This is a genomic window from Streptomyces sp. NPDC001220, assembly GCF_053597895.1.
The window spans coordinates 1-56,897 of the sequence record NZ_JBSFJE010000014.1 but is presented as its reverse complement, the minus strand read 5'-3'; the positions used below and the strand labels follow the sequence as shown (position 1 = coordinate 56,897).

Here is a 56,897-nt window from a genome sequence, read left to right as displayed (position 1 = left end):
GTGTACGGGCGGGTGTCGGAGTTGAAGCCGCCCCATTCCAGCGGCCGGGCCGGCGTCTCCTGCTGTACGCAGTTGCCGGATCGTCCCACGCACGGCTGGATGTCGAACGCGCCCTCCATCGTGGCGAGGTAGCGGGGCTGGCTGCTCTGCGCCGAAGAGGAGAAGTCGTCGCTGTAGGGCAGCGGCAGGTCCCCGGCGGACGGACTCGTCGCGGTGCCCTTGCCCTGGCCCGTCGTGGTGGTGAAGGAGTAGGCCATGTCCGGCTGCAGGGTCACCGTGACGTGCCCCGAGCTGTCGGGGGTGACGTCCTGGTTCTTCACGAACCAGGTGGACGGGTCGCTGGACGAGAGGTTGGTCGACCAGACGTGCAGGGTGCCGGTCGACAGTCCGCCGCTGACGCCGAACGTCACCGTCTGGGTGCCGGAGGCCCTGGTGGTCTCGATGATCGTGGACCAGTCACGGTTGTTCGGAGACTTCAGAGTGACGTAGCTGCCCTGGGTGTAGGACGAGCCGCCGAGGTAGCCGGAGCCGTTGTCCAGGTACTTCCAGCCCGGCTGGGCGAACTGGGTCGTGTGTGCCATCGCCCAGGTGGAACGACCCACGGTGTAGGACCCCGACGACGGCTGGTCGGCGGTGATCAGGCCCTGGCCGCGGAAGGACACGTCGGGGTAGAGGCTCGCCACGATCGGCCAGTTGATGTTGGCGACCATCCGGCCCTGCAGGTAGACCAGGTTGTCGGTCCGAGCCATCGGCGCTCCGCCGTCCTGGAAGTCCAGCGAACCGTTCTCGCTGGCCCACAGCGGCAGTCCGAGCCCCCGGGCCGTCGCGGTGCTGGTGCACTGGGTGTAGGAGCCGGAGCCGGTGTAGGGGCTGCACGGGTAGTGGTTGCCGAGCGCCACGGCGGACTGTTTGAAGGGCGGGTTGCTCGCCATGGCGTCGGCGGTCGACCAGCCGGAGTCGTTGGCGTCGGCGGCCACCACCTGCACGCTGCCGTAGCCGTTGTTGTTCAGGGCGGTGCGCAGCTGCGGGAACCAGTTGGCGTCGTAGCCGTGCTCGTTCCAGCCGCCGACGTAACTGATCGTCAGGCCGTGCTGCTTGGCGCAGCCCAGCCAGTCGAGGACGTACCGGATGCCGTCGGCGTTGTAGAAGGACGATCCCACCCACGCCGGAGCCGACCAGGTCAGCCCGTACAGCTTGATGTTGGGATTGCGCTGCACGGCCTGCTCGCCGAGCCAGAACTCGTACCCGACGTTGCAGTCGATCTTGCCCTTGGTCTCCTCGAAGGACGGTTCCGCGCCGGAGGTCGAGTTGCCCGAACCGCCGGTCTCCAGCTTGAGGATCTGGACCTGTGCGCCGAATCCGGGCTTGAACAGGTAGTCCAGGACCTGGCTGCGCTGGGGCTCGGGATAGTCAGCCAGCAGGCGGCTGTTCCCCCCGCCTCCGCTGATCGCGCCGTCGCCGTCGAATGTCAGCCCCGGCGACGAGCCGTCGACCGAGACGGTGGTCGCCGATGCGGCCACCGCCGGCGCCGCCGACACTCCGACCGAGAGCCCGGCCGCCAGAACCATCCCGCTCAGCCCGGCCAGCCAGCGGCGCCGCGCCGCTATCCGCCAACGGATTCTTGCCATGAACGTCCTCCTGAGGACACTTTCACCAATTGAGATCGCCCTTTGCGGGCAGCTACGCGCCTGTGGGCGGGCAGCTGTACGACGCGCCGGCGGGCAGTCCGGGGCCGCGCCCGGAGACCGGGCACGGCGTCGACTGCGGCTCAGCCGGGACTCCGCCTCTGGCTGGAGCCGCCGTTACAGGTCCACGGCTGGACGAGGGCGCCGTTGGCGGCCGACGCACCGCTGACATTGCGCCTGACGAGCTTTGGCCTGCGCCGGCTGGAGGGTACGCAGCGGCTGACCAGGACTGGTCCCCGCGTTCGCGTTGTTCTCGCCGGGGACACGTGGCAGATCGTGTTCGTGCCGGCAGTTACCGTGGGCGCCCACGCGAGGCCGGCGATGAGGATCACCCGGCAGCGCAGATGGAGCAATGATCTGAACATGTCAGCATCTTTCGATCGTAGGTGCGGCCGTTGGCGACCGTGCGACACGTTCCGTCCGCGAGAAGGAGGGGCGCCCCCGCCGCACGCTCCTCCCGCTGCGGCTGCTCACACCGACGGCTTGATCCCATGACCATCACATCCAACGAGATGGCGCACAATCAAACGCGAGACACAGGAAACTGCCTCACAACCGCACAGTCAATAGTCCCGACATCACCTGCTAAGGCAAGGCGATACGACGCCGTCGCTCAATCGAGAGATCCCATGTAAGTCACATCAGTTAACTGCCGCGACTCTTGACCGGCCCTTCCGGCAGGACCATGATTCCGACTGTTCCAGCGAGTGGAGCGTAAGACGACACACTGACGACCAGGCCACCCGTCACGACATCCATCCCATGTATGAATCCACTGCCGTTTCCTACGTCATCAGTAGGCCTTCCACGGGGAAGTGGTGCAGTGCAACAAAATCAAACATCAGATCCGCGCACCAGAGTCGGCGACTCCGCCACTCCCGGGCCAGACATGGGTGCGCGCCCGTCCCGACAGCCTTGTAGTCACGAACCGCCAGGGTTCCGGGTGCGACGGGCACCCGGCAGGACGACGAGGCGGCGGGGCAACGGCCATCGACGTCCCCACACAACGGGTGCTTCCCACTCCGCCGGAGCGGCTGGCGGCGTGCGCCTGGACTGGCGTCACGACGCGGAACGGACAAAGGGAACGCGGAGCTGACAAGGGAGGCGGACGGCGGTGCCTCTACGACGGAGTCGCCGGTGCCGGTCGTGCGGTCACGTCGGCGGACGGATAGGCAGGTGCCTGTCTGTGCGCGGGGCCCGTGAGGCGTAACTGCGTGGGGAATGGGGTCATCGCCGGTGCTGCGAGGGTGCCTGCCCCGCCGGAGGACCTGAAGGGGAGCCCAAACGGGAAAACCCGGCGGTCCGTGTGGAATCGGCGGCTTGCTGCCGCTCCTGCGACAGTCCGAGCCAGGCGAAAAGGCGGAACTGTACCTACAGCTGGGGCTGCGCCTCACATACGACCACGACAAAGAGATGGTGTCGGTCGAGGCTCGACCAACACCATCCAGAGTTTGTGTCCGAGGGGGGACTTGAACCCCCACGCCCGATAAAGGGCACTAGCACCTCAAGCTAGCGCGTCTGCCATTCCGCCACCCGGACCAGGTGTCTGCCACCTGACCGGGGGTGTTCCCCGCGGCGACAGGGACAACAATACCAAGCTTTCGGAGTGCCTTTCACCTGCGTTTCCGTCGGCATATCCGCAGGTCGGCGCCCCCTCACGGTACGTACCCGACCCGCTACCGGCTCAGTTCGGCGGCGGCCCCGACCGTACGCCGAGTACGCCGGGTACGCCGGGTACGCCGACGTGCGGACCGCGCCCGGGGCGCCGCAGGACACCGTGGGGGGCGCCGCACGACACCGTGGGGGTCGCCGCTGGGCGCGCCCAGTGCCGGACGCGCCCTGCGCCGGACCGGCCAGGATCCGGCGGAGATCATCCGCTCGGTCCAGGTCCGGGTCCAGGTCCGGGTCCCGGCGTCGTACGACGACCCGGCGGCGACCCGGGCCACGGTCGCCGCCCCGCCCCCGCCCCGTCCTCGCCCCCGCCCTCGCCCTCGCCCTCGCCCTCGCCCTCAGGGCATGAGCTGGTACTCCGGGAAGTTGCCCGGCAGCCGCTCCCCCGCCGGCCCCTGCGTCACCGCGCGCACCAGCAGTTCGCCGCCGACGAAGGCGCCCCGCCAGGACGCGCCGAAGCCGCCGAACAGTTCGTCCCGGTCGCCTCGAGAGCGTGGCTTGCCGTGGCCGACCTTGAAGGCTCGGATCTGCGGGGCCAGCCTCGCGAAGGTGGCCTCGTCGTCGGTGGAGAGCGTGGCGACCAGCGCGCCGTTGGACGCGTTCATGGCGGCCAGCAGTTCGGCCTCGGTGTCGACCAGGACGATCGTGTCGACCGGGCCGAACGGTTCCGCGTGGTGGAGCGGGGAGGACCGGGGCGGGTTGAGGAGAGTGACCGGGTGGACGTACGACGACGTGTCCTGGCCGGGCAGGAAGCGCGCGTCGGCCGGCCGGCCGCGGTGCAGTGGGACGGCGCCGCGGTCGACGGCCTCGGCCACCTGGTCGGTCAGGTCCTTGGCCTTGGCCGCGTTGATCACCGGCCCGAGGTCCAGCTCGGGCAGCGGGTCGGCGGGGTCGCGGACCGCAAGGGGGTGGCCCACGCGCAGCCCCCGGACCGCCGGGAGGTAGGCGGTCAGGAACTCGTCGAACAGCTCGCGCTGGACGACGAAGCGCGGGTAGGCGGTGCAGCGCTGTTTGCCGTAGTCGAAGAGCTTGGGGACGACGGCGGTGAACGCCTCCCAGCCGGTGAAGTTCCAGATGCCCCAGGTGTTGAGCCCCTCCTGTTCGAGTACGTGCCGTTTGCCGAGGTCGGCGACGGCGGTGGCCACCGCGGCCCCGGTGTCCCGGCCTCCGACGAAGGAGACACAGCCGATCTCCGGCGCCCGCACCAGCACCTCGGAAAGCTCGCCCCCGCTGCCGCTCAGCAGCGTCACCGGCAGGCCCTCCCGGGCGGCCAGCGCGCAGGCCAGGGTGAGACAGGCGACGCCGCCGTCGGTCGGGGTCTTCGCCACCACCGCGTTGCCCGCCAGGGCCTGGACCAGTACCGCGTGGACGAGCACGCTCATCGGGTAGTTCCAGCTGGCGATGTTGGACACCGGGCCGTCCAGCGGGGCGCGCCCCGCGAGCATCGGCCCGATGCCGTCGACGTACCAGCGCACCCCGTCGATCGCCCGGTCCACGTCCGCCTGGGCCGGCCGCCAGGGCTTGCCGATCTCCCAGACCAGGAGCAGGGCGAGCAGTTCGCGGTGTTCGGTCAGGGCGTCCAGGGTGGCGGCCACCCTGGCCCGGCGCTCGTCCAGCGGGACGTGCCGCCAGGCCCGGTGCTGGTCGAGGCAGGCGCGGACGGCCCGGTGGGCGGTGCCGCGGTCGAGCCGTGGGGCGCCGGCGATGGGGCTGCCGTCGACGGGGCTGGTCGCGGGCAGCGGCCGGCCGTCGGGCTGCCAGGTGCCGGTGTGGAGGTTGAGGACCCGGTCGTCCCGGAAGGCCTCGGGGGCGAGAGCGAGACAGCGCGCCCAGGCGTCGCTCCACGCGGTGCCGGGCTTCTGGATCAGAGGGATCGAAGCGCCGAGGGCCATGGCTCAGCTCCCTTCCGGCTGCCGCGCGTCCAGCAGGTCCAGGACCAGCCGCGCGGTGGCGGTCGGTGTGCTCCCCACCCGCACCCCGACCGCCTCCAGCGCCTCCTGCTTGGCCCGCGCGGTGCCGGCCGAACCGGAGACGATGGCGCCCGCGTGACCCATGGTGCGGCCCTCGGGCGCGGTGAACCCGGCGATGTAGCCGACGACCGGCTTGGTGACGTGGTCGCGGATGTAGGCGGCGGCCTGTTCCTCCGCGTCGCCTCCGATCTCCCCTATGAGGACGACGAGTTCGGTGTCGGGATCCTCCTGGAAGGCGGCCAGGCAGTCGATGTGGCTCGTGCCGACGACCGGGTCTCCTCCGATGCCCACGCAGGTGGAGAAGCCGATGTCGCGCAGTTCGTACATGAGTTGGTAGGTCAGGGTGCCCGACTTGGAGACGAGTCCGATCCGGCCCGGCTTGGTGATGTCGGCGGGGATGATGCCCGCGTTGGACTGGCCGGGGGTGATCAGTCCGGGGCAGTTGGGGCCGATGATCCGGGTGCCCTTGCCGCGGGCGTACGCGGTGAAGGCGACGGAGTCGTGGACCGGGATGCCCTCGGTGATCACCACCGCGAGGCCGATACCGGCGTCGGCGGCCTCCAGCACCGCCGCCTTGGCGAAGGCGGGTGGCACGAAGACGACCGTGACGTCGGCGCCGGTCGCGGCCATGCCCTCGGCGACCGTGCCGTAGACCGGGACCGCACGCTCGTCGAAGTCGACGCTCTGGCCCGCCTTGCGCGGGTTGACGCCGCCGACGACGTCCGTCCCGGCGGCGAGCATCCGCCGGGTGTGCTTCATGCCCTCGCCGCCGGTCATGCCCTGGACGAGGACCTTGCTCTCCTTGGTGAGGTAGATCGCCATGTCGTCCCGTCTCCTCAGGTTGTGGTGGCGAGTTGGGCCGCGCGGCGGGCGGCGCCGTCCATGGTGGTGGCCTGTTCGACCAGGGGGTGCGCGCGGCCGTCGAGGATCGCCCGGCCGCGGGCCGCGTTGTTGCCGTCGAGCCGGACCACCAGTGGCTTGGTCAGCCGGACGGTCTCCAGGGCCTGCACGATGCCGTCGGCGACCGCGTCGCACGCCGTGATTCCGCCGAAGACGTTGACGAAGACCGACTTCACGGCCGGGTCGGAGAGGATCACCGACAGTCCGTCGGCCATGATCTGGGCGGAGGCTCCGCCGCCGATGTCCAGGAAGTTGGCGGGCCTCGCGCCACAGCCGGCCACCACGTCCAGGGTGGACATCACCAGGCCGGCGCCGTTGCCGATGATGCCGACAGCGCCGTCCAGCTTGACGTAGTTGAGGCCGCGGGCGGCGGCCACCGCCTCCAGCGGGTCCCGGTGCCCGCCCTCCTCCTCGCCCCAACGGGCCTGCCGGAAGCGGGCGTTGTCGTCCAGGGTGACCTTGCCGTCGAGCGCCAGGATCCGGCCCTCCGTGGTCCGCACGAGCGGGTTCACCTCGACGAGCAGGGCGTCCTCGCGGACGAGCACCTGCCAGAGCCGCACCAGGACGTCGACCGTCTGCGGCGGCAGTCCGGCGGCGCCGGCGATCTCCTGGGCCTTGGCGGAGGTGACGCCGACCGCGGGGTCGACGGGGATGCGGGCCACCGCCTCGGGGCGGGTCGCGGCCACCTCCTCGATCTCCATACCGCCCTCGGCGGAGGCGATCGCCAGGAAGCCGCCGGCCGCCCGGTCGAGGACGTACGAGACGTAGAACTCGCTCTCGATCTCGACCGGTTGGGCCAGCATCACCTTGCCGACCGTGTGCCCCTTGATGTCCATGCCCAGGATCTGGCGGGCCGTCAGTTCCGCGGCGGCCGGGTCGGCGGCGAGCCTGACGCCGCCCGCCTTGCCCCGGCCACCGGTCTTGACCTGCGCCTTCACTACGACCCGGCCGCCGAGCCTGCGGGCGATCTCCCGGGCCTCCTTGGGCGAGTCGGTGACCTCGGCCCTCGGCACCACGATGCCGTGTTCCTCGAAGAGTTCCCTTGCCTGGTGTTCGTACAGGTCCATTCCGGCTCCTGTCTGCGAAGTCATCCAGAAGTCATCGCGAGGCCGAACTCCGATGACTGAAAAGTGCCGCACGCCCCCTGGACACCACCCACCGGATGCGGGATAACAAGCTTCATACAGTATTCGTCGACTGTATGCAATGTACGAAGACGGCATCCAACCCCCTACGAAGGGACAGGACTTCGCCATGCCCGACGACACCCAGGACGTGATTTCCGGTGGTCATCTCGTTGCCAAGGCGCTGAAGGCCGAGGGGGTCGACCGCATCTACACCCTCTGCGGCGGCCACATCATCGACATCTACGACGGCTGCGTAGACGAGGGCATAGAAGTCGTCGACGTCCGCCACGAGCAGGTGGCCGCGCACGCCGCCGACGGCTACGCACGCATCACCGGCAGGCCGGGCTGCGCGGTCGTCACCGCGGGGCCGGGGACGACCGACGCCGTCACCGGGGTCGCCAACGCCTTCCGCGCGGAGTCCCCGATGCTGCTGATCGGCGGCCAGGGGGCGCTCACCCAGCACAAGATGGGGTCCCTGCAGGACCTGCCGCACGTCGACATGATGGCGCCGATCACCAAGTTCGCGGCGACCGTCCCGGACACCGCCCGCGCCGCCGACATGGTCTCGATGGCGTTCCGCGAGTGCTACCACGGCGCCCCCGGCCCCTCCTTCCTGGAGATACCGCGCGACGTCCTGGACGCCAAGGTCCCGGCGGAGAAGGCGCGCGTCCCCCGGTCCGGCGCCTACCGGGCCTCCACCCGCTCGGCCGGCGACCCCGAGGCGATCGAGAAGCTCGCCGACCTCCTCGTGCACGCGGAGAAACCGGCCATCCTGCTGGGCAGCCAGGTCTGGACGACCCGGGGCACCGAGGCCGCCATCGAGCTGGTCAGGACCCTCAACATCCCGGCGTACATGAACGGCGCCGGACGCGGCACCCTGCCGCCCGGCGACCCGCACCACTTCCAGCTCTCCCGCCGGTACGCGTTCTCCAACGCCGACGTCATCGTGATCGTCGGCACGCCCTTCGACTTCCGGATGGGCTACGGCAAGCGCCTCTCCCCCGCCGCCACCGTCGTCCAGATCGACCTCGACTACCGCACGGTCGGCAAGAACCGGGACATCGACCTCGGGATCGTCGGCGACGCGGGGCTGGTCCTGAAGTCCGTGACCGAGGCCGCCTCGGGGCACGCTTTCAATGGATACAGCAACGGTGGTGCCTCCCGGCGCAAGGAGTGGCTCGACGAGCTGCGGGCCGCCGAACAGACCGCGATCGAGAAGCGGTTGCCGCAGCTGCGGTCGGACGCCTCGCCCATCCACCCGTACCGCCTGGTCAGCGAGATCAACGACTTCCTCACCGAGGACTCGATCTACATCGGCGACGGCGGCGACATCGTCACCTTCTCCGGGCAGGTCGTGCAGCCCAAGTCACCTGGGCACTGGATGGACCCGGGCCCGCTCGGCACCCTCGGCGTCGGCGTCCCCTTCGTGCTCGCCGCCAAGCAGGCGCGGCCCGACAAGGAGGTCGTCGCCCTCTTCGGCGACGGCGCGTTCTCCCTCACCGGCTGGGACTTCGAGACCCTGGTCCGCTACGACCTGCCCTTCGTCGGGATCGTCGGCAACAACTCCTCGATGAACCAGATCCGTTACGGCCAGGCCGCCAAGTACGGCAAGGAGCGCGAGCGGATCGGCAACACCCTCGGGGACGTCCACTACGACAGGTTCGCCCAGATGCTGGGCGGTTACGGCGAGGAGGTCCGCGACCCCGCCGACATCGGCCCCGCCCTGCGCCGGGCCCGGGAGTCCGGCAAGCCGTCGCTGATCAACGTCTGGGTCGACCCGGACGCGTACGCCCCCGGAACCATGAACCAGACCATGTACAAGTGAGGTGAACGCCGATGACCACCAAGGCACTCGAAGGCATCCGCGTCCTCGACATGACGCACGTCCAGTCGGGGCCGTCCGCCACCCAGCTGCTCGCCTGGCTCGGCGCGGACGTCGTCAAGCTGGAGGCGCCGACCGGTGACATCACGCGCAAGCAGCTGCGTGACCTCCCGGACGTCGACTCCCTCTACTTCACGATGCTCAACTGCAACAAGCGGAGCATCACCCTCAACACCAAGACCGAGCGCGGCAAGGAACTCCTCACCGAGCTGATCCGCCGCTCGGACGTGATGGTGGAGAACTTCGGGCCGGGCGCGGTCGACCGGATGGGGTTCACCTGGGACCGCATCAAGGAGATCAACCCCCGGATCGTGTACGCGTCCATCAAGGGGTTCGGGGAGGGCCCGTACACCGACTTCAAGGCGTACGAGGTCGTCGCCCAGGCGATGGGCGGCTCGATGGCGACCACCGGCTTCGAGGACGGGCCGCCGCTGGCGACGGGCGCGCAGATCGGTGACTCGGGCACCGGGGTGCATACAGTAGCCGGGATACTGGCGGCGCTCTTCCAGCGGGAGCGGACCGGACGCGGCCAGCGGGTCAACGTCGCCATGCAGCACGCCGTGCTCAACCTCTGCCGGGTCAAGCTGCGCGACCAGCAGCGGCTGATGCACGGACCGCTCGCCGAGTACCCCAACGAGGACTTCGGCGACCAGGTGCCCCGCTCCGGCAACGCCTCCGGCGGCGGTCAGCCCGGTTGGGCGGTGCAGTGCGCGCCGGGCGGTCCGAACGACTACGTGTACGTCATCGTGCAGCCCGTCGGCTGGCAGCCGATCACCCGGCTGATCGGCCGGCCGGAGCTGGCGGAGGACCCGGAGTGGGCGACCCCGGAGGCCCGCCTGCCCAAGCTCAACAAGATGTTCCAGCTGATCGAGGAGTGGTCCTCGACGCTCCCCAAGTGGGAGGTGCTGGAGAGGCTCAACGCCCACAACATCCCGTGCGGGCCGATCCTCTCCACCAAGGAGATCATCGAGGACGAGTCGCTGGTCGCCAACGAGATGGTGGTCACCGTCCCACACCCCGAGCGCGGTGAGTTCGTCACCGTCGGCAGTCCGCTCAAGCTCTCCGACTCCCCTGTGGACGTGACCGGTTCGCCGCTGCTCGGCGAGCACAACGCAGAGGTCTACATCGGCGAACTCGGTCTCAGCGACGAAGAGTTGCGCCTGCTCAAGTCGAACGGAGTGATCTGACGTGATGGCAGAGGACCGGGAGCTGCGGGTCCGTCACCTCCTCGACTCCGTACGCGCGGAGGGCCGTGACGCGCTCACGGCGCCTGAGGGCAAGGTGATCGCCGACGCGTACGGGATCACCGTACCGGGCGAGGAGCTGGCGAGGGACGTCGACGAGGCGGTGGCGCACGCGGCACGCTTCGGCGGACCGGTCGTCATGAAGATCGTCTCGCCGGACATCCTGCACAAGACCGATGCCGGCGGGGTGATCGTCGGGGTCGAGGGCGCGGCGGACGTGCGCGCGGCCTTCCACCGGATCGTCGAGAACGCCAAGGCCTACGCCGCCGAGGCGAGGATCGAGGGCGTCCAGGTCCAGGAACTGCTGCCGAAGGGCACGGAGGTGATCGTCGGCGCGGTCACCGACCCCACCTTCGGGAAGGTCGTCGCCTTCGGGCTCGGCGGGGTGCTGGTCGAGGTCCTGAAGGACGTCACCTTCCGGCTGGCGCCCGTCTCCGCCGACGAGGCGCTCTCCATGCTCGACTCCATCCAGGCCGCCGAGGTGCTGCGCGGGGTGCGCGGGCAGGCCGGTGTGGACCGGTGGGCGGTCGCCGAGCAGATCCGGCGCGTCTCCCAACTGGTCGCGGACTTCCCGGAGATCGCCGAGGTGGACCTCAACCCGGTGATCGCCACTCCGGAGGGCGCGGTCGCCGCCGACATCAGGATCATCCTCGCCGGGAAGCAGCCGCCGCCACGCCGGAAGTACGCGCGCGAGGAGATCCTCACCTCGATGCGCCGGCTGATGCAGCCCCGCTCGGTCGCCGTGATCGGCGCCTCCAACGAGCCGGGCAAGATCGGCAACTCGGTGATGCGCAACCTGGTCGACGGCGGCTTCGCCGGGGAGATCCATCCGGTGAACCCCAAGGCCGATGACATTCTGGGCCGCAAGGCGTACAAGAGTGTCACGGACGTTCCCGGAGAGGTGGACGTGGCAGTCTTCGCCATTCCCGCCAGGTTCGTGGCAGCGGCGCTGGAGGAGGTGGGCCGCAAGAGGATCCCCAACGCCGTCCTGATCCCCTCCGGTTTCGCGGAGACCGGCGAACACGAACTCCAGGAGGAGATCGTCGCGATCGGCGAACGGTACGGCGTCCGTCTCCTCGGCCCGAACATCTACGGCTACTACTCCACCTGGCAGGACCTGTGCGCCACGTTCTGCACCCCGTACGACGTGAAGGGCGGCGTGGCGCTGACCTCGCAGTCGGGCGGGATCGGCATGGCCATCCTCGGCTTCGCCCGCACCACCAAGACGGGTGTGTCGGCGATCGTGGGCCTCGGCAACAAGTCGGACCTGGACGAGGACGACCTGCTGACCTGGTTCGGCGAGGACCCGCACACCGAGTGCATCGCGATGCACCTGGAGGACCTCAAGGACGGCCGCGCCTTCGTCGAGGCGGCGCGAAACACCGTACCGAAGAAGCCCGTCGTGGTCCTCAAGGCGGGCCGTACGGCGGCCGGTGCCAAGGCGGCCGGTTCGCACACGGGCGCGCTCGCGGGCGACGACGCGGTGTACGACGACATCCTCCGGCAGGCCGGGGTGATCCGGGCGCCGGGCCTGAACGACATGCTGGAGTACGCGCGCGGCCTGCCGGTGCTGCCTGCCCCGCAGGGCGACAACGTCGTGATCATCACCGGCGCGGGCGGCAGCGGGGTGCTGCTGTCCGACGCCATCACCGACAACGGCCTGTCCCTCATGGAGATACCGCCGGACCTGGACGAGGCGTTCCGCCGCTTCATCCCGCCGTTCGGAGCCGCGGGCAACCCGGTGGACATCACGGGCGGCGAGCCGCCGTCGACGTACGAGGCGACGATCCGGCTCGGCCTCGAGGACCCGCGCATCCACGCCCTGGTCCTCGGCTACTGGCACACCATCGTCACCCCGCCGATGGTGTTCGCGGAGCTGACCGCGCGGGTGGTCGCGGAGTTCCGGGAGCGGGGCATCGAGAAGCCGGTCGTCGCCTCGCTCGCGGGGGACGTCGAGGTCGAGGAGGCCTGCCAGTACCTGTACGAGCGGGGGGTCGTGGCGTACCCGTACACGACCGAACGGCCGGTGGCCGTGCTCGGCGCCAAGTACCGCTGGGCGCGGGCGGCCGGACTGCTGGGGGGCGGCTCATGACCTAGCCGAGGAGGGGGCCGGCCGGCGGTGCGCTGCGGCCGGCCCCGGGACCCGTGCGCGCACGAAAGGCATTGGACAGGGGGCGCTGGCCAGAGCTTTCGACGCAAGGGGTGCTGAACGAACATGTCATCCATCGATCTAACGGCGTCCGTCCCCTTCAGGGAGGTGACGGACCGCAACGGCCGCACATACCGGATCGGCGAGACCGACGTCGATCTGATGGGCCGCGCACGCAAGTGGATGGTCATCCTGCCCTGGGTGGGCATGATGGGCATCAGTTCCGCCGAGTACGCGTTCACGTCGGCGGAGGACACGCTGCACGAGGCACATCTGTGGAGCAGCGGGCACATCTTCTGGCTGATGGGCGTCTGGGTGTTCTTCCAGGCGGCCGTGGCCTTCCCGGCCGGGCAACTGCGGGAGAGCGGACGGCTCCCCGCGCGTACGGCCATGCTGATCGGTGCGGTCGGCACGCTGCTGGGCTATGTGGCGCTGGCGTTCGCGCCGAACGTGGTCGTCGCCTATCTCGGCTTCGGCATGTGCAGCGGTGTCGGCGCCGGTCTCGTCTACGCGACCTGCGTGAACATGGTCGGCAAGTGGTATCCGGAGCGCAAGGGCGGCAAGACGGGCTTCGTGAACGGCGGTTTCGCCTACGGGTCCGTGCCGTTCGTGTTCCTCTTCACCTCCGTCCTCGACCTGAGCAACTACAAGGTCCTGCTCACCACGGTCGGCGTCGGACTGTGTCTGGTGGTGGCGTCGGCCGGCTGGTTCTTCAAGGACCCGCCGAAGAACTGGTGGCCGCCGCATGTCGAACCCCTGAAGGCCACTCAGGATCTCCGGATCAGGCGGGCGTTGGAGAAGAACCCGCCCGCCGTCAAGCAGTACACCCCGAAGGAGGCGGCCCGTACGCCCGTCCTGTGGATGATGTGGTTCTGCCTGCTGTGCACGGCCGGGATCAACATCTTCGGCATCGCCTTCCAGGTGCCGTTCGGCAAGGACATGGGGTTCGCGGGTGGGATCGTGGCCACGGCCATGTCCCTGAAGGCGATCGTCAACGGCACCGGCCGCGGGGTCATCGGCTGGATCTCCGACCGGTACGGCCGCCGCAACACGCTCATCATCGTGTGCATCGTGCTCGGCAGCGCGCAGTTCGGTGTGCTGGTCTCCGGCCAGATGGGCAGCATGCCGTTCTTCCTGTTCTGCTCCATGGTCTCCGGGTTCGGCGGCGGTGCGATCTTCCCGCTCTTCGCGGCCATGACGGCGGACTACTTCGGTGAGAACAACAACGCCACCAACTACGGGATGGTCTACAGCTCCAAGCTGATCTCCGGCCTGGTGGGCTCCGGTCTGGGCGCGGTCGTCGTGGGCGAGTGGGACTACCACGGCGCGTTCGTGCTCGCGGGCTCCGTCGGCCTGGCCTCCGCAGTGCTGGCCCTCTTCCTCAAGGCACCGGGCAGGCCAAGCGCCCGGCGCATCGTCCCCAACCCGCATCCGCTCGGCGAGGAGATGGCGTGACATGACGGCAGACCCTGTAGCCACGAACAGCACCGGTGCCGAACGGCGTCCGTACCGAGAGGTGACGGACGCCCGCGGCCGGGTGTACCGGATCGGGGAGACCGACCGGGACATCCTCGGCCACTCCCGCAACCTCATGGTGTACCTCCCGTGGGTGGCCATGATGGCCATCAGCGTCTTCGAGTACGCGTACGGCTCCGCGGAGGACACCCTGTCCCACGCGCACGGCTGGACGCAGTCCAACACCTTCTGGATCCTGAGCATCTGGGTGTTCTTCCAGGCCGGCATCGCCTTCCCGGCGGGCTGGCTGCGTGAGAAGGGCGTCCTCACGGCCCGCCGGGCGATGTACACCGGCTCCGTGATGTGCCTGATCGGCTTCCTGGCCCTCTCCCACATCAGCGAGATATGGCTGGCGATCATCGGCTTCGGCGTGATCGGCGGCCTCGGCTCCGGCCTGGTCTACGCGACCTGCATCAACATGGTCGGCAAGTGGTTCCCCGAACGCCGGGGCGCCCGCACGGGGTTCGTGAACGGCGGCTTCGCCTACGGCTCACTCCCCTTCATCTTCATCTTCAACTACGCCTTCGACACGGCCAACTACCACCGCGTCCTGGACCTCATCGGCGCCTACGTGATGGTCGTGGTCCTGGTCACCGCGTTCTTCTTCAAGGACCCGCCGAAGAACTGGTGGCCGGCCGACATCGACCCGCTCTCCCAGACGGGCGACGCCAAGAGCGCCACGGCGCTCGTCAAGAACCCGCCCGCGGTACGGCAGTTCACGCCGAAGGAGGCGATCCGCACCGGCATGCTCCCGCTGATGTGGATCTCCATCGTGATGACGGCCGGCGTCTCGATCTTCGGTATCTCCTTCCAGGTGGACTTCGCCAAGGACGTCGGCTTCGGCCCGCTGGTCGCGGCCTCCTCGATGGGCGTGATGGCGGTCATCAACGGCATCGGCCGCGGCGTGGTCGGCTGGCTCTCCGACCGCCTGGGCCGCAAGCCGACGCTGGTCTTCGTCATCGTCGTGCTGGGCCTGGCCCAGTTCGGCGTGATCTGGGCCGGAGACGTGAAGAGCGAGTGGCTGTTCCTGTTCTTCGCCTTCCTCTCCGGCTTCGGCGGCGGCGCCTTCTACCCCCTGTTCGCCGCCCTCACCCCGGACTACTTCGGCGAGAACTACAACGCCACCAACTACGGCCTGGTCTACAGCGGCAAGCTCGTCAGCGGCCTGTTCGGCGGCGGCCTCGGCTCCATGGTCGTCGGCGCCTGGGGCTACAACGGCGCGTACGCCCTGGCCGGCGGCATCTCGATGCTGGCGGCGGGGGTGGCACTCCTGCTCCGGCAGCCGGGCCGCGGCCCGGGCGCTAGCGCGAAGGTGGGGGCGATACAGCCACAGACGGCGACCTGACGCTCTCTGCCGAGCCTCAGGTCGAGGTAGTCCCGGTACTGAGTCCCGGACCCGTGTTCGGGACTCAGCCGCTCCCAGAACAGGGGCGTTCTCCTCCGCCTTCCCGAACAACACCGTGCCCGGCCAGGAGGGCGACTGACCTCAACGGACAGCCTGGAGTATCGGAGCCCGGCCCACCAACGAGGCCCGGCAGAGACGACGCTTGTCATAGGCCCAGGCACACCCATTTCCAGGGGTACCTCTTCTTCCTGGGAAAGGATGCGGGCTCCACCCGTCCCTCAATGCGCAGCGCGGGCGCGAGGTTGGGGACCCACACGGGCTGGCCGGAGTTCGGCAGGGCGGCCATGACCTGGTCCCAGACCCCGCAGGTGCGCCACGTCCTATACCGGAAGTAGAGGCCCTTCCGGGGGCCGAACCGCTCCGGGGGCTGCTCCCAGAGGCAACCTGTGCGGGCCCTATAGAACATCGCGTCGAGCATCGTGCGACCTGGCCGGCACCCGCAGTTGGCGGGCTCCGACGCCTTCACAACCGGCTCGGCCAGCGCCCACGCCTCGCCACTCAGCTCGTCCGGGACCAGCCGCTCGCCCAGGAGCTGACCGCCGTCGCACGCGGGGCACCCAGCCAGCGGTGGGCTCGCCCCGGTCTTCCGTCGGTCTCCGGTGGCCTCTCCGGGCCGGGCGGTGCGGCGGGCCGCACCCGGCAGACCGAGCCCGGGAGACACTGTCCCGGGAACCACACTTCCTGGCCAGCAACTCACTTCACACCGGGTACTGTTGAGTTGAGACCCCTACCGACACGCTCCCCGGGACCCGACGCCTCCCGGGCAGGGGCAACGGGCCAACGTTGGCCTCGGCGACCACGCGTGCGATTGCGACCCTCTGACCCTAAAGGGAGCACTGCCCGAGAGAGCCCTGGCTAGGCACCGAGAGCCAAGATGCGTCGGCATGGCCTCAGCAAGACCTCACGTACATCACGTGGTGGTCGGGCTGAGGGCTGCGTGCCGAAGGTCCGAACCACCGGAAAGGTAACCCGGACCGTTGAACCTCTCTCTCGGCGTCAAGGTGCTCGTGGTCGTCGTCTGCGCCCTGTTCTCCGTCATCGTCGCCATGGTGGCCGCGTGGCTGAGTCACGCCCCCGGCACTTCTGCCAGTCAAGCCGTTCTGTACGGCGGGGGCTCCTTCGGGGGCTGCCTGCTGCTGTGTCTGGCAGTGCTGAAGGCCCTCAAGGTGTTGTGAACGTGCGGAAGCCCCGAGGTGCAGCCGGCGCCCCGGGGCTTCGCCGTCAGCGGTCGGTCTCGCCCGGCTCGATCTCTTTAGGCGGCTCACCTGCGAGCAAGCTGTTGAACATCGTGTCGGCATTCGGGTGGATGTTCAGCGCCTTCAAAGCCGCCGCCGAGTTCAGACGGTCCTTAACGCCCTTGTCCTGCACGCGGTCGATGAGCGTTGTAGCCACCTCGATCTGGTGGTCCACATCAATCTTGTCCTCGTTGCGCTTGACCGCCTCGGTGAGGTCGGCCATCGCGCGCTTCGCGTGCCGGTGCAGCGCACCGCCACCCAGGCTGGCGGCCAGCCCCGAAGCCCCCGTTACGTAGCCGTGCGGGCTGCCCGTGTTCGCAAACGCCATGACGACACCGGCAACCATCGCCACGACACCGACCGCCACGGCGAACACACTGATGAAGATCATCCACTGGGCATGCATCATCTTGAGCTTCAGAACGTCGAAGTGAAACTTCTGACGCAGTTCGGCGAGACTCGGGCTTCCGTCGACAGGGTCCGCAGAATGGGCAAGGTGGCCCCCCTGCGAGATGAAGACGTTATTGACCTCGCCTGCCGTCTGCACGACCTGCTGTTCTCTTTGTGCAGCGGCGGCGTGTTGCCCGATCCGGTCCAGCGAGTACTGTGCGACCTGTTCCGGTGAAACCGAAGAGTTCTGTCGAAAAGCCCACTTGGCCATTCTGATGGCCTGCGCGACGGGGTCCGGGTCGTACGGTCTCTCCATGGGGTCGTCCCCGTCGTCTGTAGTCGTCGCCATTCCTCGGCCCCCGATCGCCCCACCTGACGCTCAGCTAACTCAGTTCACGGTAGCGCTGGGTGACGACAACCGGGCCGCCTCGGGTCTCAGAGGGAATTGAGGGCACGGCGGGCCGAGTTGATGAGGTTGTGGGCGTCAGAGCCGCAGACGGCGGACTCGCGGAGGGTGCGCCAGGTGCGGAGGTAGAGGGCAAGAGCGTCAGCGTCATCGATCCAGAGTTCGGCGTGCCAGTTCTCCACGATCACCTGGCGGTCGTCGTAGATCCAGAATGCGGTGGCCGGCGGGGTCTTCAGGGACGCCGACAGCGAAATGATGCCCAGCTTGACCGTGTCCAGGCCGATGGCGCCCGAGAGGCGGTCGAGCTGGGCCAGGAGCACCGAGGGCGGGCAGACCATGGCGCGGAGGGCGGCCTCCCAGAGGATGAGGTGGAATCGCTTCGAGGAGTCGTACAAGGCTTCCTGGCGCTTCATGCGGGAGCGGACGGCTTCCTCGGTGTCGCGCGGCGACCGCTGAAGCTCGGCGTACCGGGTGAAGATCGACCGGGCGTAGTCCGGCGTCTGCAGGATGCCGAAGATCATGGAGGACTCCCAGCCCCGGAAGACCGAGGCGTCGGCGTGCGCCCCGAGGTGGGTGTCCTGCACCGGCTTGTGCCCCGAGGCCAGCTGCCGACGCCAGGACCGGATGTGCGACTCGAACCCCCGGAGCCTGGCCAGCAGCTCGTCGTACGCCTCGGGCTGGCCGGTGGCGTCGGCCCACTTGCGCAGGTCATCGGTCGTGGGGGTCTGCCTGCCGTTCTCCAGCTTGGTGACCTTCGACTTGTTCCAGCTGTACGCGTCGGCCAGCTGCTGACCGGTGAGCCGGCCGCCCGGGGCCGACAGCCGGAGTTCGCGCAGCCGCACGCCGAGCGCCTCGCGCACCTGCTGGTAGTCCGTGCTCACCGATCAGCGGCCTGCCTTACTCCTTCGCGGCCAGCTGCGCCGCGACCTGTTCGTACGGGATGGCGTGGTGCATGGCAGCGTCCCGGGCCTGGGCATACCGCAGGACCGCTGCGGGCTCGGTGATCAGCTCGACGTTGAGCAGGTTGTCTGCGTCATCAAAGTTGAGGAGAGCGACCAGCCGGGAGTCGAACAGCCAGAAGTCCTCTCCGGGCAGGCTCGCGCGGTTGGCGTCAGAGCGCGGCAGGCTGAAGATCTTCTCGCCGACGGCACTGTTACGCCGGGCGTTTTCGAGGAGGTACAGCTGTCCGGCGGTCGGCGGGCTGTCGATGACGCGGGCACGCTCGAACCGCTTGCCCATCGCGGTCTGCTCCAGGCGTTCGGCGCACGATGCGGCGTCCACTCCGTCCCAGCTCACAGGCTCGCCACGGGTGAACTGGCGTAGGTGGCGGTGGCCTCGTCGGAGGCGTACCGGCGCCGTGTCTCCAGCCGCCAGGCGGTGTGCTTGAACTGGGTGAAGAGCCGGTCGAACTCGTCCAGCCCGATGATGTCCGGCACCCGGTTGACCTCCTTCGGCCCGAAGTCGACGAGGAGAGCGCGGGGCACCACGATGGGCACCTCACCCTCGTTCAGGTGCTGGAGCTGGCCGAGGTCCGCAGGGTCGGTGAGCGCCGGGCCGTGCACGATGACCTCACCCGAGTCGAGATCCTCGTGCACAGCAGGGCACCCGTTGACGCCGCTGCCCGTGCCGTTGAAGCGCAGTCGTCGGGTCATGACCAGTTCCCTTCGTCAGAGGACTGATCCCACAGCTTGTCCGAGTCCGGTGGCCGCCGACCTGGGTTCCGGCGACCTTTATCAGCAACCTCTCGTAACCTGGGAGAGGCGTCAAGCAACTTCGCGCAACTTCCATCGCCTTCCCCAACGCCCGAGCTCTAGCGTCCGTTTCATGGCACCGAAGAAGACGAAGGACATCGGCGACACACAGGCGGCGGTCGAGACGCTCAGAGCCGCCCTGGACTCTGCGGGGATCGTCTTCCCCTCGCTGAGGGTGGACCCGGCGTCGCCCGGGTTGCAACTGGTCGAGCTGGGACGGGTACGCGCGGACGTCGCCGTGCGCCTCGCCAGGGCGCTGGAGAAGGAGCCCGGCAAGTGACCGCCGAGGACGTCGAACCGCCAGCCGGCACCCTGGTCATCGACACGGCCAGCGACCAGCTCGGGTACGCCATGGGGCGCGAGGGTCCGTACGTCCAGCTGCGGCCGGTGGCTGGCGGACGAGAATGGGACGCCGACCCCGCTCTGGTCCGTCGCGCCACCGACGAGGAACGCTTGCAGGCCGTGGCCGAGCGGACCCGCGCCATGAACACCTTCAGCAGCGGCGGGATCTTCGGATGACCGGCCGCACCGAGGACACTTCCGCGATGTCCGCGGAGTGCGCGCTGGCCCAGCGGCCGGGCTGCTCGGACTGGCACAAGAGGTGCAGCCAGACCCGCAACATCCCCCTCCCCCGCAGCCGGGGCATCCTCCTGATCCGCCGCTGCACCTGCCCCCACCACCGCTACACCTCCCCCGGCTGACGCCCCCTCACCTACGCCCTGACCAGCGCCTGAGCTTCGCCCCAATTCGACCGTAGTGGGGCTTAGTTACTTACTGACGAAGATCACGTCGGCATGCGCTAACCTGTAGGTGTGGGGACTTTCACCCCCCGCACCTGGTAGACCCGCGAACGGGACCAGGTCCGGTTAATCAGACTGGTTGGCTGGGCGCGGTGCAACTACGCCGCCGCGCTCTGACGTGACCTCCACAGGGTCTGACGACATACCGCATTTCAAAGGCGCGAACGCCACGCTTGAACAATGGGCCGACGAGTAGGCCCGCTTGAACACCGAGAACATTTGCGCCACACGTCAGTGCAGGTGTCTCGGTCCGAACCGTAAGGGTTCGGATCGAGGCTGCCTGCGCACCCGATCCGACACCCATGACAGGGAAGGTAAGGATCGGTGGACGGCACCGCCATCATCATCATTCTCGCCATCGCTGGCGTGGCTTCCGTGCTGCTCTTCGCTGCGAAGGGGCTGCTGGACCAGGTCCCGGATGTGATCGAATCCGCCGGGAAGGCCCGCGACGCGTGGGAACGCTTCAAGAAACCTGAGCTGCCACCTTCTGCGGATGATCAGGAGCCGCCCGCTGCCGCCTAGATCAGTGCTGCCCCGCCTCTCAGAACGAGGCGGGGCAGCACTGTTTCGGCAGCTCAACATCCAATTGTTTCGTGACGGGGCATAGTTCAGAGGCGGTGCGGTAACCTCAGCATAGTGCCCACGGTGGAGCTGCGAACTCCTGTTGAGCGCTCGACAAGATCATCTTCGTGCCGCTTCTGTGTTCGCACTGCAGAAGCTGCGTAACCCGTCAGGACCGGGTTCCTTGTGTCACCAAGGCGGCATCACCCCGGTTCATCCGACGTCGGCTGCCGTCGGCATTGGTGATCAATTTTGTCGCAGACATACATACTTGATGAGTAATCGTCAATACCTGTGGTCTGTTGTGTTCGTCGTGTCCCGATCAGGTGTCTCGGAGCAGTCGTGCTGCGGTCTGGGCGGGCGTCTCGTCCAGCGTGTAGATCGTCCGTGTCGCGACCACTTGGACGCCGTGGTCGTCGAGCCAGTGGGCGAGGAAGTCATGTCCGTCGATGATCCAAGATCGTCCCTTGTCCACCGTGCAGCGTTGCCGTAGGACGTTCAGTGAAGTCTTGCGGTTGGGAGAGGGCAGGAGCCGGATGACGTCTGGACAGCAGCTCAGCGCGGTGCGGACCGCAGCCAGCTGCTGGTCATCGGTGTAGCTGGTATGGCCTGCGCCCAGCGCGATGACGGCTCCGGGGTGGTCGGCGACGGCACGTGCCACGGCGTGTGCTCGGGCTGGTTCCCACTCGGCTTCGGCCGCGAGGCGTCCGACAGCGGCGATGCGCTCGCGGAGTTGGGCGATGCTCCATCCCGCCTCGGCGTAGTACCTGTCCGCGACGGCGTCCAGATCGACGAACGGTCTTTGCGTTCTTGCCGCGATCTCTTGGCCGAGAGTGGTTTTCCCGGTGCCGGCCGGGCCGATCAGAACCATCCATGGCGCCTCAGCGGGCGTCGGTCGGCTCACGCGGCATTCACCTCATCGCGTTCAACAAGGTAGCCGCGTTCGAAGCGGGCTCCGGCGCGGACGAGTGCGACGAGGTGGGGTGCGTTCACAGCCCGCCAGCGGGCCTGGGCGGAGTCCACGAGCTTGAAGACCATCGCCAGGGCAGCGGTGCGGGAGCCGGCACCGCGGGTGACCTTGGTCCGCAGCCGGACGGTGGCGAACGTGGACTCGATCGGGTTGGTCGTCCGAAGGTGGATCCAGTGCTCCGCGGGGAAGTCGAAGAACGCCAGCAACTGCTCCTGGTCATCGGTGATCTTCTTGACGGCCCTGGGGAACTTCGCGCCGTAGAGCTTCTCGAACGTCCTGACCGCTGTCTCGGCGTGGTCGCGGTCCTCGGCGTTGTAGAAGTCCTGTATCGCCTTCTTCGCGCCGGGCTGCGCGGACTTCGGGAGGCAGTCGAGCACATTTGCGGTTTTGTGAACCCAGCACCGCTGCTCGCGGGTGGTGGGGAACACCTCGGCCAGGGCCTTCCAGAACCCGAGGGCGCCGTCACCGACTGCCAGGACCGGGGCGCGCATGCCCCGGCGGGCGCAGTCGCGCATCAGGTCCGCCCGGGATTCAGCGGATTCGCGGTAGCCGTCCTTGAGCGCGACCAGTTCCTTGGAGCCGTCGGCGCGGACCCCGATGAGCACCAGGACGCAGGCTCTGGCCTCCTCGAGGCGGACGTTGAGGTGAATGCCGTCGGCCCACACGTACACGTAGTCGACGTCGGACAGGTCGCGGTCCATGAAGGCGGCGTGGTCGGCCTGCCACTGCGTCGTCAGCCGGGTGACCGTCGCCGGCGAGAGCCCAGCGGAGGAGCCGAGGAACTGCTCCAGGGCGGGCACAAAGTCGCCAGAGGACAGGCCGTGCAGGTAGAGCAGCGGAAGCACTTCGCTGATCTTCGGGGACTTGCGGCACCACGGCGGCAGGATCGCTGACGAGAACCGCTTGCGCTCGCCGGTCTGCTCGTCGACGCGCTTGTCGTTCACCCGCGGCGCCGTCACCTCGACTACGCCGGCTGCGGTGGTGACCTGCCGGGGCTGGTGATAGCCGTTACGGACCACCAGGCGCCGCCCCTTGTCGTCGCACTCATGAGCCAACTCGGCTATGTAGGCGTTGACTTCTGCCTCCAGCGCGGCGGCGAGCATCCGCCGTGCCCCTTCCCGAACGACCTCATCCAGCGGTGAACTGCCGCTTGGCATGGTGCCGTCCTCGTTGACTACCGTAAGCACCGGCGTGCCTTCCCGACCGACGCTGCAACGTCGGCCTTGCTCGATGACCTATCGATCGATCCATCGGGAAGGTACGCCTTCTTCCGTCAGGCGTGATCCACAGATAATGAGCATTGCTCATACTTGATTGCGGTCGGGTTAGCCCGGCCTTCTGAGATACCCGGCAATACGTCGGACGCAGGGCTTCTCAGTTCGAGCCACTCAAGCAGTGGCCGAGCTGACGAATGCCCTGCGCATGAGCCCCGGCTCGGTCACCCGATCAGAAAGGTACCGAGTCCTTTGGACGGCGCATTGACGCTCGCCATCCTCGCCATCGCAGGGGTGGCCTCGATCCCTCTCTTCGCACTGAAGGGAATCTTGGATCAGGTCCCAGAAGTGATCAACTCGGCGAGTCGTGCACGTGCTGCCTGGCACCGCTTCAAGAGCACAGGCGACGAGCGGCTGTCCCCACCACACCAGGTGGCTCAGCCAACCGTGCGGCCAGTAGACGACGAGGAGCAGCCGCCCGCTGCCGCGTAACCCGTCATGAGCCTCTCCCGCCCAGCTAGGGCGGGAGGCCTCGTCACAGGGCGTCGATCACAAGGCGCAGGAACGCGTTCAGCCAGGCGCTCGACGGGACGTCGTGCATGTCGATCAAGTCTGCCGACTTCCGGATGTGCCGGTGCAGGGCGTCGTGCCCCTGTGGCTTGAAGTCGAGCAACTTCCGCAAGTAGTCCTTGTCGGTCTTCGTCCAGGCCGCGAGCGAGTTGCTGGCCACCTGCTCGAAGCTCTTCTGACCGAACACGGGCGCCGTGTGGTCGAGGATCGCCCGGATCAGCGCGTGACAGGCGTATGGGTTGTCGAGCGCGAAGTTGCTGTTCAGCTCGCGGGTGAGCTGGACCAGCTTGGTCACGTCCCACTGCGAGCTGGTGTTCTTGTCCTCCAGCTCCTTGATCAGCGGTTCCTTGACGTAGACCGGAGCCGGGGGCTGCGAAGCAAAGGCGGACATGGCCTCCGGTTCAGAGTCGCCCGCGAAGGAGGTGGGGAGGTCGATGGGCGGCGGCATCAGCTCCGTCACTCGGACCACGTAAGACTTCACGAAGCGGACGCCGTCATAGCGGGAGATCCCATGCTTCAGCCCTCGGGCCCATTCGCCATTGGCCCCCGACTTCGAGCCAAACCAAGTCGGGGGCTCGTGGTCGAGGATCCCGGGCAGGCGCTCCATGAACTGGTCACTGATCGAAGGCAGCGCCTGTCGGATCATCTCTGCCGTGTAGGCGACCTGCACAACCGAGTCTGGGTCGAGGGGTGCCGCGCGGTAGATCTCGACCAGCTTCCGCAGGACGTTGAGAAACGGGTGCGCCATGACAGGCAAGAGCGAGGGAACATGGGGGGCAGCAGCGACGGTCAGAGCGACCCGTTCCGCGTCACCGATGTAGCCAGGTCGGCTGTACCAAGCCAGCCCATAGGAAACGCCCATACCCGGCGGGGGTCCCACCTGGGGCAAGGAATCAATCAGCTTGTCGGCGTCCAGACCCTGGCGGCTGAGTGTCTCTCTGACGAATTGCCACATCGGCCACCTGTTCCACTTCACGTAGGGGGCAGCCATGGTTTCGAGCAACAACGTCTGGTCAGGACTGAGCGGGGCAAGTAGGTCCGTCACTGGTCATCCGATCACAAGTGCCATGAAGGTGACGAACATCGTACTGACGCACACCGACAGTCAGCCCCGGCTTTTCGCGTGGCTTCTCCGGGCTCTCACGGGGCCTCGGAGGGGCCGAGAGGGCGCGTAAGCCGCCCGCGGACCGGCCTACGCACGAAAGGCCGCCGGAGACGTCGCTGTGGCCTCTCGAGTGGGCCGGCACCTACTCAGACTGCTCCAGCGAGACCGGCGGCGTCACCGATGGCCCTGAGCTGATCTGTCCACGGTGCGTCGACCATCAACTCGTTGAAGGCAACCATGCCGAAGAACAGGAAGAAGAAGGCGACGTAGGGCGACGCCTCCATCGGGTCACCGCCGATGTCGTACGCCGGAGTAAGGAGCAGTTCCAAGCTGTTGTCTGACTCGCGATAGAAGCATCCAGCTGCGACGAGAGTGGCGTGTGAGAGCTGTGTCTCAGTGAGCCAAGACTGGAGCAGTCCCCCGCCGAGGCTGCCCAGAAGGTTGCTGGTTACGTTGTAAGTGTTGGTCGGGTTGCCAGGAATGACCGCGTCTCGCACGGCGTCGGCTGCCTCCGCGTCGTACCGATACCCGCCGTCGTCCGCTGCCTTGCGTAGGCCACCTTGCTTGAACTGGTGAGCCTTGTTCATGGAGTCCACGGCGTCCTCGCCGTCCCTGACAAGCCATTGGAGATGAGCAACGTACTCGATCATCAGGCGTCGATTCGGTGCGGCCTCGTGGCCGAGCCCATTGCTGTGCAGGGTGACCACGGCAGCGGCCTGCCGGTGCAGGGCAGCCACCAGACCCCAGCCGACCTGAAACGGTCGGCGGTTCTCGGGCGGCGGAGCGTGGTCAGCAGCGCCGCTGGCCAGCAGCTTGGTCAGCGCCTCCAAACCGGGCACCGCCAGCCTGTTGAACTCCGCAATATCTACGGTCATGCGTAGATCATCCCGCCCAGAGCACCCCGTGCGCAGCAGATTTTCCTTTCACGACTCTGCGCCCCTGCCTCACCGCGAGAAGGCAGGGGCGCAGCTCAGGGGGAGTGACTAGGCCGCCAGCAGCAGGCGGAAGGGGATCGAGGAAGAAGCGGTACCCCCCCGTAGGAGGACCGGGCACGCCTATTTCCAGGCGTGCCCGTTCTTCCTGGGCAAACAGACGCGGATCAACCCTGACGGTGGCAGTCTGCTTGCCCAGTTCCAGCGTCGAGACCTTGGAGTTGGGCCAGCCCGGTCTCTGAGCGAGGGCGGTGCCGGTTAGTCGCCCGTCAGGGGCGGAGAACCGAAGTTCCCTCAAACGCACCGAGGGTCTCGCGAACCTGCTGATAGTCCGTGCCCCCGGGCCCCACCCGCTTCTTCGCCTCCTTCGCGGCCACGCTCGCGGCGAACTGCTTGTACGGAACGTCGTAGTGCAGCGCGACGTCCCGCAGTCGGTTGTACTGGTTCACAGCCGCCGGTTCCGTGACGAACTCGGCGCCCGTGAGATTGTCGTCATCATCGAAGACGAGAATGGCGACGAGGTGCGAGTCGGAGATCCAGAAGTCCCCATCGGGAAGGTCGACCTGTTGGGCGTCCTTGCGCCACATGTTGCGGACGTCCTCTCCGAAGCTGCGTACTTGTCGCCGTACGCGAGCAGGTACACCTGGCCGGTGGTCGGCGGGCTGTCGACGATTCGGACCCGGCCGACATACCCACCGTCATCGATCTTCGCGCGGATCGTGCGGCTCCACGGGGTGTCCAGATCCCAGACGGGCGTCTCGCCCTGGACGAACTGAACACAGGTGTCAGTCAGTTCGTCGGACGCCTAGCGCCCCCGCGTCTCCCGGTGCCACACGCTGTGCTGAGGCTTGTCGAAGAGCTTGCCGAACTGATCCAGGGCGATGGCCCGTGGCTCTCACGCGGAAGCGCGAGGCCAGCGCCCCGGCGCGACCGGTCGCTCCTACAGGGGCAGCCCGTCGCGCATATGAGCGTGCCGCACATCGAGCGACAACTCCGCGTGAGGGCTGGGCCAATGGCACAATCGCAATGCCCTCCACCGCCTCCTCCACGGCGCACGAAGCGACCTCGGTGAGTCGGTCAGCGATCGAGTACACGCTGGAGTCATGCATGACGGCAGACCCCACCCGCGGAAGTCGTATCGACACGAGCCGGCCCCACCCGGCACGCGTCTACGACTGGCTGCTGGGCGGCAAGGACAACTACCCGGTAGATGAGGAGGTGGCGGCGAAGCTGCCACCGGAAGCGCGTCTCAACGCCATGCGCAACAGGGCGTTCATGCACCGCGCAGCGGCCTGGCTGGCCGGCAACGGCATCGACCAGTTCCTCGATATCGGTACGGGCATCCCGACCCAGCCGAACCTGCATCAGATCGTGCAAGGCATAGTGCCGTCGGCGCGGATCGCCTACGCCGACAACGACCCCATCGTGCTGCGGCACGCGGAGGCTCTGCTCATCAGCAGTCCCGAGGGAAGCACCGACTACATCGAGGCCGACGTACGGAAGCCGGGAGCCATCCTCGACCACGCCCGTACGTTTCTGGACTTCACCCGGCCCGTCGCGCTGTCGATGATCGCGCTGATGCACTTCATCACCGACGACGAAAACCCTTACGGTCTTACGCGGACAATTCTCGACGCGCTGCCCTCGGGCAGTTACTTCATGTTCTCCCACGGCACCACGGATGAGCACCCCCACCTCGTCAAGTCGGTGACCACGACCTACCGCAAGGGCGAGATCCCCCTGCGCATGCGTACGCGGGCCGAGATCGAGCCGTTCTTCGAGGGCCTGGAACTGGTGGCTCCAGGGCTGGTCACAGCGACCAGGTGGTACAAGGATTCACCGGCTCCCGCCCAGGAGCTGAGCGGCTTCTACGTCGGCGTCGCCCGCGTGCCGTAAGGATGTCCTCGCACCCGGGGGTGTGGCGCGGCCGACGGGCGTACCACTTGGCCGGGCAGCGGCTCCGGTCCTTGGCCTCGGCCTTGCCGGCGGCTTGGTCAGGGCTTCGCCCGCTCGTGGTACGACCGCCGGGTGTGCTCCGTGTGTTCGCGCATCAGGCGGGTCGCCAGCTGTTCGTCGCGGGCCGTGATCGCCGCGATCAGTTCGCGGTGTTCGATCCAGGACTGGTGGCCGCGCTGCCGGGCCACCGGCGTGTAGTACCAGCGGACCCTGCGGTCGACCTGGGCGGCGAGTTCGGCGAGGACCGTGTTGCCGGCCAGGTCCATGATCTTGGCGTGGAACGCGGCGTTCAGGGCGACGGCCCCGTCCACGTCGTCCGCGGCGACCGCCTTCTCGCCCTCGGCACACAGGGATTCGAGGGCCGCGACGCCGGCACTGCCCGCCTCGGCCGCCGCCAGCCGGGCCGCCTCCGCCTCCAGCAGGGTGCGGACCGTGAGGAGTTGGTCGGCCTCGGCCTCCGTCGGCTCATGGACGAACGCGCCCTGGGCGGGCCTGAGATCGACCCAGCCCTCGGTGTTCAGCCGCTGGAGCGCCTCGCGCACCGGCTGCCGGGAGACGCCCAGGTGGCCGGCGAGTTCGCTCTCGACCAGGTGCTGGCCGGGCTGGAGGGCGCGGGTGGTGATGAGTTCCAGCAGTGCCTCGTAGACGCGGTCGCGGAGCGGGCCGGGGCGTTCGAGCTTGGGCACCGCGCCCTGCGGCAGTCCGGCTGACAACATCGGGTCCCCCTTCGGCAGACACCCGTTACGAGCGGACACTCAGTATCGATTGTCTTTCGTCTACAGTCTACGGCGCACAACTGCCAGGGGAAGCGGGAGTTGACCACGTCACACCACGGAACGCGCCCCTCAGGGACACCGCACGACCTGCCCCGCGTACGACAGGTTGCCGCCGAAGCCGAACAGCAGTACCGAATCGCCGCTGGCGACGCGCCCCTGCTCGACCAGCTTGGACAGTGCGAGCGGGATGCTCGCGGCCGAGGTGTTGCCCGATTCGGTGACGTCCCTGGCGACCACCGCGTTGACCGCGCCGATCTTCTGCGCGAGCGGCTCGATGATCCGCAGGTTGGCCTGGTGCAGCACGACGGCCGCGAGGTCGGCGGGGGTGACCCCGGCCTTCTCGCAGGCGCGCCGGGCGATGGGCGGCAGCTGGGTGGTGGCCCAGCGGTAGACGCTCTGCCCCTCCTGCGCGAACCGGGGCGGGGTGCCCTCGATGCGTACGGCGTGGCTCATCTCGGGGACGGAACCCCACAGCACCGGCCCGATCCCGGGCTCCTCGCCCGGCCCGCACGCCTCGACCACGGCCGCGCCCGCCCCGTCGCCGACCAGGACACACGTCGTGCGGTCGGTCCAGTCCGTCACCTCGGACATCTTGTCGGCGCCGATGACGAGCGCACGGGTGGCGGCGCCCGCGCGGACGGTGTGGTCGGCGGTGGCGAGCGCGTGGGTGAAACCGGCGCACACGACGTTGACGTCCATCGCGGCGGGCTGCGGGATCCCGAGCCGGGCGGCGACGCGAGCGGCCATGTTCGGGGAGCGGTCGATCGCGGTGGAGGTGGCGACCAGGACCAGGTCGATGTCCGCGGGGGTGAGGCCGGCCGCCGCGAGGGCCTTGGCCGCGGCGTGCGCGGCGAGTTCGTCGACGGGTTCGTCGGGCCCTGCGATGTGCCGGGTGCGGATGCCCACCCGGCTGCGGATCCACTCGTCACTTGTGTCCACCAGACCCGCCAGGTCCTCGTTGGTGAGCACCTTGGCGGGCTGGTAGTGGCCGACGGCGGCGATGCGCGAGCCGTTCATGGGTGGTGGGTCCCCCTCGTTGCCTCGGTGTGGGCCCACCAGTCTGTTCAGTGACTCACGGGTACGACGGCACGTAAGGCCACAGGAAACGGGCGCCCGAGTTGTCGGCTTCTTGCAGACCCTCGGACGCCCGAGCATTCTCCCGGTTCACCCGTTGAACAGCTGTGTCGCTTTCTGTACGAGTTCATACACTCCGTAGGCGAAGGGCGCGCCCACCCAGAGCCAGGCGACGGCGATCAGCCAGCGGCGGTCGGTCTCAGGCTGGCTGCTCTCGTTCGACATCGACGGCCTCCCTCGGGGCGGGGATGTGGTGGCGGACGTTGACGGGCCGGATCAGCTCGTTGGCGACGAACCCGACGACGAGCAGTCCGATCATGATGCCGAAGGACAGCGTGTACAGGTCGGCGCCGTGCTTGCCGGCGTGCTTCTGGTGGTCGGCGATCCAGTTGACGATCAGCGGTCCGAGCACACCGGCGAGGGACCAGGCGGTGAGCAGCCGGCCGTGGATCGCACCGACCTGGTAGGTGCCGAACAGGTCCTTCAGATACGCGGGGACGGTGGCGAAGCCGCCGCCGTAGAAGGACAGGATCACCAGCGCGCAGAGGATGAACAGCGGCTTGGACGAGTCCCCGAACAACGTGATGAGCAGGTACATCAGCGCGCCGACACCGAGATAGACGCGGTAGATGTTCTTGCGGCCGATCAGGTCGGAGGTGGACGACCAGCCGATGCGGCCCGCCATGTTGGCGGCGGACAGCAGGGCGACGAACCCGGCCGCCGCGGACACCGTCACCGGGGTGGAGCCGTCGGCGAAGAAGTCCGTGATCATGGGGGCGGCCTTCTCCAGGATGCCGATGCCCGCGGTCACGTTCATGCAGAGCACGACCCACAGGCACCAGAACTGCGGGGTGCGGATCGCGGTGTTCGCCGAGACCTGCACGCCCTCGAAGGCGCTCGGCGCGCCCGCGACCGGCTTCTCGCTGCGCGGCACCCGGATCAGCAGCACGCCGAGGCTCATGAAGACGGCGTAGGTCAGCCCGTGCACGAGGAAGGCGAGCGCGATGCCATCGTTGTCACCGCCGAAGGACGAAAGCATCTGCGCGGACCAGGGCGAGGCGATCAGCGCGCCGCCGCCGAAGCCCATGATGGCGATGCCGGTGGCCATGCCGGGCCGGTCCGGGAACCACTTGATCAGGGTGGAGACGGGCGAGATGTAGCCGATGCCGAGGCCGATGCCGCCGACGAAGCCGTAGCCGAGGACGATCAGCCAGTACTGCTTGGTCTCGGCGCCGAGCGCGGAGATCAGGAAGCCGGTGGAGAAGCAGACCAGGGCGACCGTCATGGCCCAGCGCGGTCCGTTGCGCTCGACGAGGGTGCCGCCGAACGCGGCCGACAGGCCGAGCATCACGATCGCGAGCTGGAAGGGCAGCGCGCTCTCGGTGCCGCTGAGGTTCAGCGCGGATTCGAGCGGCGGTTTGAAGACGCTCCAGGCGTAGGCCTGGCCGATGGAGAGATGGACGGAGAGGGCGGCGGGCGGGACGAGCCAGCGGCTCCAGCCCGGCGGTGCTACAGGGGGGCTGCTCATGAGTCCCGAACGGTAGGGCCGGGTCAGGGTGGTTGAGAACCCGACGACTCGATCGTATGCGATGAGCGGTATCCAGAATGCGCCGAACGGTCGCTGTCCGAACCCTTGTCGGACCTGACTCCATACTGTAGACAATATTTCGTCGACATGATTCGGCCGATGGCCGGACCGCTTCACACGACGACCCACGACCCGGTCTCCCCGAGGCCACCTCCGCGGTATCCCTCAAACCGAACGGAGTGTTCCGTGAAAGTCGCAGTCCTCGGCGCCGGTGCGATCGGCGCCTATGTCGGTGCCGCGCTCCACCGCGCGGGCGCCGAAGTGCATCTCGTCGCCCGTGGACCCCATCTGGCGGCCATGAGGCAGTACGGAGTACGGGTGCTCAGCCAGCGCGGTGACTTCACCGCGCACGCCCACGCCACCGACGACCCGGCCGAGATCGGCCCGGTCGACTACGTCTTCCTGGGCCTGAAGGCCAACTCGTACGCGGCGTGCGGGCCGCTGATCGAGCCGCTGCTGCACGAGCGCACGGCGGTGGTCGCCGCCCAGAACGGCATCCCCTGGTGGTACTTCCACCGGCACGGTGGCCCCTACGACGGCCACCGCGTCGAGAGCGTCGACCCGGGCGGCGCGGTCAGCGCCGTACTCGCCCCCGAACGCGCCGTCGGCTGTGTGGTCTACGCGGCCACCGAGCTCGAAGCCCCGGGCGTGGTACGGCACCTGGAAGGCACCCGGTTCTCGATCGGCGAGCCCGACCGCAGCGCGTCCGAGCGCTGCCTGCGGTTCAGCGAGGCGATGCGGAGCGGCGGGCTGAAGTGCCCGGTGGAGCCGGAACTGCGCAACGACATCTGGCTCAAGCTGCTCGGCAACATCTCCTTCAACCCGATCAGCGCGCTGGCCCGGGCCACCATGCGGCAGATGTGCCTGCACGGCGGCACCCGCCGGGTCATCGAGATCATGATGCGCGAGACGCTCTCCGTCGCCGAGGCGCTCGGCTGCGAGGTCGGTGTCTCCATCGAACGCCGGCTCGCGGGCGCCGAGAAGGTCGGCGACCACCGCACCTCCACGCTCCAGGACCTGGAGCGCGGCAAGCCGCTGGAACTCGACGTGCTCCTCGCGGCCGTCGTCGAGCTGGCGGAGATCACCGGCGTCCAGGTGCCCACCCTGCGCACCGTGCACGCCATCTCGGACCTGCTCGCGCTGAGGAGCGCCGCATGAACCGCACGAGGAACAGGCAGCCGAAGACCTACACCCGGCTCACCCACCCGCTGATCCGGGACTCCCGTGACGAGCCGTTCCGGCGGGCGAGCTGGCAGGAGGCCCTGGACCGCGCGGCCCGCGGCCTGGACCGCAACCGGGGGGCGTTCGGGCTGTTCTCCTGCGCCCGCGCCACCAACGAGATGAACTACGTGGCCCAGAAGTTCGCCCGGGTGGTGATGGGCACCAACAACGTCGACTCCTGCAACCGGACCTGCCACGCCCCGAGCGTGGCCGGCCTGAGCGCCGCCTTCGGCTCCGGCGGCGGCACGTCGTCGTACGAGGAGATCGAGCACACCGACGTCATCGTGATGTGGGGCTCCAACGCCCGCTTCGCGCACCCGATCTTCTTCCAGCACGTGCTGAAGGGCATCAGGAACGGCGCCCGGATGTACGCCGTCGACCCGCGCCGCACCTCCACCGCCGAGTGGGCGGAGGGCTGGCTCGGGCTGAACGTCGGCACGGACATCCCGATGGCGCACGCGATCGGCCGGGAGATCATCCACGCGGGGCTGGCCAACGAGGCGTTCGTCGAGCGGGCGACGACCGGCTTCGAGGAGTACCGGGCGCTCGTCGAACCCTGGACGCTGTCGCTGGCCGAGAAGGTGACGGGCGTCCCGGCCGCCGCGATAAGGGAGTTGGCGCACGCCTACGCCCGCGCCGAGCGCGCCCAGCTGTGCTGGACCCTCGGCATCACCGAGCACCACAACGGCACCGACAACGTCCGCGCCCTGATCAACCTCTCCCTGCTCACCGGCCAGGTGGGGCGCTACGGCGCCGGGTTGCAGCCGCTGCGCGGGCAGAACAACGTGCAGGGCGGCGGCGACATGGGCGCGATCCCCAACCGCCTCCCCGGCTTCCAGGACATCCTCGACCCGGAGGCCCGGCTGAAGTTCGAGTCGGCCTGGGACACGGTCATCCAGCCCCACTACGGGCTGAACCTCACCGAGATGTTCGAGGCGATGGAGGAGGGCGCGCTCAAGGCGGTCTACTGCATCGGCGAGAACCCGGCCCAGTCGGAGGCCGACAGTGAGCAGGCGATCCGCCGGCTGAGCGCCCTCGACTTCCTGGTCGTCCAGGACATCTTCCTCACGAAGACGGCGGAGCTGGCGGACGTGGTGCTGCCCGCGACCGCCGGCTGGGCGGAGACCGAGGGCACCACCACCAACAGCGAACGGCGGGTGCAGCGGGTGCGCCGGGCCGTGACCCCGCCCGGCGAGGCCCGCGAGGACATCGACATCCTCTGCGACCTCGCCACCCGCCTCGGCCACGACTGGAAGTACGCCGACGCCCAGGCCGTCTGGAACGAGCTGAGGTCGGTCTCCCCGGACCACTACGGGATGACGTACGACCGGCTCGTCGAGCACCAGGGCATCCAGTGGCCGTGCCCGAGCACCGAGCGTCTCGAACCGGCCTATCTGCACGGCAGGCTGTGGGAGAAGGACCCGGCGCGGCGCGGCCTGCCGGCCCCCTTCGGGCTGGTCCGGCACGATCCGCCGGTCGACCTCACCGACGAGGAGTACCCCGTCCGGCTCACCACCGGACGGCGGCTGGACTCCTACAACACCGGGGTGCAGAGCGGCGGTTACGCCTCCCCGCTGCGGCGCGGCGAGTACATCGAGCTGTGCCCGGAGGACGCCGAGCGGTACGGGGTCGTCGTCGGCGAAGAGGTCCAGGTGTCCTCGCGGCGGGGCTCGGTCGTGGCCCCCGTCTGGATCGACACCGCCCTGCGCCCCGGTCTCGCCTTCATGACCATGCACTTTCCCGACGAGGTGGACACCAACCAGCTGACGATCGAGGCCAACTGCCCGATCGCGGGGACGGCGGAGTTCAAGGCCTCGGCGATCCGTATCGAGAAGCTCCCGGTCGCGACCATCGTGAGGTGACCCAGGTGGACCTGCACTTCGGCGACAGCAGACCGACGGACGAGGAACGGGCGGCCGTGGACGCCCTGCTGGGCCCTCCGGAGTCCTCCTGGGAGGGCGCCGACCGCTCCGACGCGGATCTGCGCTGGGCACGCGGCGGGCGTCCCGCCCGGGACCGGCGCGACCTGCTGCTGCCGGGGCTGCACGCGATCAACGACCGCGTCGGCTGGATCAGCGAGGGCGCCCTCGGCTATCTGTGCCGCCGCCTGACGGTCCCGCCGGCCGAGGCCTACGGCGTCGCCACCTTCTACGCGATGTTCTCCGTCGGGCCCCGACCGGCGACCGTCCTGCACGTCTGCACCGACCTGGCGTGCACGGCGGCCGGGGCGTCCGCCCTGTGCGCCGGGGTCGAGGAGGGTCTCGGTCCCGGGGTGCACGTCGAGCGCAGCCCCTGTCTGGGCCTGTGCGAGCGGGCCCCGGCCGCCCTCGCGATCCGGGCCGGGGATCCGGTACGTACCGCGGTGGCGGCCCCGGCGACGGTCAGGGCGGCCGTCCTCGCGGCCACCGCGCCCGACTCGGCCCCCGAGGAGCCGTCGGCCGCGGCGGCCGTACCGCAGGCAGGACAGGAGGGTCTGACCCTGTTGAAGCGGGTGGGCGTGGTCGACCCGTGCTCGCTCGACGACTACCGGGCGCACGGCGGCTACACCGCCCTGCGGCACGCCTTCGGGCTCGGTCCCGCCGGGGTCATCCGCGAGGTCACCGACTCCGGTCTGGTCGGACGCGGGGGCGCCGCCTTCCCCACCGGCCGCAAGTGGCAGGCCACCGCGTCCCAGCCGGACCACCCGCACTACCTCGTCTGCAACGCCGACGAATCCGAGCCGGGCACCTTCAAGGACCGCGTCCTCATGGAGGGCGACCCGTACGCGCTGGTGGAGGCGATGACCGTCGCGGCGTACGCGATCGGCGCGCACCGGGGCTTCCTGTACATCCGCGGCGAATATCCGCGCGCGACACGGCGGATACGGCACGCGGTCGACCAGGCGCGTGCCCGTGGCTTCCTCGGCGACGACATCCTCGGCCAGGGCTTCGCCTTCGACATCGAGATCCGGCGCGGGGCGGGGGCGTACATCTGCGGTGAGGAGACGGCCCTGTTCAACTCCATCGAGGGATACCGGGGCGAGCCGCGCTCGAAGCCGCCGTTCCCGGTGGAGAAAGGGCTGTTCGGCAGGCCGACGGTCGAGAACAACGTGGAGACGCTGGTCAACGTCCTGCCGATCCTGACCATGGGCGCCCCGGCCTACGCGGCGATCGGGACCGCCAGGTCCACCGGACCCAAGCTGTTCTGCGTGTCGGGGAGCGTGGCCCGCCCCGGTGTCTACGAGCTCCCCTTCGATGCCACGCTCGGCGAGCTGCTGCAACTCGCCGGAGTCCGGGACGACTTGCGGGCGGTGCTGCTGGGCGGGGCGGCCGGCGGCTTCGTACGGCCGGACGAGCTCGGCATCCCGCTCACCTTCGAGGGCACCAGGGAGGCGGGCACCACGCTCGGCTCGGGTGTGGTCATGGCCTTCGACGGCACCGTGCCGCTGCCCCGGCTCCTGCTCCGCATCGCCGAGTTCTTCCGGGAAGAGTCCTGCGGGCAGTGCGTGCCGTGCCGGGTGGGGACGGTCCGGCAGCAGGAGGCGCTGCACCGGATCGTCGAACGCACCGGCCCCGGCGCGGCCGACGACCTCGCGCTGCTGCGCGAGGTCGGCCGGGCGATGCGGGACGCCTCGATCTGCGGTCTGGGCCAGACCGCCTGGAACGCCGTGGAATCCGCCATCGACCGTCTGGGGGCGTACCGATGACCGTCACACCGCTGGGGATCCCGCGCCGGCTGCTGGAGTTCACGATCGACGGCGAGGAGACCCGGGTCCCGGAGGGCTCGACGATCCTGGACGCCTGCCGGGCGGCCGGGACGGACGTCCCGACGCTGTGCGAGGGCGACACCCTGCGCCCGAAGAACGCCTGCCGGGTCTGCGTGGTCGAGGTGGAGGGGGCCCGGACCCTGGTGCCCGCCTGCTCCCGGAAGGCCGAGCCGGGGATGGTGGTGCGCACCGGCACCGAGCGGGTCCGGCACAGCCGCAGGATCGTCCTGGAGCTGCTGGCCTCCTCGGTGGACCTGTCGACGACCCCGCGGGCCGCCGAGTGGATCAAGGAGTACGAGGCGAAACCGGACCGCTTCGGTCCAGGCGCCGCCCGTCTGGACGAGGAGCCCAGGGTCGACAACGACCTGTATGTGCGCGACTACGACAAGTGCATCCTCTGCTACAAGTGCGTGGACGCCTGCGGCGACCAGTGGCAGAACAGCTTCGCGATCTCGGTCGCCGGGCGCGGCTTCGACGCCCGGATCGCCGTGGAGCACGACGCCCCGCTGACCGACTCGGCCTGTGTCTACTGCGGGAACTGCGTCGAGGTGTGCCCCACCGGGGCGCTGTCGTTCAAGTCGGAGTTCGACATGCGGGCGGCGGGTACCTGGGACGAGACGCGGCAGACGGAGACGACCACCGTGTGCGCGTACTGCGGTGTGGGCTGCAACCTCACGCTCCACGTGCAGGACAATGAGATAGTCAAGGTCACCTCGCCGCACGACAACCCGGTGACCCACGGCAACCTCTGCATCAAGGGCCGTTTCGGCTACCAGCACGTACAGAACCGGGGCTGATCAGACCATGGGACGAGTCACGGAACGACGCAAGGTCCTCCGCATCCGCGACGGAGCGGTCTCCGCCCGGCCGGACACGCTCGTCGCCGAGGAACCGCTGGAGATCCGGCTCAACGGGAAACCCCTGGCCATCACCATGCGCACGCCCGGCGACGACTTCGCGCTGGCGGCCGGGTTCCTGGTGAGCGAAGGCGTCCTGGCGACCGCCGACGATCTGCAGAACATCGTCTACTGCGCGGGCGCCACCGTCGACGGCTCCAACACCTACAACGTGGTCGACGTACGGACCTCGCCGGGCGTCACGCTCCCCGACTTCACCCTGGAGCGGAACGTCTACACCTCCTCGTCCTGCGGGCTGTGCGGCAAGGCGAGCCTGGACGCGGTGCGTACGACGGCTCGCTGGCCGATCGCCGACACTCCCCCGGTCCGGGTCGCACCCGAGCTGCTCGCGAGCCTCCCCGACCGGCTCCGCGCGGCCCAGCGGGTGTTCGACCGGACCGGGGGGCTGCACGCGGCGGCCCTGTTCACGGAGGACGGCGAGCTGCTGGACATCCGCGAGGACGTGGGCCGGCACAACGCGGTGGACAAGCTGGTCGGCCGGGCCCTGCAGAACGGTGACCTGCCGCTGTCCCGGGCGATCCTGCTGGTCTCCGGGCGGGCCTCCTTCGAGCTGGCGCAGAAGGCGGTGATGACGGGCATCCCGCTGCTGGCGGCGGTCTCCGCGCCGTCCTCGCTGGCGGTGGACCTGGCGGCGGAGACCGGGCTGACCCTGGTCGGTTTCCTGCGCGGCCCCAACATGAACGTGTACGCGGGCGAGGACCGCATCGCCCTGCGGGCCGCGGCCGCCCAGGGCTGACCGGTTCCCCGCGGCACGGCGGCGGGGCCCCGACCGGCGGGGAGCGCCCCCTGCGCCGCAGGGGCCCCGCCTCAGCCGGAGCCGGGCGCCCCGACGCCCGCCGCGGCCTCGGCGAACGCGGCGACCAGCGGGGAGCGGCGGCCGGCCGCCCAGGCCAGCAGCACCCGGTCGGGTTCGGCGTCGACGACCGGGACGTAGACGATGTCCGGGCGGGAGTACTGCTCGGCGGCCGAGCGCGGCACCATCGTGATGGCGGTGCCGGCGGCCACGCACTCGAACTTCTCCTCGATGGTGCGCAGCGGCAGGTCGCCGGGCCGGGGGTCGTTGTAGCGCAGCCACTGCTCGCCGTCGAGGTCGGCGAGCGAGATCTCCTGCTTCCCGGCGAGCCGGTGCCGGTCCGGCAGCATGGCCACGCGGGGCTCGCTGTACAGGGTCCGCAGTTCGAGCCCCTCCTCGCGGATCGGGAGTCGCACGTAGGCGATGTCGACGGTGCCGTCGAGGATCAGCTGCTCCTGGTCGTCCCACTCGACCCGGCGGGCGCGCGCCTCGATGTCCGGGTGGCCCGCGTTGAAGGCGCGCAGCGCCTCGGTGACCACGACGCCGGCCCGGAAGCCGACGACGAGCCGCCGCCGGCCGCGTGCGGCCTGTACGACCCGGCGCCGGGTTCCGTCGGCGACGGCCAGCAACTGACGTGCGTCCTCGAGGAGTTGCCGCCCGGCGTCGGTCAGGGTCACGCCGTGGCTGTCCCGTACGAACAGTTCGGCGCCCAAGTCCTTCTCCAGCGCCCGGATCTGACGGCTCAGCACGGGCTGGGCGATGTGCAGCCGCTCCGCCGCCCGGCCGAAGTGGAGGAGTTCGGCGACCGCCGTGAAGTAGCGGACCTTGCGCAGGTCCAGGTCCATGACCGCGGCTCCTTCCCGGGGGGCGATGTCTTCAGGGTATCGCCACCGCCGGAAGAGGTCTTGGACGGCCGCTGGGGCGGGGCCGCAGGCTGGAGGTGTCCGAACGGGACGGAACACCGGCTTGGAAGGGGATCTGCCATGGGTCTGACAGGACAGCGTGTCGTCGTCATCGGGGGTACGGCGGGCATCGGGCTCGCGGTCGCCGAGGGAGCGGCACGGGAGGGCGCGCGGGTGGTCGTCGCCTCGCGGCGGCAGGAGAGCGTCGACGCGGCGCTGAAGGTGCTGCCGGACGGCGCCGAGGGGCAGGTACTGGACGCCACGGACGAGGACGCGGTGCGCGGCTTCTTCACGCGGGTCGGAGCCTACGACCACCTGGTGTACACGGCCGGTGACTCGCTCCTGCTGGAGACCGTGGCCGACACGGAGGTCGCGGCGGCCCGGAGCTTCCTGGACACCCGGCTGTGGGGTGCGTACGCGGCGGTGAAGTACGGCGCCGGGTCGATCCGCCCGGGCGGGTCGGTGGTGCTGACCACGGGCACGGCGGGGCGCCGGCCGTTGCCCGGTTCGAGCGTCGCGTCGGCGCTGTGCGGGGCGATGGAGTCGCTGACCCGGGCGCTGGCCGTGGAGCTGGCGCCGGTGCGGGTCAACGTGGTCTCGCCGGGGGTGGTGCGGACGGAGCTGTGGCGGGAGCTGCCGGAGGCGGTCCGGGAGGAGCTGTTCCGGTCGTCCGCCGAGTCGCTGCCGGTGGGGCGGATGGGCGAGCCGACGGATGTGGCGGAGGCGTACCTGTACCTGATGCGCGGGGGGTACAGCACCGGGTCGGTGGTGGTCGTGGACGGTGGCGGGACGCTGGTCTGAGCGGTCAGGCGGGGGTCAGGCGGACGTCGGCGGCGGTCACGACCGTGCCGAGGCGCGGGAAGTCGAGCCGGACGGACGCCTCGTGCTCGGCGCCGGTGAGGGCGGCCATGGCGTCCTCGACGAAGACCAGGTCGTAGCCGAGGTCGGCGGCGGCGCGGGCGGTGGACTCGACGCCGAGGTTGGTGGCGATGCCGCCGAACACCAGCCGGGTGATGCCGAGCCGGCGCAGCCGGGCGTCGAGTTCCGTGCCCTGGAAGCCGCCGATCGTGCGCTTGACGATCTCCACGTCCCCCTCTCTGCGGAGTCCGGCCACCAGCCCGCTGCCCGGCGGCTGCTCGGCGAGCGCGGGCCGTTCCACGCGGAGCAGCACCACGGGTGCGCCGGCCGCGCGGAAGGAGTGGGCCAGCTGCTCGCCGGTGTGCAGGACTTCGGTGCCCTTGCGGGGCTCCAGGGGCAGCGCGACGATGCGGTCCATCAGGTCGACGAGGACGAGAGCGGTGCGCGCCGGGTCGAGCGCCAGAGGTGCGGTCATGACGGAACGTTAGCCGTCATCAGCCGTCCGTACCGGTAATCCGGATCAACAGGCCCGTGAACTGGTGGCGTTCGGCAGCCGACGGCGCGGCGGGCAGCTCCCCTGAGCCACGACCGCGGCCACGGCTCAGCGGCGGAGCGGCCCGGTGCCGACCGCGGACCGTGACTCCGCCGCGGGGGCGGCCGGGGGCGCGGCGCCCTCGTCCTGGGCCTCCGGGTCGTGGGCGCGGCGCTTGGCGATGACGGCGCACACCATGAGCTGCATCTGGTGGAAGAGCATCAGCGGCAGCACCGCCAGCGAGGCGTGGGCGCCGAACAGGACGCTGGCCATCGGCAGCCCGGAGGCGAGGGACTTCTTCGATCCGGCGAACTGGATGGCGATGCGGTCCCCGCGGCCGAAGCCGAGCGCCTTGGCGCCGTACCAGGTCAGGAGGAGCATCACGGCGAGCAGCACGGCCTCGACGGCGAGCAGCCCGGCCAGCCGGACGGCGCTGACCTGGTGCCAGATGCCCCGGACCATGCCCTCGCTGAACGCGGTGTAGACGACCAGCAGGATCGAGCCGCGGTCGACCAGGCCGAGGATCTTCTTGTGCCGGGCGATGAAGTCCCCGATCCACCGGCGCAGCAGCTGCCCGGCGACGAACGGCACCAGCAGCTGGAGGACGATCTTGACGATGGAGTCGGCGGAGAAGCCGCCTCCGCTGCCGCCGAGCAGTGCGGCGGCGAGCAAGGGGGTGAGGACGATGCCGATCAGCGAGGAGAAGGAACCGGCGCAGATCGCGGCGGGCACGTTGCCCCGGGCGATCGAGGTGAAGGCGATCGACGACTGGATGGTCGAGGGCACCAGGGTGAGAAAGAGGAATCCTTGGTAGAGCGGATGGGTGAGCAGCACGGGCACCAGGCCGCGGGCGGCCAGGCCGAGCACCGGGAAGACTACGAAGGTGCAGACCAGGACCGTGACATGGAGCCGCCAGTGCCGCAGTCCGTCGACGGCCTCGCGGGTGGACAGGCGGGCGCCGTAGAGGAAGAAGAGGAAGGCGATCGCGGCCGTGGAGGCGCCGGAGGCCACGTCGGCGGCGGTGCCCCGGGCCGGGAGGAGCGCGGCGATGCAGACCGTCCCGAGCAACAGCAGGACGTACGGGTCGATCGGCATCCAACTCGGCCAGCTCAGGCGTTTCACGGTGCTCCACTTGCGGTCGGTCCATGGTGTCCGGCCGGCGCGTACGCCGGGCTCTCGCGGGGGCTCTCACCGGTGGCCGGAAGGCCCCTCTCCATCGTCCTCCTCCGGCAGGCGATCGGGAATCCGGTATACCGTTCTGACTGCCATCGCGTTCCGCGATAACATGTTCGAGTGTATGACCCTTCGCAGCTGCGGACCTTCCTCGCGGTGGCCCAGACCCTCAGCTTCACCCAGGCGGCCCGCCGCCTGGGACTGCGCCAGTCGACCGTCAGCCAGCACGTGCGCCGGCTGGAGGACGCGGCCGGCCGCCAGCTGTTCTCCCGGGACACCCACTCGGTGGAACTGACCGAGGACGGCGAGGCGATGCTCGGCTTCGCCCGCCGGATCCTGGAGGTGCACGAGCAGGCGGCGGCCTTCTTCACCGGGACCAGGGTGCGCGGCCGGCTCCGGTTCGGCGCGTCGGAGGACTTCGTCCTCACCCGGCTGCCGGAGATCCTGGAGGGCTTCCGCTACGACCATCCCGAGGTCGACCTGGAGCTGACCGTGGAGCTGTCGGGCACCCTGCACGAGCAGCTGGCCGCCGGGAAGCTGGACCTGGTGCTGGCGAAGCGGCGCGCGGAGGATCCGCTGGGCGAGCTGGTCTGGCACGACGACCTGGTGTGGATCGGCGCGGAGCGGCTCCGCCTGGACCCCGACCGTCCGGTCCCGCTGATCGTCTATCCCCCGCCGGGCATCACCCGCGCACTGGCCCTGGAGGCGCTGGAACGCCAGGGCCGCCCATGGCGCATCGTGTGCACCAGCGGCAGCCTCAACGGGCTGATCGCGGCGGCGCGGGCGGGCCTGGGCGTGATGGCCCACTCGAAGGGCCTGATCCCCCCGGGCCTGTTCCGCGTCCCGGACCGCTCGGGCCTCCCGGAACTGGGCAAGGTCGACTTCGTCGTCGTACACGGCCCGAGACGCACACCGGCACAGGCGGCGGCGGACGCACTGGCGGCCGCGATCCTGAAAGGAGGCGAGCAGTTGCGGCCCGCACGCTCGCGGGGGTGACTCGGACGGTGGCCGCCGCCGCGTGGGCGCGAACGGCCGGCACCGCCCCGTGGACTCACCACAGCCCCTGATACGTCAACTGCTTCACCCGCCGCAAGAACGGCATGGCCTCCACATGCTGCACCCCCTCCAGTTGTCCCACCGGGCCGCTCAGGTACGCGTACAGATGCGCCGTGTCCCGCAGCACGGCCGTCACCACGACGTGCGACGGCCCGGCGGTGGCCGCGGCGAACGCCACCTCGTCGTGCCCTGCCAGCGCCTGGCCGACGGAGTGCATCGCGGCCGGCGTGGTGGTGATCCACAGCACCGCGGACTTCGAGAACCCCAGCACCTCGGACCGGTACTCGACGTCGATGTACACCGCCCCGGAGGCGAGCAGCGCGGCCAGCCGGCGCTTCACGGACGACTCGGACCGTCCCGTTGCCCGCTGCAGCTCCGGGTAGGTCGCGCGCCCGTCCCGCTCCAGCGCGGCGAGCAGCGGAGCGTCCTCGGGTTCCAGCCGCACCGGCCCGTCGGACTCCGGCACCGCCGGGCGCAACGCGGCGACCTGGTCGTCCGTCAGCGCCCGGAACTTCCGCACCCACCCGGACGGCCCGCCGTAGAACCGGTGCAGGAGCTGCTGGGCGCGGATCTCCACCACGCTGGGGGTGCGTGGCAGTTTGCCGAGCAGCAGGTCGTCGTGGTCGCCGGGGTGGCGCGGCCGGGTCATGCAAACGATCTCGGTGCCGCCGGCGGCCAGCCCGATCCAGGCGGTGTCGGGGCGCTTGGCGAGGGCCTCGGCGATGACGGTGGCGCCGTCGGGCGCACAGCGCAGCCGGAGCATCCACTGGTCCTGGCCGAGCCGTTCGGGGTCCCGGACGGCGACCACCCGCAGCCCGGCCTCGGCGCACAGTCGGCGGTAGCGGCGGGCGATCGTCTGGTCGGAGACGCCGAGCACGGCCCCGATCCGGCTGAAGGAGGCCCGGCCGTCGACCTCCAGGGCGCTGAGCAGCCGCAGGTCCAACTCGTCGAACGTGTCGGATTCCAGCGCCAGCATGGTCTCTCCCATCGGATTCCGCCGATCACCCAGGTTCCACGGTCCTGATCGGCCGGACTGGCCCCATGGTACGGAGCGACAGCAAGCCGTTCGGCCGAGGAGTGAAGAGATGCGCAGGTGGGGGCCGCTGACCGCGGTGTGTCTGGGAACGTTCATGTTGTTGCTCGACGTGACGATCGTGGTGGTGGCGCTGCCGGACATGGCGGCGGCACTGCACGCGTCGCTGAGCGACCTGCAGTGGGTGGTGGACGGGTACGCCCTGGCGCTGGCCGCGCTGCTGCTGGGGGCGGGGGCGGCGGCCGACATCCTCGGCCGGCGCCGGGTGCACGTGGCCGGTGTCGCGCTGTTCGCCGCGGCCAGCCTGCTGTGCGGGCTGGCGCCGGGTCCGGGGACCCTGGTGGCGGCGCGGGCCGTGCAGGGGGTGGGCGCGGCCGCGATGTTCGCGACGACACTGCCGCTGCTCGGCTCGGTCTACCAGGGGCGCCGGCGCTCGGCGGCGCTCGGCGTGTGGGGTGCGGTGAGCGGCGGGGCCGCGGCGGTCGGTCCCGTGGTCGGCGGGCTGCTGACGGCGGGGCCCGGCTGGCGGTGGATCTTCCTGGTGAACCTGCCGGTCAGTGTGGTCGCGGTGTGGCTGACGCTGCGGGTCGTACCGGAGTCGCGGGGACCGCGGGGGATGCGCGTGGACTGGGCGGGTACGGCCGCGTTCGCGCTGTTCGCCGGTGGCGTGACCTACGGGGTCGTGCGGGCCGGGGAGGACGGCTGGACGGCGTCGGCGGCGCTCGGCGCGTTCGCCGCGGCGGCCCTGGGGCTGCTGGTGTTCGTGCTGGCGGAACGGCGGGCCGCGCATCCGCTGCTGGAGCTGTCGCTGCTGCGCGGGCGGTCGTTCACCGGAGTCATGGTGGGGGCGTTCGCGTTCAGCGGGGTCGCGTTCGGGGCGCTGCCGTACGTGTCGATCTGGATGCAGACCCTGCTCGGGATGACCCCGGTGCGGGGCGGCCTGACACTGCTGCCGATGACGGTGGCGGCGATGGTGGTCGCGGTGCTGGTGGGGCGGCTGCTGCACGGGGCGCCGGCCCGGCTGACGGTCGGCGGTGGGCTGCTGCTGATCGGTGCGGGCGACCTCTGCCAGGCGGTGCTGGGCGCGGGCTCCTCCTGGACCGCGCTGATACCGGGGTTCGTGCTGGTGGGGGTGGGTACCGGGCTCGTGTCGCCGACGGTCGCGGGCGCGGCGCTGGCCGCGGTGCCCGCGGAGCGGGCCGGGATGGCGGGCGGTGCGGTGAACACGGTCCGGCAGCTGGGGTACGCCCTCGGGGTCGCCGTCTCCGGGACCGTGGTGACCTCGCGGATGACCGGCACGCTCCCGCACGACGCGGCGCACAGGCTGGCGGGCGGCGGCGCCGGAGCGCTGCGCGGCACCTTCGCCGAGCACACCCTGCGCACGGCCTTCGCCTCCGGCCTGAACGGCGCCCTGCTGATGCTGGGCGGCGCCTCGGTGGTGGCGGGCGCCCTGGTCCTGGTGCTGGTACGAGCTCCGCGCACGGACGGCCCGGTGACGAAATCGGCGCCGGCGGCGCAGTCCTCGAAGGGCACGTCAGTGCCGCGTACCTGACCGGCCGGTAACCGGCCGGGGGCGGTAATCGGGTCGTACAGATTCAGTGGAGATTACGGAGGCGGAACTTACTCAACCGTAAGGATTCTGTCCGGACCTTCCCCATGTATGGGTATTTGCCAGGCCCTGACGGGCCCATACGAGAGCAATGCTCGTTTTCGCACCCCCCTCCCGAACGGTCTGCCGGTGGGGTAGCTTTCACGGCGCTGTGCGGAGCGTGACTGGGGAGCGAGAAGCGGGAGCGGGGTTTGCGCGAGTTCACCAACCCGCCGTTGGCGTCGGCGCCGCCGGTCGGCGGTCTGGCCGACTGCGTGTTCGAGCATGCCCTGGCGGACCCGCTGCACATCGCCCTGGGCCGCAAGGACGACCTCGGCCAGTGGCGTGAGGTGACCTCCGCCGAGTTCCGCGACGAGGTCCTGGCCCTCGCCAAGGGGCTGCTGGCGCGCGGCATCCGGTTCGGCGACCGGGTCGCGATCATGTCCCGCACGCGTTACGAGTGGACACTGTTCGACTTCGCCCTGTGGACGATCGGCGCCCAGGTGGTGCCGGTCTATCCCACGTCGTCGGCCGAGCAGTGCTTCTGGATGCTGTACGACGCCGAGTGCACGGCCGCGATCGTGGAGCACGAGGACCACGCGATGACGATCGCCACCGTCATCGACCGGCTGCCGCAGCTGCGCCAGCTGTGGCAGCTGGACTCGGGTGCGGTGCAGGAGCTGTACGACGCGGGCGCGCACCTGGAGGACGAGGTCGTGCACCGGCACCGGCAGGCGGTCACCCCCGAATCGGTCGCCACGATCATCTACACCTCGGGCACCACCGGCCGCCCGAAGGGCTGTGTGCTGTCGCACGGGAACTTCATGTACGAGGCGGACGCGGTCGTCGGCCGCTGGGAGTCGGTGTTCCGCGCGAAGAAGGGCGAGGAGGTCTCCACCCTGCTCTTCCTGCCGCTCGCGCACGTCTTCGGCCGCATGGTGGAGGTCGCCGCGATCCGGCACGGCGTGCGTTTCGGCCACCAGCCGCAGCTGAACGCGGCCGCGCTGCTGCCCGATCTGGCCGCGTTCCGGCCGACGTTCATCCTGGCCGTGCCGTACATCTTCGAGAAGGTGTTCAACGCGGCCCGGCGGAAGGCGGAGAAGGAGGGCAAGGGCGGCCCGTTCGAGAAGGCGGTGGAGATCGCGGTGAAGTACGCGGACGCCGTCGAGGCGAAGGCGTGGGGCACCGGGCCCGGCCCGTCGGCGTCCCTGCGGGTGCAGCACCAGCTCTTCGACAAGCTCGTCTACTCCAAGGTGCGGGCGGCGATGGGCGGCCGGATCCGCAACGCCATGTCCGGCGGCTCGGCCATGGACCGCAGGCTCGGCCTGTTCTTCGCCGGCGCGGGCGTGCAGATCTACGAGGGCTACGGCCTGACCGAGTCGACGGCGGCCGCCACCGCCAACCCGCCCGAGCGCACCCGCTACGGCACGGTCGGCCAGGCCGTACCGGGCACCACCGTGCACATCGCGGACGACGGCGAGGTCTGGCTGCACGGCGGCAACGTCTTCCAGGGCTACCTCAACAACCAGAAGGCCACCGACGCCTGTCTGCACGACGGCTGGCTGGCCACCGGCGACCTGGGCTCCCTGGACGAGGACGGCTATCTCACCATCACCGGCCGCAAGAAGGAGATCCTGGTGACCTCCGGCGGCAAGAGCGTCTCCCCCGGTGTCCTGGAGGAGCGGGTTCGCGACCATCCGCTGGTCAACCAGTGCATCGTCGTCGGCAACGACCGCCCCTACATCGCGGCCCTGGTCACGCTGGACACCGAGGCCGTCGAACACTGGCTGCAGATGCGCGGCAAGCCCCGGATGTCCGAGGCCCAGCTGGTGCGGGACGCCGACCTGGAGACCGAGGTGCGGCGCGCGGTGGTGGCCGCCAACACCCTGGTCTCACAGGCCGAGTCGATCCGTACCTTCCGTATCCTCGCCCAGCCGTTCACCGAGGAACACGGCTTGCTGACCCCGTCGTTGAAGCTCAAGCGCAAGGCGATCGAGAACGCCTACGCCAACGAGGTCGAGGCCCTCTACCGGGCCTGACGGCCCCGTCAGCCGGTCACCTGATGTCGATCCGGAAGACCTTGTCGGACCCGTCGGGTTCGTTGCCGTTGTTGTCGCAGTTGGTGGTGGACAGCCACAGCTGGTCGGCGCCCGGCACCTTGGTCACGGTCCGCAGGCGACCGTACGTGCCCACGTAGTACGCCGTCGGTGTGCCGACACTCTCGGCGTTGCCGTTGATGGGGATGCGCCACAGCCGTTCGCCGCGCAGGGACGCCATGTAGACGACGTTGCGGACGATCGCGATACCGCTCGGCGAGGCCTCCGAGACGTTCCAGGTGGCCTTCGGGTTGGTCATCCCCGCGACCGAGCAGGTGCCCTCGCAGGTCGGCCAGCCGTAGTTGGCGCCCGGCTTGATCAGGTTCAGCTCGTCCTTGGAGCTGTTGCCGAACTCGGCCTCCCACAGCCGCCCGTTGCGGTCGAAGGCGAGGCCCTGGGGGTTGCGGTGGCCGAGGCTGTAGACGTAGTTCCCGAGCGGGTTGCCCGGGGCCGCCTTTCCGTCCGTCGTCATCCGCAGGATCTTGCCGTTCAGGGAGTTCCGGTCCTGGGCGAGGTCGGGTGTCTGGGCCTCACCGGTGGAGACGTAGAGATAGCCGTCGGGGCCGAAGAGGAGCCGTCCGCCGTTGTGGTAGCGGTTCTTCTTGATGCCCTGGAGCAGCACCTTGTAGTCGCTGAGCCCGCTGCCGTCGTAGGTCATGCGCACGACCCGGTTGCCCTCGGCCGCGGTGTGCATGAAGTAGACGTAGTGGTTCGTTCCCCACTTGGGGTCGACCGCGACCCCAAGCAGCCCGCCCTCGCCGTTGGTGGTGACGGCGTTCGGGACGGTCCCGACCTGGATCCTCGTACCGTCCTCGGTCACCTTCCAGACCCGGAAGTCGTCCCGCTCCGTGACCAGGGCGGTCCTGCCGTCGGGCATCCAGTAGGTGCCCCAGGGGATCGTCCAGCCGGAGGAGAGGGTGGCGACGGAGGAGGGGACGCCGCCGTCGGTGGCACAGGCCCTGGTGGTGAAGGTGACGCTGTTGCTCGGCTCGGAGACGTTGCCGGCCGCGTCCCGGGCGACGACGTCAAGGGTGTACGGGCTGTCGCAGGCGAGGCCGGTGAGGGTGGTGGTCGTGCCGCTCGTGACCGTCTTGTAGACGGTGGTCCCGCTGCGGATGTCGTACGCGGTCACCGCCCGGTCGTCGGTGGACGCGCCCCAGGAGAGGTCGACGGTGTTCGCCGTGACGCCGGCCGCGGACAGGGTGCCGGGGGCGGTGGGCGGGGTGCTGTCGCTGCTCGGCCGGGTCGTGCAGTCGACGACGGGACTGGCCGGCGAGGTGTTGCCGGCCGCGTCGCGGGCGATGACGGTGAGGTCGTAGGTGGTGTTCGGGGCGAGGCCGGTGAGGGTTTTCGAGGCCGAACTCCCCGGCGCCTCACCGATCTTGTTGCCGTGCTCGTAGAGGTCGTACGCCGTCACGCCCACGTTGTCCGTGGCGGCGCCCCAGCCGAGGGTGAGCGCGTCCTCGCCGATGTCGGAGCAGGAGGGCTGGCCGGGCCGGGCGGGGGCCTGGGTGTCGGCGGCCGTACCGACGCTGGCCTTGTCCAGGTTGGGGCCGCCGTTCGCAGTGGTGGCGGTGGCGCGGATCTTGTTGCTGCCCGCGGTCAGCGGGACGTTCACCGTCTTCGTCACCCAGGTGTTCCAGTCGGCGGTGGCCGGGAAGGAGACGCCGGCGGCGACGACCGTGCCGTTGACGGAGATGTCCAGCGGCCGGTCGGTGTCGGTGCCGTTGGCGAAGCGCAGGGCGAGCGCGGAGGTGCCGGCGGTGGCAGCGCTCACCGTGAACTCGACGTAGGAGCCCTTGATGTTGGTGTAGTCGACGAAGCCGGTGCCGGTGTATCCGGTGTGGTTGGTGGCGACCGTGCCCTGGGAGATCGTCGCGCTCTCGGCCTGGTAGTCGGTGGCCGCCCGCGCGGTGCCCTGGCTCAGCCCGGCCAGCGGCAGCGCGAGTATCGCGGCCAGCCCGTAGGGAAGAACTCTGCGGATTTCCATGGAGGTTGGCCTCTCTCAGCCGCTGTGCCGGTAGGGGGCGATGGGCCTGACGCGGATCAGACGGGTCTCGCCCGGCCGCAGGGTGGCGCTGTAGGAGTCGGCCGTCACGCCCTTGTGGGAGCCGGACCACAGGTCGGTGACGTCCCCGGAGCCGGAGAAGCCGACCTGGGACCAGTTCACCGAGACCGTGGAGCTGCCGGAGGTACCGGTGTCGAAGAGGGCCACGACGTACTGGCCGTCGCTCTCCTTCTTGCTCCACACCTGCCTGACCCCGCTGTTCACGATCCGCTTCGCGGCCACCCCGTCCTGGTCGACCCCGATGAGCCGGTCATTGGTGAGCATGGCCTTGTCGACGGTGTCGAGGTGTGTGAGGTCGGTGCCGAGGAGCAGCGGGGCGGCGGCCATCGCCCACAGGGTGAAGTGGGAGCGCCGCTGGTCGGCGGTGAGACCGGCCTGGTCGCCGTTGCCGATCTCCAGGGAGTCCAGGTCGTTCCAGCCGCCTGGACCGGCGTACGGCTGCCAGTTCGCGGCCGTGTCGAAGCGGGCGGAGACATGGGACCAGTCGGTGAGCGGATAACCGCTGCCGTGGTCGCCGGGACCGCAGTAGCACTCGACGTCGCCCTGGGTGCGCCAGCTGTTCGCGAGCTGCCGCCAGGTCGGGGCGTCGGCGATCGGGAGGTTGTTGGAGAGCGCGAAGGTGATGGGCCGTCCGGTGCCGCGCAGCGCCTGGGACCAGGCCTTCACGTCCGGGATGTCCTGGCTGCCCACCCCGTCGATCTTCAGGTAGTCGACTCCCCAGGAGGCGAACTGGTCCGCCCAGGAGTTCACGAACTCCTGCGCGCCCGGCTTGGAGTAATCGATGTAGTACATGTTCTTGCAGTTGTAGTTCTTCTCGGTCCTCGAGGTGTCCGCGATGTCCTTCGCGTGGTATGAGGTGCCCTCGATCGGGGTGTTCCTGGTGACGGCGTTCTTGGCGATGCCCGGGGTGACGTAGAAGCCGAACTTCAGGCCCTTGGAGTGGACGTAGTCGGCGACGGCCTTGATGCCGCCCGGGAACTTGGCGGCGTCGACGGCCCAGCGGCCGTACGAGTCGACGGTGAAGCCGTTCGCGTCGCACTTCTGCCAGAAGTCGTCGAGGTTGACGTGGACGAAGCCGTGGTCCTTCAGTCCGCTCGCGACCAGTGCGTCGGCCTGCGCCTTGATCTTGGCCTCGGTGGGCTGGCGGCGTACGAAGCTCCAGCTGCTCCAGCCCATGGCGGGCCGGACGGCCTGGCCGTTGTCGGAGGCGGCGGCCGGGTGGGTGGTGCCCACGAGCGGTACCGCCGCGGCGACCAGCAGTCCGGCGACCGCTGCCGTCAGTGTGCTGACCCGGATCACGGGCGTCCTCCGTTCACGGGCGTCGCGTAGGCCGTGCCGATCCAGGCCTCGTCGACGCGCAGCCGCCGGTAGCGCGTGGTGTCGGTGGCGGCGGCCCAGGTGGAGTCCACCTCCAGGCGGACATGGCGGGCGGTGGCGGCGGTCAGGTCGATGCCCTGGACACCGCGTCGGCTGGGCAGCTCCCCGGACTTGACGGCGCTCCCCCAGTGCGTGCCGTCGTCGCTGAGGAACACCTTGTACGCCTTGATGCGCGCCGACTGCTCGGTGCCGGAGCGAGCGTAGGCGACCGAGTCCTCGCGCTGGTTGAGGCCGATGTACTGGATCTTCCTGGCGGAGCCGAGATCGAAGGTCAGGTTCACGGGCAGCGTCCTGTCGCTGTCCCAGTAGGTGAGGTAGTCGCTGTCACCGGCGGCGGAGCCCGCGTGACCGCTCGCCGAGGCGCTCGCGGTGACCTCGACTCCGGACAGGATGCCCTGACGGCCTGCGGTCATGACCTTGAAGACGGTGTCGTACGGATCCCAGTCGCCGAGACCGGTCAGCGTCAGCACACCGCCGGACTGGGACCAGGAAACCGCCCTGCCCGTGCGGAGGTTGGTGACGGAGGCGATGCGGTAGCCGTTGTCGCGGATCCGCAGGGTGCCGGTCGAGGGTGGGGTCAGGACGTGGACGTACTGGCGGGCGGAGTCGCCCTTGGCGATGGTGGTGACGCCGTGCGCCCCGTCGTTCCAGAAGCCGGGCTTGAGGCCGCCGTTCAGGTAGCCCCCGCCCTCGGTGCCGTGCAGGGACTCCCAGATGGGGTCGAGATAGGAGTCGACGAAGGTGTTGAAGTTCGCCTGGTTGGCCGGGAACCTGCCGTTGACCTGGGCGGTCTCGGCCATCAGGGCCTTGACCGAGGAGCCGGCGTTGGTGACCAGCCGGCCGAGGGTGAGTGTGCGGTCGACGGTCGGGTCCGAGCCGTCGTACCACCAGGCACCCGTCGAGGGCAGTTTGAAGTCGGCCTCGGTCAGGCGGGGTTGGGCCGTGTAGAGCGCCTGCGGGTAGTCGTAGGACGGGGTCATCCCGGTTTTCTGCTCATTGCTGATCATGTCCATGATCGGCGTGTCCTCGTTGTTGTTGCTGAGCGTGCACCCGGGGCGCTTCCGCTGGATCTGCGCGTACAGGTCGTGGCTCTCCCAGTACGCGTTGTCGTTGTCGATCCAGAAGCCGCCGAGGTCGGGATAGCGGTCCATGACCTCGAAGAAGTTGTCGTAGCTGAACCGGCCGAAGCCGTCGCGGGTGGTGAGGTCGACGTCCTTGCCCTTGTAGGCGGAGTAGGCGGCCGAGTCGAGCCACTCGTGGCCGCCCTCGTCGTGCCACTGGGGGTCGTCGGTCATGTAGAGGATGACCTTCATGCCCTTGGCCTTGGCGGCGGTGATCAGCTCGCCGAGGAAGTCCCGCTTGGTGGCGCAGGAACCGGGGATCTTCGAGGGCCAGGGGCGGGCGTAGCCGAGGCGGCTGTGGAAGGTGGCGAGGACCAGGTACTGGGTGTGCAGTTTCTGGGCCTCCTTCACCCAGTAGTCGGGGGTCCAGCCGCCGCCGGTGACGTCGTTCTCCCAGGCGGTGCAGCTGGTGTGGGCGGGGGCGGTGCGCAGGCCCCAGTGCAGGAAGAGGCCGCCGACGGAGCCACGGAGGAAGTCCTGCCGGGGATTCTCCAGGTCGAGCGGCTTCGCGGCCTTACCGCAGTCCTGGCCGCCCGAGACGCGGAGCACACCGCCGGAGGTGTTGTGACTGTCCGTCAGGCAGGCGCCTGTGACGTCCTGGAGGCCGATGTCGTACGGGGAGCCGCCGCCCTTCTGCGCGGTGAAGCGGGTGAGGCGGATGCCGCTCGCCGCGTTGGCGATGACCGCCGGCCGCCCGTCGTCCGACGCGAACTTCACGGAGCTGTCGGTGAACCGGACGTCATCGGCGTCGTGCAGGTACCAGCCGTAGGCCGGCCGGGTGCCGATGGCCTTGGGGTTGTAGTCCTTGGGATCGTTGCCCGGTACGGCGGTCGACATGGTGCCGTTGCCGCCGGGCACGGTGATGTCGACGTGTGTGAAGGTCACCCCGTGGATCCGGTGTCCGCTCTCGCCCCACAGGGTCGGGCTGAAGGACGGGGTGGTGCCGGTGGCGGAGATGTTCTCGTACGTCACATCGCTGATCGAGCCGGTGCCCGGGCTGTTTCCACAGCGCTTGCGGGTGCCGATCTTCTCCATGATCGGGGAGCGCACTCCGGTCATGGTGATGTCCTTGTAGTGGACGTCGGAGATGTTCGCGCCGTCCATGGAGACCATGCCGAGCCCGGACTTGTCGGCGCCCTCGATACGGATGTTCTCGAACTGGTAGTCCGAGAAGTCCCCGCAGGTCTCGGAGCCGAACATCAGGGCATTGCAGCACTTGGCCGACAGGCGGGAATCGCTCACCCGGACGTGGCCGTTGGGGAGCTTGGCGCCGAGGGCGTAGTCGCTCTTGAAGACCAGGGCGTCGTCGTTGGCCCTGATGTCCGCGTCGGTGACCGTGACGTTCGTGGTGGAGATGATGTTCCAGCCGTCGCGGTCGCTCGCGGTGTCAATGGTCAGGTGGTCGGACGTGACGTTCGTACAGCCGTTGACCAGGGCCGCGAAGTGGCCGCCGCGGCGCAGGGTGAGACCGTCGCCGATCCTGAGTCCGTCGCACCGGGTCAGCGAGATGATCTTGTCGGCCTCGCCGGACTTCGGGTTGCCGGTGATCAGGTTGCCGGCGCCGTCGATGACGCCCTGGCCGACGAACCCGATGTCGGTGAGCCTGTCGCCGTAGATCATCGCGTCGTGGAAGTGGCTGTGGCCGTAGTCCTGGTAGGCGTCGTTCGGGTTGGGCTCGGCCTTGTCGTAGGTGTCGGCGCTGGAGCCCTGGAGGGTGGCGCCCTTGTCGAGCTGGAGCGTCACATGGCTCTTCATGTGGATGGTGTTCTTGGACCTGTAGGTGCCGGCGGTGAAGCGGACGGTGCCGCCGCCCGCCGAAGCGGCCGCGTCGACGGCCCTGTCGATGGCCTGGGTGTCGTTGGCCGAGCCGTCACCCTTGGCGCCGTAGTCACGTACGTCGTAGACGGCCGCGCGGGGCGCGGTGTGCGGGGATGCCAGGGCCGCGGGGCGGCAGAGCCCGAGGACGACGGCGAGGACCGAGAGGACGATCGCGGCGGCTCTGCGCCGCGCGGCAGTGGGGGGCTTCATGGTGGCGGTTCCTCACACCAGCTGGTGGTCGCGGAGATCGGTGAGCGGGAGGCAGGTGTCCTGCGAGTCCGAGATGACGCCGAGCGAGCGCCAGAGGCCCACGGCGTGCGCGGTGTTCGCGGGCAGCCCCGCGGCGGCACCCGCGAGTGCGGCTCCGAGGACCGTCTTTCTCAATGCCGTGCTCATGACACTGATTCGCCTCTCAGTTGCTCGTTCATGATCAGGAAGGCCCCGAGGCCGTGGAAGTCGTTCGTGGCCCGGGGGCGGGCGGCGTAGTACGCGTAGTCGCCGACGTTCGTGCCGATGGAGATGCCGGCGAGGTCGGTGCGGCCGTCCGGGCCGACCGACAGCTCGGCGAGCACGCCCTGGTAGCCGCGGCGGGCGACATCCGCGTAGTGCGGGTCGAGGTAGTGCTGCTGGACGCCGCGGGACAGGGCGTAGGTGAACATGCTGGAGCAGGACGTCTCGGTCCAGTTGTCCCCGCGCCCGCCCTTGTCCATCACCTGGAACCAGCGTCCGGTCGCCGGATCCTGGTACTTCTCCAACCCCGCCGCCAGGTTCCTGAAGATGGTGAGAAGTCGGGGTCGGCGCGACTGGTTCGCAGGGACCGCGTCCAGCACGTCGACGATCGCCATCGCGTACCAGCCGACGGCACGGCACCAGTGTTCGGGGGCGAGCCCGGTCGCCGGATCCGCCCAACTCGCGCTCTTCGACTCGTCGTAGGCGTGCTTGAGCAGTCCGTTCGCGATCTGAAGGTGGCCGCCGTAGACGGCGAGCTGCCTCGCCGCCTCGTCGTCGGCGTACGCGCTGTCCCCGAACTCCTTGCCGTACTCGACGAGGAACGGGTTCACCATGTAGACGCCGTCCGCCCACAGTTGGTGCGCGCGGCTGGAGTTGTCCGCGTGCCAGAAGCCGCCGTCGCCGGTGCGCGGGTAGGTGTTCAGGCGGTCGCGGATCTTCTTGGCCGCCTTGCGATAGCGGTCCTGGCCGGTCTCGTGGTGGAGGATGACCAGGAGCCGGCCCGCCTGCATGCTGTCCAGGCTGTTGAACGACTGGTCGATCGAGCCGTCGCTCCTCACGAACCGGTCGGCGTAGCTCTTGAGGTAGGCGAGGTAGCGGGGGTCGTGGGTGCGCTGGTAGGTGAGGTACTGGCCGTAGAGATAGAGGCCGACCGGGTAGGACCAGCCGCCGATGGTGCCCGGGGTGTAGCGGGCCATGGTGGAGTCGACGACCGCGGTGGACCAGTCGGGGGCGGCGGGCCTGGTCGCGGCGGCGGGCCTGGTCTCGGTGGCCGCGGTGGCGGGCGGGGATACCGCGGCGGGGAGCGTGGCCGCCGCGGCGGTGGTGAGTGCGACGGCCGCCAGAGCGGCTCGAAGACGTCTCATGGTCCTCCTTCTCGGTAGGCGGCGGCCTCGGTGGTCCGCCGGAGGGGTACGGCACGGTGGCCCGGTACGTGGCGGCAGGCCGGGTCGGTGTTGCGGGCGTCTCCGGTGAGCGCGTACGCCTGACGGCGGCAGCCGCCGAAGTCGGCGGTGCGCGGGGCGCAGCCCCGGCAGGGCTCGCGCATCCGGGGGTAGGCGTTGACGGCCTTCGACTCCCGCCGGATCCGGGCGGGTTCGCACTCCCGGACGTTCGGCGGGTCCAGGCCGGGCAGGGTGGCCGCGGCCGGGCAGGGCAGGACCGTGCCGTCGGGAGCCACGGTGGCTGACCGACCGGTCAGTCGGACGGGGTGAGAACAGCACCCGCAGCGCAACGGGCAGGCATGGGTGAGCTCGACCAGCAACGCCCAGGGCGGGGCCACGGGGATGTACCGCCTGTACCGCCGGCAGTGGAAGCGGTTGGTGATCCAGCGGGGCGGTTCGGCCGGGGGCGGTTCGGCCGGGGACGGTTCGGCCGGGGGCGGTTCGCCCCGATGCATGCGCTGGTTGAAGGGGTGCCGGTCGCGGTAGCGGTCGGCGGTGACGGCCCGCAGCCGTTCGGTGAACTCCGTGACCGGCCAGGGGCCGGCGGTCGTCCCGGCGTGGACGCTGGTGACGGTCATGGTGCGCGGTCAGCGGTCGCCGAGGGCGTAGCCGGTCACTTCCAGGGCGGTCTCCACGACCTGACAACCAGGGCTTCGCCAGACCTTTTCATCGGATGTCTGCAGAACAGTGGGTTCGGCCAGGAGGTCTTCGATGGTCGTCTCGTTCATGGGTGCATACCTGCTTTCCTGAGGTTGGGGGCTCTCAGAGCGCAGACAGGGAGTCGCGTTCACAGGGATCCGCTGGAAAACCCACAGGATGGTTCACATCCCTGTACCGGGTTCAGCGATACGTCCGACGATGCGAACCAGAGTCTCGGCAGGAACGGGCCGCGGTCAATGGCCCGGGCCCAGGAGGTCGGATGCATTTCCGGCCAATCTCCGTCCCAGAGGCCGGCTCACCGCTCGGTTCCGGCGGATTCCGGACTCAGGAATGCATCACGGCCGATGATCGTTGACGATGGATGTACCACCTGTCGACAACCTAAGGATCGAGAGCTCGTGAGCAGCAAGGTCCCCCCGAAAATCCTCAACAACGGCGTCGAGATGCCCCAGCTGGGCTTCGGTGTGTGGCAGGTGCCGGACGACGAGGCCGAGCGGGCCGTCGCCACGGCACTGGAGGCCGGGTACCGCAGCATCGACACAGCGGCGATCTACGGCAACGAAGAGGGCACCGGCAAGGCCATCGCCACCGCCGGCGTCCCCCGCGAGGACTTGTTCGTCACCACCAAGCTCTGGAACGCCGACCAGGGGTACGACGCCACGCTGCGGGCCTTCGACGCGTCGCTGGCGAAGCTGGGTCTGGACTACCTGGACCTGTACCTCATCCACTGGCCGCTGCCGGCCCGGGGCAAGTACGTCGACTCCTACAAGGCGTTCGAGAAGCTGCTGGCCGACGGCCGCGTCAAGTCGATCGGCGTCTCCAACTTCCTCCCGGAGCACCTGGAGCGGCTGATCGAGGAGACGTCGGTCATCCCGGCGGTCAACCAGATCGAACTGCACCCGCACCTGCAGCAGCACGCGGCCCGGGAGTTCCACGCCGAGCAGGGCATCGCCACCGAGGCCTGGTCCCCGCTCGGCCAGGGCAAGGGCCTGCTGGAGGTGCCGGCGATCGTCGCCATCGCGCAGAAGCACAACCGCACCCCGGCCCAGGTCGTGCTCCGCTGGCACATCCAGCTGGGCAACGTGGTGATCCCGAAGTCGGTCACGCCGTCCCGGATCAAGGAGAACATCGAGGTGTTCGACTTCAGCCTGGACACCGAGGACCTCGCGGCGATCAGCGCGCTCAACGAGGACCGCCGCATCGGCCCGGACCCGGCCACCTTCGACATGGGCTGAGCCCCCATGGGTCGTGCGCACGTGGGCCGAGCGCCCATGGGCCGGGCAACCGACATGGACTGAGCGGCAGCCTGTCGCTGATGGCCGCGTCCTGCGCCCTGTCCGTCACCCCGCTGCTGCAACGCACCCTGATCGGTGCCTCCGCCACCTCCATC

General features: G+C 69.5%; 47 protein-coding genes, 1 tRNA gene and 3 pseudogenes (1 of these 51 running past the window's edge). 21 read left to right on the top strand and 30 right to left on the bottom strand.

Translation table 11 applies throughout. The features are described 5' to 3' along the window. The 5 genes from ACWDGI_RS30535 to sucC all read right to left on the bottom strand — a co-directional run. Positions 1–1,628: the 5' portion of a galactosylceramidase gene (locus ACWDGI_RS30535; RefSeq protein WP_450764460.1), read on the bottom strand. The gene continues 1,198 nt to the left of window position 1, outside the view; the window shows 1,628 of its 2,826 coding nt (coding positions 1–1,628); it begins with the start codon at positions 1,626–1,628; its stop codon lies beyond the left edge, outside the window. A gap of 1,511 nt (positions 1,629–3,139) precedes the next feature. Beyond that, positions 3,140–3,224 (bottom strand) — tRNA-Leu (locus tag ACWDGI_RS30530). 470 nt (positions 3,225–3,694) lie between these two features. Then, complete coding sequence (locus ACWDGI_RS30525) at positions 3,695–5,248, bottom strand: aldehyde dehydrogenase family protein (protein WP_450764459.1); 1,554 nt, start codon at positions 5,246–5,248, stop codon at positions 3,695–3,697. Positions 5,249–5,251: 3 nt separating this feature from the next. Beyond that, entirely contained in the window at positions 5,252–6,148 is an 897-nt protein-coding gene (gene sucD / locus ACWDGI_RS30520) for a succinate--CoA ligase subunit alpha (protein ID WP_450764457.1), read from the bottom strand. Positions 6,149–6,162: 14 nt separating this feature from the next. Further along, complete coding sequence (gene sucC / locus ACWDGI_RS30515) at positions 6,163–7,293, bottom strand: ADP-forming succinate--CoA ligase subunit beta (RefSeq protein ID WP_450764455.1); 1,131 nt, start codon at positions 7,291–7,293, stop codon at positions 6,163–6,165. A 187-nt stretch (positions 7,294–7,480) separates the two neighbouring features. On the opposite strand from sucC, the gene ACWDGI_RS30510 reads away from it, so the two are divergent. From ACWDGI_RS30510 to ACWDGI_RS30490, 5 genes are all read left to right on the top strand, one after another. Beyond that, a complete protein-coding gene (locus ACWDGI_RS30510; RefSeq protein WP_450764453.1) occupies positions 7,481–9,178 on the top strand; it encodes a thiamine pyrophosphate-binding protein in 1,698 nt (565 codons plus the stop codon). An 11-nt stretch (positions 9,179–9,189) separates the two neighbouring features. Then, positions 9,190–10,422, top strand: coding sequence for a formyl-CoA transferase (gene frc, locus ACWDGI_RS30505; RefSeq protein WP_450764451.1), 1,233 nt, complete (start codon positions 9,190–9,192; stop codon positions 10,420–10,422). A gap of 4 nt (positions 10,423–10,426) precedes the next feature. Continuing rightward, complete coding sequence (locus ACWDGI_RS30500) at positions 10,427–12,571, top strand: acetate--CoA ligase family protein (protein ID WP_450764833.1); 2,145 nt, start codon at positions 10,427–10,429, stop codon at positions 12,569–12,571. Positions 12,572–12,694: 123 nt separating this feature from the next. Continuing rightward, positions 12,695–14,083 (top strand): OFA family MFS transporter, encoded by a 1,389-nt coding sequence (locus ACWDGI_RS30495; protein ID WP_450764449.1) that lies wholly within the window; start codon positions 12,695–12,697, stop codon positions 14,081–14,083. 1 nt (position 14,084) lies between these two features. Then, a complete protein-coding gene (locus tag ACWDGI_RS30490) occupies positions 14,085–15,488 on the top strand; it encodes an OFA family MFS transporter (protein ID WP_450764447.1) in 1,404 nt (467 codons plus the stop codon). A 205-nt stretch (positions 15,489–15,693) separates the two neighbouring features. Here ACWDGI_RS30490 and ACWDGI_RS30485 read toward each other — a convergent pair whose 3' ends face one another. Beyond that, entirely contained in the window at positions 15,694–16,014 is a 321-nt protein-coding gene (locus ACWDGI_RS30485; RefSeq protein ID WP_450764445.1) for a transposase, read from the bottom strand. Positions 16,015–16,525: 511 nt separating this feature from the next. Here ACWDGI_RS30485 and ACWDGI_RS30480 point away from each other — a divergent pair. Then, on the top strand, positions 16,526–16,723 hold the full coding sequence (locus tag ACWDGI_RS30480; RefSeq protein WP_450764443.1) for a hypothetical protein: 198 nt from the start codon (positions 16,526–16,528) through the stop codon (positions 16,721–16,723). A gap of 46 nt (positions 16,724–16,769) precedes the next feature. Here the strand turns inward: ACWDGI_RS30480 and ACWDGI_RS30475 are convergent, their stop codons facing one another. The 3 genes and pseudogenes from ACWDGI_RS30475 to ACWDGI_RS30465 all read right to left on the bottom strand — a co-directional run bounded on the left by ACWDGI_RS30475 (position 16,770) and on the right by ACWDGI_RS30465 (position 19,231). After that, entirely contained in the window at positions 16,770–17,489 is a 720-nt protein-coding gene (locus ACWDGI_RS30475) for a TRADD-N-associated membrane domain-containing protein (RefSeq protein ID WP_450764441.1), read from the bottom strand. Positions 17,490–17,608: 119 nt separating this feature from the next. After that, entirely contained in the window at positions 17,609–18,460 is an 852-nt protein-coding gene (locus ACWDGI_RS30470) for a helix-turn-helix domain-containing protein (RefSeq protein WP_450764439.1), read from the bottom strand. Between the two features lie 16 nt (positions 18,461–18,476). Continuing rightward, positions 18,477–19,231, bottom strand: a pseudogene (locus ACWDGI_RS30465) (DUF6879 family protein). A gap of 172 nt (positions 19,232–19,403) precedes the next feature. Between ACWDGI_RS30465 and ACWDGI_RS30460 the strand changes: the two are divergent. The 4 genes from ACWDGI_RS30460 to ACWDGI_RS30445 all read left to right on the top strand — a co-directional run bounded on the left by ACWDGI_RS30460 (position 19,404) and on the right by ACWDGI_RS30445 (position 20,652). Next, on the top strand, positions 19,404–19,610 hold the full coding sequence (locus ACWDGI_RS30460; protein WP_450764437.1) for a hypothetical protein: 207 nt from the start codon (positions 19,404–19,406) through the stop codon (positions 19,608–19,610). After that, on the top strand, positions 19,607–19,849 hold the full coding sequence (locus ACWDGI_RS30455) for a hypothetical protein (RefSeq protein ID WP_450764850.1): 243 nt from the start codon (positions 19,607–19,609) through the stop codon (positions 19,847–19,849). Before ACWDGI_RS30460 ends, ACWDGI_RS30455 begins: the two co-directional genes overlap by 4 nt. Further along, complete coding sequence (locus ACWDGI_RS30450) at positions 19,846–20,031, top strand: hypothetical protein (protein WP_450764435.1); 186 nt, start codon at positions 19,846–19,848, stop codon at positions 20,029–20,031. Before ACWDGI_RS30455 ends, ACWDGI_RS30450 begins: the two co-directional genes overlap by 4 nt. A gap of 423 nt (positions 20,032–20,454) precedes the next feature. Further along, positions 20,455–20,652, top strand: coding sequence for a hypothetical protein (locus tag ACWDGI_RS30445; protein WP_450764433.1), 198 nt, complete (start codon positions 20,455–20,457; stop codon positions 20,650–20,652). Positions 20,653–21,013: 361 nt separating this feature from the next. Here ACWDGI_RS30445 and ACWDGI_RS30440 read toward each other — a convergent pair whose 3' ends face one another. From ACWDGI_RS30440 to ACWDGI_RS30415, 6 genes and pseudogenes are all read right to left on the bottom strand, one after another. Then, a complete protein-coding gene (locus ACWDGI_RS30440; protein WP_450764431.1) occupies positions 21,014–21,595 on the bottom strand; it encodes a shikimate kinase in 582 nt (193 codons plus the stop codon). Then, a complete protein-coding gene (locus tag ACWDGI_RS30435; protein ID WP_450764429.1) occupies positions 21,592–22,848 on the bottom strand; it encodes an IS256 family transposase in 1,257 nt (418 codons plus the stop codon). The genes ACWDGI_RS30440 and ACWDGI_RS30435 overlap by 4 nt, the downstream gene beginning before the upstream one ends. 562 nt (positions 22,849–23,410) lie before the next feature. Then, on the bottom strand, positions 23,411–24,436 hold the full coding sequence (locus ACWDGI_RS30430; RefSeq protein ID WP_450764427.1) for a hypothetical protein: 1,026 nt from the start codon (positions 24,434–24,436) through the stop codon (positions 23,411–23,413). Between the two features lie 260 nt (positions 24,437–24,696). Next, the gene (locus ACWDGI_RS30425; RefSeq protein ID WP_450764425.1) at positions 24,697–25,425 is read right to left on the bottom strand and encodes a DUF5677 domain-containing protein; all 729 of its coding nucleotides are present in this window, start codon (positions 25,423–25,425) and stop codon (positions 24,697–24,699) included. A 235-nt stretch (positions 25,426–25,660) separates the two neighbouring features. After that, positions 25,661–25,832: pseudogene (locus ACWDGI_RS30420) on the bottom strand (transcriptional regulator); the annotation flags it as partial. A 93-nt stretch (positions 25,833–25,925) separates the two neighbouring features. Further along, positions 25,926–26,224 (bottom strand): annotated as a pseudogene (locus ACWDGI_RS30415) (DUF6879 family protein); the annotation flags it as partial. Positions 26,225–26,589: 365 nt separating this feature from the next. Between ACWDGI_RS30415 and ACWDGI_RS30410 the strand changes: the two are divergent. Then, positions 26,590–27,378: an SAM-dependent methyltransferase gene (locus tag ACWDGI_RS30410; RefSeq protein WP_450764423.1), complete on the top strand. Its 789-nt coding sequence runs from the start codon at positions 26,590–26,592 to the stop codon at positions 27,376–27,378. A gap of 98 nt (positions 27,379–27,476) precedes the next feature. Here the strand turns inward: ACWDGI_RS30410 and ACWDGI_RS30405 are convergent, their stop codons facing one another. From ACWDGI_RS30405 to ACWDGI_RS30390, 4 genes are all read right to left on the bottom strand, one after another. Continuing rightward, the gene (locus tag ACWDGI_RS30405; RefSeq protein WP_450764421.1) at positions 27,477–28,154 is read right to left on the bottom strand and encodes a GntR family transcriptional regulator; all 678 of its coding nucleotides are present in this window, start codon (positions 28,152–28,154) and stop codon (positions 27,477–27,479) included. A gap of 129 nt (positions 28,155–28,283) precedes the next feature. Beyond that, positions 28,284–29,231 carry a beta-ketoacyl-ACP synthase III gene (locus ACWDGI_RS30400; protein ID WP_450764419.1) on the bottom strand — a complete coding sequence of 316 codons (948 nt, stop codon included), beginning with the start codon at positions 29,229–29,231 and terminating at the stop codon, positions 28,284–28,286. A gap of 147 nt (positions 29,232–29,378) precedes the next feature. Continuing rightward, positions 29,379–29,513, bottom strand: coding sequence for an MFS transporter small subunit (locus ACWDGI_RS30395; RefSeq protein WP_351699133.1), 135 nt, complete (start codon positions 29,511–29,513; stop codon positions 29,379–29,381). Further along, on the bottom strand, positions 29,488–30,816 hold the full coding sequence (locus tag ACWDGI_RS30390) for an OFA family MFS transporter (protein ID WP_450764417.1): 1,329 nt from the start codon (positions 30,814–30,816) through the stop codon (positions 29,488–29,490). The genes ACWDGI_RS30395 and ACWDGI_RS30390 overlap by 26 nt, the downstream gene beginning before the upstream one ends. Positions 30,817–31,062: 246 nt before the next feature. On the opposite strand from ACWDGI_RS30390, the gene ACWDGI_RS30385 reads away from it, so the two are divergent. Genes ACWDGI_RS30385 through fdhD form a run of 5 tightly spaced genes read left to right on the top strand, consistent with a single transcriptional unit; the run spans position 31,063 to position 37,495 of the window. After that, positions 31,063–32,034 carry a 2-dehydropantoate 2-reductase gene (locus tag ACWDGI_RS30385; RefSeq protein WP_450764415.1) on the top strand — a complete coding sequence of 324 codons (972 nt, stop codon included), beginning with the start codon at positions 31,063–31,065 and terminating at the stop codon, positions 32,032–32,034. Continuing rightward, positions 32,031–33,959, top strand: coding sequence for a molybdopterin oxidoreductase family protein (locus ACWDGI_RS30380; protein ID WP_450764413.1), 1,929 nt, complete (start codon positions 32,031–32,033; stop codon positions 33,957–33,959). The genes ACWDGI_RS30385 and ACWDGI_RS30380 overlap by 4 nt, the downstream gene beginning before the upstream one ends. 5 nt (positions 33,960–33,964) lie before the next feature. Beyond that, the gene (locus ACWDGI_RS30375; protein WP_450764831.1) at positions 33,965–35,782 is read left to right on the top strand and encodes an NADH-ubiquinone oxidoreductase-F iron-sulfur binding region domain-containing protein; all 1,818 of its coding nucleotides are present in this window, start codon (positions 33,965–33,967) and stop codon (positions 35,780–35,782) included. Further along, positions 35,779–36,639 (top strand): 2Fe-2S iron-sulfur cluster-binding protein, encoded by an 861-nt coding sequence (locus ACWDGI_RS30370; RefSeq protein ID WP_450764411.1) that lies wholly within the window; start codon positions 35,779–35,781, stop codon positions 36,637–36,639. Before ACWDGI_RS30375 ends, ACWDGI_RS30370 begins: the two co-directional genes overlap by 4 nt. A gap of 7 nt (positions 36,640–36,646) precedes the next feature. Then, positions 36,647–37,495, top strand: coding sequence for a formate dehydrogenase accessory sulfurtransferase FdhD (gene fdhD, locus ACWDGI_RS30365; protein ID WP_450764409.1), 849 nt, complete (start codon positions 36,647–36,649; stop codon positions 37,493–37,495). Positions 37,496–37,566: 71 nt separating this feature from the next. Here fdhD and ACWDGI_RS30360 read toward each other — a convergent pair whose 3' ends face one another. After that, positions 37,567–38,397 (bottom strand): LysR family transcriptional regulator, encoded by an 831-nt coding sequence (locus tag ACWDGI_RS30360; RefSeq protein ID WP_450764407.1) that lies wholly within the window; start codon positions 38,395–38,397, stop codon positions 37,567–37,569. A gap of 138 nt (positions 38,398–38,535) precedes the next feature. Between ACWDGI_RS30360 and ACWDGI_RS30355 the strand changes: the two genes are divergently transcribed. After that, positions 38,536–39,255, top strand: a complete 720-nt coding sequence (locus tag ACWDGI_RS30355; RefSeq protein WP_450764405.1) for an SDR family oxidoreductase — start codon at positions 38,536–38,538, stop codon at positions 39,253–39,255. A 4-nt stretch (positions 39,256–39,259) separates the two neighbouring features. Here the strand turns inward: ACWDGI_RS30355 and ACWDGI_RS30350 are convergent, their stop codons facing one another. Beyond that, positions 39,260–39,787: an isochorismatase family protein gene (locus ACWDGI_RS30350; protein WP_450764403.1), complete on the bottom strand. Its 528-nt coding sequence runs from the start codon at positions 39,785–39,787 to the stop codon at positions 39,260–39,262. A gap of 126 nt (positions 39,788–39,913) precedes the next feature. Beyond that, positions 39,914–40,939: a bile acid:sodium symporter family protein gene (locus ACWDGI_RS30345; protein ID WP_450764829.1), complete on the bottom strand. Its 1,026-nt coding sequence runs from the start codon at positions 40,937–40,939 to the stop codon at positions 39,914–39,916. A gap of 198 nt (positions 40,940–41,137) precedes the next feature. Here ACWDGI_RS30345 and ACWDGI_RS30340 point away from each other — a divergent pair, with 198 nt between their 5' ends. Further along, the gene (locus ACWDGI_RS30340; RefSeq protein ID WP_450764401.1) at positions 41,138–42,013 is read left to right on the top strand and encodes a LysR substrate-binding domain-containing protein; all 876 of its coding nucleotides are present in this window, start codon (positions 41,138–41,140) and stop codon (positions 42,011–42,013) included. Positions 42,014–42,068: 55 nt separating this feature from the next. Here ACWDGI_RS30340 and ACWDGI_RS30335 read toward each other — a convergent pair whose 3' ends face one another. Beyond that, the gene (locus ACWDGI_RS30335; protein ID WP_450764399.1) at positions 42,069–43,049 is read right to left on the bottom strand and encodes an Lrp/AsnC family transcriptional regulator; all 981 of its coding nucleotides are present in this window, start codon (positions 43,047–43,049) and stop codon (positions 42,069–42,071) included. 109 nt (positions 43,050–43,158) lie between these two features. Between ACWDGI_RS30335 and ACWDGI_RS30330 the strand changes: the two genes are divergently transcribed. Further along, the gene (locus tag ACWDGI_RS30330) at positions 43,159–44,658 is read left to right on the top strand and encodes an MFS transporter (protein ID WP_450764397.1); all 1,500 of its coding nucleotides are present in this window, start codon (positions 43,159–43,161) and stop codon (positions 44,656–44,658) included. 248 nt (positions 44,659–44,906) lie between these two features. Further along, on the top strand, positions 44,907–46,733 hold the full coding sequence (locus ACWDGI_RS30325; protein WP_450764395.1) for an AMP-dependent synthetase/ligase: 1,827 nt from the start codon (positions 44,907–44,909) through the stop codon (positions 46,731–46,733). Positions 46,734–46,749: 16 nt separating this feature from the next. Here the strand turns inward: ACWDGI_RS30325 and ACWDGI_RS30320 are convergent, their stop codons facing one another. From ACWDGI_RS30320 to ACWDGI_RS30290, 7 genes are read right to left on the bottom strand one after another with little or no spacing between them, the layout of a single operon-like run. Continuing rightward, the gene (locus tag ACWDGI_RS30320; protein WP_450764393.1) at positions 46,750–48,780 is read right to left on the bottom strand and encodes a PQQ-dependent sugar dehydrogenase; all 2,031 of its coding nucleotides are present in this window, start codon (positions 48,778–48,780) and stop codon (positions 46,750–46,752) included. A gap of 15 nt (positions 48,781–48,795) precedes the next feature. After that, entirely contained in the window at positions 48,796–50,157 is a 1,362-nt protein-coding gene (locus tag ACWDGI_RS30315; RefSeq protein WP_450764391.1) for a glycoside hydrolase family 27 protein, read from the bottom strand. Continuing rightward, positions 50,154–53,384, bottom strand: a complete 3,231-nt coding sequence (locus ACWDGI_RS30310; protein WP_450764389.1) for a glycosyl hydrolase family 28 protein — start codon at positions 53,382–53,384, stop codon at positions 50,154–50,156. Before ACWDGI_RS30310 ends, ACWDGI_RS30315 begins: the two co-directional genes overlap by 4 nt. Before the next feature lie 12 nt (positions 53,385–53,396). Next, positions 53,397–53,570, bottom strand: a complete 174-nt coding sequence (locus tag ACWDGI_RS30305; protein ID WP_450764387.1) for a hypothetical protein — start codon at positions 53,568–53,570, stop codon at positions 53,397–53,399. Continuing rightward, positions 53,567–54,769 (bottom strand): glycoside hydrolase family 88/105 protein, encoded by a 1,203-nt coding sequence (locus ACWDGI_RS30300; protein WP_450764385.1) that lies wholly within the window; start codon positions 54,767–54,769, stop codon positions 53,567–53,569. The genes ACWDGI_RS30305 and ACWDGI_RS30300 overlap by 4 nt, the downstream gene beginning before the upstream one ends. Next, complete coding sequence (locus tag ACWDGI_RS30295) at positions 54,766–55,425, bottom strand: SPASM domain-containing protein (protein WP_450764383.1); 660 nt, start codon at positions 55,423–55,425, stop codon at positions 54,766–54,768. Before ACWDGI_RS30295 ends, ACWDGI_RS30300 begins: the two co-directional genes overlap by 4 nt. A 9-nt stretch (positions 55,426–55,434) precedes the next feature. Beyond that, on the bottom strand, positions 55,435–55,575 hold the full coding sequence (locus tag ACWDGI_RS30290) for a hypothetical protein (RefSeq protein ID WP_450764381.1): 141 nt from the start codon (positions 55,573–55,575) through the stop codon (positions 55,435–55,437). 330 nt (positions 55,576–55,905) lie between these two features. On the opposite strand from ACWDGI_RS30290, the gene ACWDGI_RS30285 reads away from it, so the two are divergent. Then, complete coding sequence (locus ACWDGI_RS30285) at positions 55,906–56,742, top strand: aldo/keto reductase (protein WP_450764379.1); 837 nt, start codon at positions 55,906–55,908, stop codon at positions 56,740–56,742. The last annotated feature ends 155 nt before the right edge of the window (positions 56,743–56,897 follow it).

Excerpts from the sequence above, each read along its gene's own strand:
- ACWDGI_RS30525 (WP_450764459.1), bottom strand. The coding sequence starts at position 5,248 with ATGGCCCTCGGCGCTTCGATCCCTCTGATCCAGAAGCCCGGCACCGCG.
- sucD (WP_450764457.1), bottom strand. The coding sequence starts at position 6,148 with ATGGCGATCTACCTCACCAAGGAGAGCAAGGTCCTCGTCCAGGGCATG.
- sucC (WP_450764455.1), bottom strand. The coding sequence starts at position 7,293 with ATGGACCTGTACGAACACCAGGCAAGGGAACTCTTCGAGGAACACGGC.
- ACWDGI_RS30510 (WP_450764453.1), top strand. The coding sequence starts at position 7,481 with ATGCCCGACGACACCCAGGACGTGATTTCCGGTGGTCATCTCGTTGCC.
- frc (WP_450764451.1), top strand. The coding sequence starts at position 9,190 with ATGACCACCAAGGCACTCGAAGGCATCCGCGTCCTCGACATGACGCAC.
- ACWDGI_RS30500 (WP_450764833.1), top strand. The coding sequence starts at position 10,427 with ATGGCAGAGGACCGGGAGCTGCGGGTCCGTCACCTCCTCGACTCCGTA.
- ACWDGI_RS30495 (WP_450764449.1), top strand. The coding sequence starts at position 12,695 with ATGTCATCCATCGATCTAACGGCGTCCGTCCCCTTCAGGGAGGTGACG.
- ACWDGI_RS30490 (WP_450764447.1), top strand. The coding sequence starts at position 14,085 with ATGACGGCAGACCCTGTAGCCACGAACAGCACCGGTGCCGAACGGCGT.
- ACWDGI_RS30475 (WP_450764441.1), bottom strand. The coding sequence starts at position 17,489 with ATGGAGAGACCGTACGACCCGGACCCCGTCGCGCAGGCCATCAGAATG.
- ACWDGI_RS30460 (WP_450764437.1), top strand. The coding sequence starts at position 19,404 with ATGGCACCGAAGAAGACGAAGGACATCGGCGACACACAGGCGGCGGTC.
- ACWDGI_RS30450 (WP_450764435.1), top strand. The coding sequence starts at position 19,846 with ATGACCGGCCGCACCGAGGACACTTCCGCGATGTCCGCGGAGTGCGCG.
- ACWDGI_RS30430 (WP_450764427.1), bottom strand. The coding sequence starts at position 24,436 with ATGGCTGCCCCCTACGTGAAGTGGAACAGGTGGCCGATGTGGCAATTC.
- ACWDGI_RS30425 (WP_450764425.1), bottom strand. The coding sequence starts at position 25,425 with ATGACCGTAGATATTGCGGAGTTCAACAGGCTGGCGGTGCCCGGTTTG.
- ACWDGI_RS30410 (WP_450764423.1), top strand. The coding sequence starts at position 26,590 with ATGACGGCAGACCCCACCCGCGGAAGTCGTATCGACACGAGCCGGCCC.
- ACWDGI_RS30405 (WP_450764421.1), bottom strand. The coding sequence starts at position 28,154 with ATGTTGTCAGCCGGACTGCCGCAGGGCGCGGTGCCCAAGCTCGAACGC.
- ACWDGI_RS30400 (WP_450764419.1), bottom strand. The coding sequence starts at position 29,231 with ATGAACGGCTCGCGCATCGCCGCCGTCGGCCACTACCAGCCCGCCAAG.
- ACWDGI_RS30395 (WP_351699133.1), bottom strand. The coding sequence starts at position 29,513 with ATGTCGAACGAGAGCAGCCAGCCTGAGACCGACCGCCGCTGGCTGATC.
- ACWDGI_RS30390 (WP_450764417.1), bottom strand. The coding sequence starts at position 30,816 with ATGAGCAGCCCCCCTGTAGCACCGCCGGGCTGGAGCCGCTGGCTCGTC.
- ACWDGI_RS30380 (WP_450764413.1), top strand. The coding sequence starts at position 32,031 with ATGAACCGCACGAGGAACAGGCAGCCGAAGACCTACACCCGGCTCACC.
- ACWDGI_RS30370 (WP_450764411.1), top strand. The coding sequence starts at position 35,779 with ATGACCGTCACACCGCTGGGGATCCCGCGCCGGCTGCTGGAGTTCACG.
- fdhD (WP_450764409.1), top strand. The coding sequence starts at position 36,647 with ATGGGACGAGTCACGGAACGACGCAAGGTCCTCCGCATCCGCGACGGA.
- ACWDGI_RS30360 (WP_450764407.1), bottom strand. The coding sequence starts at position 38,397 with ATGGACCTGGACCTGCGCAAGGTCCGCTACTTCACGGCGGTCGCCGAA.
- ACWDGI_RS30355 (WP_450764405.1), top strand. The coding sequence starts at position 38,536 with ATGGGTCTGACAGGACAGCGTGTCGTCGTCATCGGGGGTACGGCGGGC.
- ACWDGI_RS30350 (WP_450764403.1), bottom strand. The coding sequence starts at position 39,787 with ATGACCGCACCTCTGGCGCTCGACCCGGCGCGCACCGCTCTCGTCCTC.
- ACWDGI_RS30345 (WP_450764829.1), bottom strand. The coding sequence starts at position 40,939 with ATGCCGATCGACCCGTACGTCCTGCTGTTGCTCGGGACGGTCTGCATC.
- ACWDGI_RS30335 (WP_450764399.1), bottom strand. The coding sequence starts at position 43,049 with ATGCTGGCGCTGGAATCCGACACGTTCGACGAGTTGGACCTGCGGCTG.
- ACWDGI_RS30330 (WP_450764397.1), top strand. The coding sequence starts at position 43,159 with ATGCGCAGGTGGGGGCCGCTGACCGCGGTGTGTCTGGGAACGTTCATG.
- ACWDGI_RS30320 (WP_450764393.1), bottom strand. The coding sequence starts at position 48,780 with ATGGAAATCCGCAGAGTTCTTCCCTACGGGCTGGCCGCGATACTCGCG.
- ACWDGI_RS30310 (WP_450764389.1), bottom strand. The coding sequence starts at position 53,384 with ATGAAGCCCCCCACTGCCGCGCGGCGCAGAGCCGCCGCGATCGTCCTC.
- ACWDGI_RS30305 (WP_450764387.1), bottom strand. The coding sequence starts at position 53,570 with ATGAGCACGGCATTGAGAAAGACGGTCCTCGGAGCCGCACTCGCGGGT.
- ACWDGI_RS30300 (WP_450764385.1), bottom strand. The coding sequence starts at position 54,769 with ATGAGACGTCTTCGAGCCGCTCTGGCGGCCGTCGCACTCACCACCGCC.
- ACWDGI_RS30295 (WP_450764383.1), bottom strand. The coding sequence starts at position 55,425 with ATGACCGTCACCAGCGTCCACGCCGGGACGACCGCCGGCCCCTGGCCG.
- ACWDGI_RS30290 (WP_450764381.1), bottom strand. The coding sequence starts at position 55,575 with ATGAACGAGACGACCATCGAAGACCTCCTGGCCGAACCCACTGTTCTG.